At 66.7% G+C, this 49,894-nt stretch carries 43 protein-coding genes; 26 read left to right on the top strand and 17 right to left on the bottom strand.

All coding sequences use genetic code 11. The features are described 5' to 3' along the window. The 3 genes from N7367_RS13345 to N7367_RS13335 all read right to left on the bottom strand — a co-directional run. Positions 1-2,035: EAL domain-containing protein (locus N7367_RS13345; protein ID WP_279942559.1), on the bottom strand; the 2,035-nt coding region annotated here is incomplete at its 3' end. 91 nt (positions 2,036-2,126) lie between these two features. Continuing rightward, positions 2,127-3,311, bottom strand: coding sequence for an NAD(P)/FAD-dependent oxidoreductase (locus N7367_RS13340; RefSeq protein WP_065181314.1), 1,185 nt, complete (start codon positions 3,309-3,311; stop codon positions 2,127-2,129). Next, positions 3,308-3,856 carry a YaeQ family protein gene (locus N7367_RS13335; protein ID WP_279942558.1) on the bottom strand — a complete coding sequence of 183 codons (549 nt, stop codon included), beginning with the start codon at positions 3,854-3,856 and terminating at the stop codon, positions 3,308-3,310. Before N7367_RS13335 ends, N7367_RS13340 begins: the two co-directional genes overlap by 4 nt. Before the next feature lie 124 nt (positions 3,857-3,980). Between N7367_RS13335 and N7367_RS13330 the strand changes: the two genes are divergently transcribed. Beyond that, positions 3,981-4,850: a pseudouridine synthase gene (locus N7367_RS13330; protein ID WP_279942556.1), complete on the top strand. Its 870-nt coding sequence runs from the start codon at positions 3,981-3,983 to the stop codon at positions 4,848-4,850. A gap of 13 nt (positions 4,851-4,863) precedes the next feature. Here N7367_RS13330 and N7367_RS13325 read toward each other — a convergent pair whose 3' ends face one another. Continuing rightward, entirely contained in the window at positions 4,864-5,355 is a 492-nt protein-coding gene (locus N7367_RS13325) for a YaiI/YqxD family protein (protein ID WP_279942555.1), read from the bottom strand. A 303-nt stretch (positions 5,356-5,658) separates the two neighbouring features. Between N7367_RS13325 and N7367_RS13320 the strand changes: the two genes are divergently transcribed. The 4 genes from N7367_RS13320 (at position 5,659) to N7367_RS13305 (ending at position 9,184) form a co-directional block, all read left to right on the top strand. After that, positions 5,659-5,868 carry a cold-shock protein gene (locus tag N7367_RS13320; RefSeq protein WP_005416210.1) on the top strand — a complete coding sequence of 70 codons (210 nt, stop codon included), beginning with the start codon at positions 5,659-5,661 and terminating at the stop codon, positions 5,866-5,868. 148 nt (positions 5,869-6,016) lie between these two features. Continuing rightward, complete coding sequence (locus N7367_RS13315) at positions 6,017-6,706, top strand: glutathione S-transferase (protein WP_065181317.1); 690 nt, start codon at positions 6,017-6,019, stop codon at positions 6,704-6,706. A gap of 31 nt (positions 6,707-6,737) precedes the next feature. Beyond that, positions 6,738-8,303 (top strand): protein adenylyltransferase SelO family protein, encoded by a 1,566-nt coding sequence (locus tag N7367_RS13310; protein ID WP_279942554.1) that lies wholly within the window; start codon positions 6,738-6,740, stop codon positions 8,301-8,303. 344 nt (positions 8,304-8,647) lie between these two features. Continuing rightward, positions 8,648-9,184, top strand: coding sequence for an adenine phosphoribosyltransferase (locus N7367_RS13305; protein ID WP_065175040.1), 537 nt, complete (start codon positions 8,648-8,650; stop codon positions 9,182-9,184). Between the two features lie 80 nt (positions 9,185-9,264). Here the strand turns inward: N7367_RS13305 and dbpA are convergent, their stop codons facing one another. Beyond that, positions 9,265-10,641, bottom strand: coding sequence for an ATP-dependent RNA helicase DbpA (gene dbpA, locus N7367_RS13300; RefSeq protein ID WP_279942553.1), 1,377 nt, complete (start codon positions 10,639-10,641; stop codon positions 9,265-9,267). Between the two features lie 69 nt (positions 10,642-10,710). Further along, positions 10,711-11,790 (bottom strand): YeiH family protein, encoded by a 1,080-nt coding sequence (locus N7367_RS13295; protein WP_279942552.1) that lies wholly within the window; start codon positions 11,788-11,790, stop codon positions 10,711-10,713. 101 nt (positions 11,791-11,891) lie between these two features. On the opposite strand from N7367_RS13295, the gene N7367_RS13290 reads away from it, so the two are divergent. Together N7367_RS13290 and N7367_RS13285 are read left to right on the top strand one after the other, a co-directional pair. Then, positions 11,892-12,767: a LysR family transcriptional regulator gene (locus tag N7367_RS13290; protein ID WP_065181327.1), complete on the top strand. Its 876-nt coding sequence runs from the start codon at positions 11,892-11,894 to the stop codon at positions 12,765-12,767. 51 nt (positions 12,768-12,818) lie between these two features. Beyond that, positions 12,819-14,699 (top strand): ATP-binding cassette domain-containing protein, encoded by a 1,881-nt coding sequence (locus N7367_RS13285; protein WP_279942551.1) that lies wholly within the window; start codon positions 12,819-12,821, stop codon positions 14,697-14,699. A 129-nt stretch (positions 14,700-14,828) separates the two neighbouring features. Here N7367_RS13285 and N7367_RS13280 read toward each other — a convergent pair whose 3' ends face one another. Next, positions 14,829-15,290, bottom strand: coding sequence for a cytochrome c (locus tag N7367_RS13280; protein WP_279942550.1), 462 nt, complete (start codon positions 15,288-15,290; stop codon positions 14,829-14,831). Positions 15,291-15,299: 9 nt separating this feature from the next. Beyond that, positions 15,300-15,692: a c-type cytochrome gene (locus N7367_RS13275; protein ID WP_053517750.1), complete on the bottom strand. Its 393-nt coding sequence runs from the start codon at positions 15,690-15,692 to the stop codon at positions 15,300-15,302. A 205-nt stretch (positions 15,693-15,897) separates the two neighbouring features. Here N7367_RS13275 and N7367_RS13270 point away from each other — a divergent pair, with 205 nt between their 5' ends. Genes N7367_RS13270 through N7367_RS13260 form a run of 3 tightly spaced genes read left to right on the top strand, consistent with a single transcriptional unit; the run spans position 15,898 to position 23,635 of the window. Further along, positions 15,898-17,043, top strand: coding sequence for an efflux RND transporter periplasmic adaptor subunit (locus N7367_RS13270; protein WP_053517749.1), 1,146 nt, complete (start codon positions 15,898-15,900; stop codon positions 17,041-17,043). Continuing rightward, the gene (locus N7367_RS13265) at positions 17,040-20,561 is read left to right on the top strand and encodes an efflux RND transporter permease subunit (protein WP_345781898.1); all 3,522 of its coding nucleotides are present in this window, start codon (positions 17,040-17,042) and stop codon (positions 20,559-20,561) included. Before N7367_RS13270 ends, N7367_RS13265 begins: the two co-directional genes overlap by 4 nt. Then, on the top strand, positions 20,558-23,635 hold the full coding sequence (locus N7367_RS13260) for an efflux RND transporter permease subunit (RefSeq protein WP_065181330.1): 3,078 nt from the start codon (positions 20,558-20,560) through the stop codon (positions 23,633-23,635). The genes N7367_RS13265 and N7367_RS13260 overlap by 4 nt, the downstream gene beginning before the upstream one ends. A 269-nt stretch (positions 23,636-23,904) precedes the next feature. Here the strand turns inward: N7367_RS13260 and N7367_RS13255 are convergent, their stop codons facing one another. The 6 genes from N7367_RS13255 to ykgO form a co-directional block, all read right to left on the bottom strand. Beyond that, entirely contained in the window at positions 23,905-25,125 is a 1,221-nt protein-coding gene (locus N7367_RS13255; RefSeq protein WP_053517747.1) for a TraB/GumN family protein, read from the bottom strand. Positions 25,126-25,129: 4 nt separating this feature from the next. Continuing rightward, entirely contained in the window at positions 25,130-25,660 is a 531-nt protein-coding gene (locus tag N7367_RS13250) for a GNAT family N-acetyltransferase (RefSeq protein ID WP_065175046.1), read from the bottom strand. A 13-nt stretch (positions 25,661-25,673) separates the two neighbouring features. Next, positions 25,674-26,561, bottom strand: a complete 888-nt coding sequence (locus tag N7367_RS13245; protein ID WP_279942548.1) for a carbon-nitrogen hydrolase — start codon at positions 26,559-26,561, stop codon at positions 25,674-25,676. A gap of 164 nt (positions 26,562-26,725) precedes the next feature. Beyond that, positions 26,726-27,763, bottom strand: a complete 1,038-nt coding sequence (locus N7367_RS13240) for an agmatine deiminase family protein (protein WP_180877199.1) — start codon at positions 27,761-27,763, stop codon at positions 26,726-26,728. Positions 27,764-27,802: 39 nt separating this feature from the next. After that, complete coding sequence (locus N7367_RS13235; RefSeq protein ID WP_053517741.1) at positions 27,803-28,132, bottom strand: hypothetical protein; 330 nt, start codon at positions 28,130-28,132, stop codon at positions 27,803-27,805. Positions 28,133-28,278: 146 nt separating this feature from the next. Beyond that, positions 28,279-28,404, bottom strand: a complete 126-nt coding sequence (gene ykgO, locus N7367_RS13230) for a type B 50S ribosomal protein L36 (protein WP_005409283.1) — start codon at positions 28,402-28,404, stop codon at positions 28,279-28,281. Between the two features lie 197 nt (positions 28,405-28,601). Here ykgO and cmk point away from each other — a divergent pair, with 197 nt between their 5' ends. From cmk to galU, 8 genes are all read left to right on the top strand, one after another. Continuing rightward, positions 28,602-29,279, top strand: coding sequence for a (d)CMP kinase (cmk, locus tag N7367_RS13225; RefSeq protein ID WP_053517740.1), 678 nt, complete (start codon positions 28,602-28,604; stop codon positions 29,277-29,279). Positions 29,280-29,478: 199 nt separating this feature from the next. Next, positions 29,479-31,158 (top strand): 30S ribosomal protein S1, encoded by a 1,680-nt coding sequence (gene rpsA / locus N7367_RS13220; protein ID WP_053517739.1) that lies wholly within the window; start codon positions 29,479-29,481, stop codon positions 31,156-31,158. Positions 31,159-31,243: 85 nt separating this feature from the next. After that, a complete protein-coding gene (locus N7367_RS13215) occupies positions 31,244-31,549 on the top strand; it encodes an integration host factor subunit beta (RefSeq protein WP_053517737.1) in 306 nt (101 codons plus the stop codon). Positions 31,550-31,626: 77 nt separating this feature from the next. Continuing rightward, positions 31,627-31,911 carry a lipopolysaccharide assembly protein LapA domain-containing protein gene (locus N7367_RS13210; protein WP_053517736.1) on the top strand — a complete coding sequence of 95 codons (285 nt, stop codon included), beginning with the start codon at positions 31,627-31,629 and terminating at the stop codon, positions 31,909-31,911. Between the two features lie 6 nt (positions 31,912-31,917). After that, entirely contained in the window at positions 31,918-33,096 is a 1,179-nt protein-coding gene (gene lapB / locus N7367_RS13205) for a lipopolysaccharide assembly protein LapB (RefSeq protein WP_053517734.1), read from the top strand. Between the two features lie 3 nt (positions 33,097-33,099). Then, positions 33,100-34,089 carry a glycosyltransferase family 4 protein gene (locus N7367_RS13200; protein ID WP_279942547.1) on the top strand — a complete coding sequence of 330 codons (990 nt, stop codon included), beginning with the start codon at positions 33,100-33,102 and terminating at the stop codon, positions 34,087-34,089. A gap of 3 nt (positions 34,090-34,092) precedes the next feature. Beyond that, complete coding sequence (locus N7367_RS13195) at positions 34,093-36,003, top strand: nucleoside-diphosphate sugar epimerase/dehydratase (RefSeq protein ID WP_053517731.1); 1,911 nt, start codon at positions 34,093-34,095, stop codon at positions 36,001-36,003. Beyond that, positions 36,003-36,881, top strand: coding sequence for a UTP--glucose-1-phosphate uridylyltransferase GalU (gene galU / locus N7367_RS13190; protein WP_053517730.1), 879 nt, complete (start codon positions 36,003-36,005; stop codon positions 36,879-36,881). Before N7367_RS13195 ends, galU begins: the two co-directional genes overlap by 1 nt. Positions 36,882-37,344: 463 nt before the next feature. Here the strand turns inward: galU and N7367_RS13185 are convergent, their stop codons facing one another. The 3 genes from N7367_RS13185 to N7367_RS13175 form a co-directional block, all read right to left on the bottom strand. Further along, positions 37,345-38,553 (bottom strand): acetyl-CoA C-acyltransferase, encoded by a 1,209-nt coding sequence (locus tag N7367_RS13185; protein ID WP_074901393.1) that lies wholly within the window; start codon positions 38,551-38,553, stop codon positions 37,345-37,347. Between the two features lie 98 nt (positions 38,554-38,651). Then, positions 38,652-41,024, bottom strand: a complete 2,373-nt coding sequence (locus N7367_RS13180; protein WP_279942546.1) for a 3-hydroxyacyl-CoA dehydrogenase/enoyl-CoA hydratase family protein — start codon at positions 41,022-41,024, stop codon at positions 38,652-38,654. Between the two features lie 40 nt (positions 41,025-41,064). Next, a complete protein-coding gene (locus N7367_RS13175) occupies positions 41,065-41,721 on the bottom strand; it encodes a TetR family transcriptional regulator (RefSeq protein ID WP_065175050.1) in 657 nt (218 codons plus the stop codon). A 313-nt stretch (positions 41,722-42,034) separates the two neighbouring features. Between N7367_RS13175 and ndk the strand changes: the two genes are divergently transcribed. The 8 genes from ndk to moeB all read left to right on the top strand — a co-directional run. Then, positions 42,035-42,460 (top strand): nucleoside-diphosphate kinase, encoded by a 426-nt coding sequence (gene ndk, locus N7367_RS13170; protein ID WP_005409295.1) that lies wholly within the window; start codon positions 42,035-42,037, stop codon positions 42,458-42,460. Between the two features lie 10 nt (positions 42,461-42,470). Then, entirely contained in the window at positions 42,471-43,676 is a 1,206-nt protein-coding gene (gene rlmN, locus N7367_RS13165) for a 23S rRNA (adenine(2503)-C(2))-methyltransferase RlmN (RefSeq protein WP_053520188.1), read from the top strand. After that, positions 43,663-44,448, top strand: a complete 786-nt coding sequence (pilW, locus tag N7367_RS13160) for a type IV pilus biogenesis/stability protein PilW (RefSeq protein WP_065181337.1) — start codon at positions 43,663-43,665, stop codon at positions 44,446-44,448. Before rlmN ends, pilW begins: the two co-directional genes overlap by 14 nt. 18 nt (positions 44,449-44,466) lie before the next feature. Next, positions 44,467-45,336, top strand: coding sequence for a RodZ domain-containing protein (locus tag N7367_RS13155; protein ID WP_065175051.1), 870 nt, complete (start codon positions 44,467-44,469; stop codon positions 45,334-45,336). A 64-nt stretch (positions 45,337-45,400) separates the two neighbouring features. Then, positions 45,401-46,039, top strand: coding sequence for a tetratricopeptide repeat protein (locus tag N7367_RS13150; RefSeq protein ID WP_053520185.1), 639 nt, complete (start codon positions 45,401-45,403; stop codon positions 46,037-46,039). After that, positions 46,039-47,247 (top strand): outer membrane protein assembly factor BamB, encoded by a 1,209-nt coding sequence (gene bamB / locus N7367_RS13145; RefSeq protein WP_053520184.1) that lies wholly within the window; start codon positions 46,039-46,041, stop codon positions 47,245-47,247. Before N7367_RS13150 ends, bamB begins: the two co-directional genes overlap by 1 nt. A 15-nt stretch (positions 47,248-47,262) precedes the next feature. Next, positions 47,263-48,660: a ribosome biogenesis GTPase Der gene (der, locus tag N7367_RS13140; protein ID WP_053520183.1), complete on the top strand. Its 1,398-nt coding sequence runs from the start codon at positions 47,263-47,265 to the stop codon at positions 48,658-48,660. A 126-nt stretch (positions 48,661-48,786) separates the two neighbouring features. Further along, positions 48,787-49,894, top strand: a 1,108-nt coding sequence (moeB, locus tag N7367_RS13135; protein WP_279942545.1) for a molybdopterin-synthase adenylyltransferase MoeB, incomplete at its 3' end; no start/stop codon positions are given.

The raw sequence follows: 49,894 nt of genomic DNA, 5'->3' as shown, positions 1-49,894 counted from the left end.
GACCGACGAAGTCGCCCTGCACGTAGTCCACGCCTGCACTGAACAGCAGCGTCATGGAGTTGGCATCGCTGACGAACTCGGCGATGGTGCGGATACCGGCCTCCTGCGCGCGCGCCGTGATCTGGCTGATGCGGTCGATGTTCTCGCGGGTCGCCGCCAGGTCGCTGGTGAATCCACGGTCCAGCTTGAGGAACTGCGGCTGGAAGTGGGCCAGCAGCTGGAACGAATCCAGGCCGGACCCGAACTGTTCCAGGCCGATGCGGCAGCCCAGCGGGGCCACGGCGGCCAGGAACTGCTGGGCGCTGCGCAGGTGGGTGAACACCTTCGCTTCCGGCGCATGCAGCCACAGGCGCTCGCCCGGAACCCCGTGCGCTTTCAGTTCACCACGCAGGGTGGCAATCATCTGCGGGTCGTCGAACGATTCGGGGGTGACCTTCACCAGCATCTGGGTTGCGCTGCCTTCGCGCGCGCGCCGCCCCAGCACCGTGATGGCCTTGGACACCACCCAGCGGTTGATCTCGGCCAGCAGCCCGTGTTCCTCGGCGATGCCAAGGAAAGCGGTGGGACTGAGCAGTTCACCGTTGTGCTCCAGTCGCAGATAGGCTTCGTACAGCTCCAGCGGCTCGCCCTGCAGGTTCAGTACCGGCTGGTAATGCAGCTGGAAGCCGTCGCCGTCCAGGGCTTCGCGGATGCGACCGACCCAGCGCTGCACACGTTCTTCCTCGACCCGATCGACCGCGGCCGGATCGAAGATGCGACAGGTATTGCCGAGCTCGGCGGCCGCCTGCGTGCACTCGCTGGCACGCGCCAGGACCTGGCCGATACTGGCGATCTTCTCGCCGACCTGGACACCGCCGATGCTCACGGTGACCGTGGCCGAACGCGCGCCGATGCTGAACACATGGGCGGCATATGCCTCACGGATGCGTTCGGCCAGTGCCACGGTCTGCGCATAGGGGCCGGCCTGCAGCACGGCGAAGCTGTGTTCGCCGAAGCGCGCCAGCTGCGCGTCCTCCCCCACGACATCGGCCAGCAGGGAGGCCAGCGCGCCGATGAGGGTATCGGCCGAGGCCAGCCCGATGTCCGGCATCAGCCGCGCATAGTGGTCGGGCTCGACCAGCAGCAGGCCGAACTGGCCCTCGCTGCGGCCAGCCTGGGCGACCGCACTTTCGACCTGCAGCATGAAGGTCGGCCGGTTCAGCAGGCCGGTCACCTGGTCGCGCTGGCGAAGATCCTCGACCTCTCGGGCCAGTTCCGGGTCGAACTCGATCCGGCGGCGGAACACGACCTGCAGGCAGGATTCGCCCTCATAGGTGGCTGCGGTGAATTCCATCGTTGCCGGAAACGCACTGCCATCCTGGTGGCGTGCATCGAGCTGGTACTGCGGTGGTGGCGCTTCGCCGCGGCTGAGGCTCTTCAGCAGCTGCTTGAAGTCATCAACATGCTGGGCGGCCACCATGTCCAGCAGCGAGATGCCCTCGATGTCGTCGAAATGCTCGTAGCCGAACATGTCCAGATAGGCATCGTTGGCGCGGATGTGCATGCCTTCGTGCACATAGGCGATGGGTTCGCGGGAGGAGGCAATCAGCGCGTCGCAACGGCGCTCGGTCTCGCGCATCTGTGCCTCGATGCGGCGCAGCCCGCGGCGCGCCTGCAGGTCGACCCACTGGTCGCGGACCACCGCCAGCAGATGCTCCGGCCGTTGACGGAGGGCAAGGGCGCGGATGCCATGGCTGCTGGCCTGGACCAGCTCATCCTCGTCGATGCGCTCGGCCAGCAGCACCAGCGGAATGTCCTTGCCACTGGCGGCGATGTGCTGGGCCACCAGCGGCAGCGGGATGCCCTGCGAGGGCGAGGCCAGCACCAGATCGATGGCCTGGTTGGCCAGCACCTGCGACAGCTCGGCCGAATCCTGCGGGCGCCAGGGGCGCACGGCGATGCCGCTGTTGCGCAGCGTGCTGACGATGGCTTCCGCATTCTCGCCGCTGTCGTCGACGATCAGCAGGCGGATGGTGATGTCGTTCGCGTTCTGCATGCACTGCTCCCCAATCTGCGGATCTTGATACACGATGCACGGCGAGCCGTCCATGCGTGCAGGCATCCCGCACCCCGAACGGCGATGCGGTTCACACCACGCTGCCGGCGGCGTGGCCGCTGGCCCAGGCCCACTGGAAGTTGTAGCCGCCAAGCCAGCCGGTGACGTCCAGCACTTCGCCGACGAAATGCAGGCCCGGCACGCGCTTGGATTCCATCGTGGAGGACGAAACGTCGGCGGTGTCCACGCCGCCCAGCGTGACCTCGGCGGTGCGGTAGCCTTCGGTGCCACTGGCCACCAGCGGGAACGCACCCAGCAACTGCGCAGCCTGGCGCAGCTGGGGCTCATCCAGCTGCCGTACCGGGCGGTCCGGCAGCCAGTGTTCGCACAGGCGCTGGGCCAGGCGCTTGGGCAGGACCTCGGCCAGCACCGTGCGCAGTTCGGCGGCTGGCCGCTCCTGTTTCATCCGTCGCAGCCACTGGCCGGCATCCTGGCCGGGCAGCAGATCCAGTTCCAGTGCGTCGCCGGGTTGCCAGAAGGAAGAGATCTGCAGGATCGCCGGGCCGCTGACGCCACGATGGGTGAGCAACATGGAATTCTGGAACTGCATGCCGTTGCAGCGCGCCTCGATCGGCAGGGCGACACCGCTCAGGTCGGCCAGGCGCTCCTGGTGCCTGCCACTGAGGGTCAGCGGCACGAGTCCGGCGCGGGTCGGCAGCACGGCATGCCCGAACTGGCGTGCAATCTCGTAGCCGAAGCCGGTTGCGCCCAGGCTGGGGATGGACAGGCCACCGGTGGCGACCACCAGCGAGGCGCAGTGGAACATCCCCTGCGTGGTGTGCACACGGAAGCCATCCGCCCCGTGCTCGATGCGCTCGACGCTGCAGTGGGTACGGATGTGCGCACCCGCTGCCTGGCACTCGTCCACCAGCATCTTCACGATCTGCTTGGACGAAACGTCGCAGAACAGCTGCCCCAGCTCCTTCTCGTGATAGGCGATGGCATGGCGCTCGACCATCTCGATGAAGTGCCAAGGCGTATAGCGGGCCAGCGCCGACTTGCAGAAGTGCGGATTGGCCGACAGGAAGTTGGCCGGGGTGGTGCCGGTGTTGGTGAAGTTGCAGCGGCCACCGCCGGACATCAGGATCTTCTTGCCGATCTTGTTGGCGTGATCGATCACCTGCACCTGGCGGCCGCGCCGGCCGGCGGTGATCGCGGTCATCAGGCCGGCGGCACCGGCACCGATCACCACGACGTCGCAGCGCGTCGTACTCATGCCTTGGCGCGCTTGCGCCAGGTGGGGATGATGTCGAGCTGGATCTGGTCGTTGAGGATCTGCACCTCGCCGTCCTGGATCAGCACGCTGAAGCGCATGGCACGCTGGATCTGCTGGCCCCACTGCTCGACGAAGGTGCCATCGAGGTCGATCACCGACAGGTTGTCGAAGCGCGCCAGGCCCTTGCCCTGCTTGCCCCACCAGATGTCGGACGCATTGCCGCCGTAGTTGACCACCTGCACCTGCCGGCTGCGGTTGCTGGCCTTGCGGATGCGGGATTCATCGGGGTGGCCGAGGTCGATCCACTGCAGGATGTCGCCGGTGTAGTCGTGCTGCCACAGGTCCGGCTCGTCATCCGTGCTCAGGCCGCGGCCGAATTCCAGGCGGTCGTCGGCGTTGAGGGCGAAGGCGAGCAGGCGCACCATCAGGCGCTCGTCGGTTTCCGACGGATGCTGGGCCAGGGTCAGGTTGTGGGTCGCGTAGTAGCCGCGATCCATGTCGCTGATCTGCAACTCGGCCTTGCGGATGGTGGCGGTGAGGGCCATGGGGGATCCGTCGACTAAAGAGGACAATGATAGAGGTTTGCTGCAGGGGTGTCCGTGGCCGGGGTGTCTGCCGCGCGTCAACGGTGGCACGCTTGCGGTTCCTGTTGCCGCCGGAGCGGACGCGATGACCCTGCCCAGCCGGCTGCAGCTGCCGCCCGGCCATTGGCCGACCCTGCTGGACGGCCTGTGCGCACGCTTTCCGCGCATCGACCGCAGCCAGTGGCAGGACCGGTTCGCGCGCGGACGGGTACAGGATGCGCAGGGCAGGGCGCTGGCGGCGGACCAGCCGTGGCAGGTGGGGCTGGACATCCTGTATTTCCGCGAGGTCAGCCACGAGCCGCGCATTCCGTTCAACGAGACGATCCTCTACCAGGACGAGCATCTGCTGGTGGTCGACAAGCCGCACTTCCTGCCGGTGACCCCGGCGGGTGCCCATGTCCGCGAAACCCTGCTGGCGCGGCTGGTGGCGCGGACCGGCAACGCGCAGCTGGCACCGCTGCACCGCCTGGACCGGCTCACCGCCGGTCTGGTCCTGTTCTCGCAGCGGCCGGAGTCGCGCGATGCCTACCAGCGCCTGTTCCGCGAGCGCCGTATCGACAAGACCTACGAAGCGCTGGCCCCGGCGCTGCCGGCGCTGGACTTCCCGTTCGAGCGCCACAGCCGCATCGGCCCGTCACAGCCGTTCTTCCGCATGGGCGAAATGGAGGGCGAGCCGAGTGCGAGTACCCGCATCGAGGTGATCGACGCGACAGGTCCGGTCTGGCGCTACCGCCTGCAGCCGAGAACCGGTCGCAAGCACCAGCTGCGCGTGCACATGGCGGCGCTGGGCGCGCCCATCATCGGAGACGACCTGTATCCGCAGCTGCGTCCGGCCGCGAGCGGGGCGCAGGCGCCGCTGCAACTGCTGGCGCGGGCGTTGTCCTTCGACGATCCCCTGAATGGGGAACGGCGGGTGTTCAGCAGCCAGCGTCAGCTGGGCCCGGCGGTGGAGTGAGCCGGGCTCCGCCTCATCGCGCCACGCGGATGCGGGCCAGCCAGCGGTCCAGCGCGCTGCCGAACGCCTGGCGGTCGCGCGCATGCAGGGGAGGCGGGCCCCAGGTCTGGACGCCGGCGCCGCGCAGCTCTTCCATGAAATTGCGTACCGACAGGCGCTGGGCGATGGTGTCGGCGGTGAACAGCTCCCCGCGCGGATGCAGGGCCAGCGCGCCTCGTTCGAGCACCAGCGCGGCCAATGGAATGTCCTGGGTGACAACCAGATCGCCGGCGGCGACCCGTTCGACGATGGCGCTGTCAGCCACGTCCAGGCCCTGCGGCACCTGGAGGGAGCGGATCCAGCGCGAGGGCGGGGTGCGGATCCACTGGTTGGCGACCAGGGTCAACTCCAGGCCGACCCGCTCGGCGGCCCGGAACAGGATGTCGCGGATGACAACGGGGCAGGCGTCTGCGTCCACCCAGATGCGGGGACGGGGCAGTTCAGCCGGGGTTTCAGCTTCAGTCATTTACCCAGTGTAGGGTAGGAAAAACCTGAATGGGTCCCCGGATCCGGGCCCGACCGACTGCCAGCCCTTGCCACGCCTAGCGGGGGCGGGGTGGCGATGAATGCCGGGGCTATCGCTTTTTGGGGAAAACACGCGTATCGTGCGACCCACTGTGTTTGCTAGGGTCACCGTGAATCGTGGCCTGGTGCAGTTGATCTCACGATCCACTCATCGATCCGCTTTACCAACGCCTGCAACTCAGTCTCGGCCCCGATACCCGGTGGCTGCGATTTTTTTCAACATGTGTTTCAGGAGTTAGTAAATATGTCTGAACGTCAGACCGGCACCGTCAAGTGGTTCAACGACGCCAAGGGCTTCGGCTTCATCACCCCGGAAAGCGGCCCGGACCTGTTCGTGCACTTCCGCGCCATCCAGGGCACCGGCTTCAAGACCCTGCAGGAAGGCCAGAAGGTCACCTTCATCGCCGTCCAGGGCCAGAAGGGTATGCAGGCTGACCAGGTGCAGGCGGTCTAATCCGTCTGCTGCCCTCGGGTAGCCAGAACGCCGGAAGCGCAAGCTTCCGGCGTTTTTTTTTTGCCTCGGCGGGAGCAGGCACGGATCGAATCCACAGGCGCATGCGTGCAGGCGCGTTACGATGCTTGCACCCCTCTGGAGTCCTTTCATGCGCATCGTCCATCACCTCGAGAATTCCCGTTCGCTGCGCGTGCTGTGGATGCTGGAGGAGCTGGGGCTGGACTACGAACTGCGCCGTTACCCGCGCGACCCCAGAACGCTGCTGGCACCGCCGGCACTGCGCCAGGTACATCCGCTGGGGAAATCACCGGTGCTGCAGGACGGCGAGCAGGTGCTGGCCGAATCCGGCGCCATTCTTGATTACCTGGCTGACCGCTACGACACGCAGCGGCAGGTGTCGCCGTCGCCGATACCGGCCGAAGGTGCCGAGCGCATGGCCTATCGCTACTGGCTGCACTACGCCGAAGGCTCGGCGATGCCGCCGCTGCTGCTGACGCTGGTGATGAGCCGCATCCGCAACGCGCCGGTGCCGTTCTTCGTGCGCCCGATTGCCCGCAGCATTGCCGACAAGGCCGAGCAGAGCTTCGTCGGCCCGCAGCGCCGCCTGCACCTGGACTGGATGGAGCGCCGCCTGGCCGAGAGCCCGTGGTTCGCGGGTGAGCGTTTCACCGCGGCCGATATCCAGATGAGCTTCCCGATCCAGGCCGCAGCGGCGCGCGGAGGCGGACTGGACGACAAGCCGGCGCTGCGCGCGTTTCTCCAGCGCATCGGTGAACGCCCGGCCTACCAGCGCGCTGAAGCGCACGGCGGATCGCTGCAGGCGCTGCGCGGCGATTGAGGTCGGCGGCGTCCATCCCCATGTCAGGGCCATGGACAGCCCCTTCCCGCGATTCGACAACCGTCTGCTGACCGTCCTGCCGGGCGACCCGGAAGCCGGGCCCCGCCGGCGTGAAGTCCGAGAGGCGGCCTGGTCGTCGGTGATGCCGACGCCTGTCGCCGCGCCGACCCTGCTGGCCTGGTCGCCGGAGGTCGCCGCTCTGCTCGGCATCGATGTGGCTGAAGTGTCGAGCGGCACGTTTGCCCAGGTATTCGCTGGCAACGCGTTGTATCCGGGCATGCAGCCGTGGGCCGCCAATTACGGCGGGCACCAGTTCGGTCACTGGGCGGGCCAGCTTGGCGATGGGCGGGCGATCTCGCTGGGCGAGCTGGTTGCGCCGGATGGCCGGCACTGGGAACTGCAGCTGAAGGGTGCAGGCCCGACCCCGTACTCCCGTGGCGCCGACGGTCGCGCGGTGCTGCGCTCGTCGATCCGTGAATTCCTGTGCAGTGAGGCCATGCACCACCTCGGTGTACCGACCACGCGCGCGCTGTCGCTGGTCGGTACCGGCGAGCACGTGGTGCGCGACATGTTCTATGACGGCCGTCCGCGAGCCGAGCCCGGCGCGATCGTATGCCGTGTGTCGCCCTCGTTCCTGCGTTTCGGTTCGTTCGAACTGCCGGCCTCGCGCGGTGAGACGTCACTGCTGCAGCAACTGGTGGACGCCTGCATCGCCCGTGATTTCCCCGAACTGGCAGGGCAGGGTGAGGCGCTGTACGGTGACTGGTTCGCGCAGATCGCGGTGCGCACCGCCGAGATGATCGCGCACTGGATGCGTGTCGGTTTCGTGCATGGGGTAATGAACACCGACAACCTCTCCGTGCTTGGCCTCACTCTCGACTATGGCCCCTATGGCTGGGTCGAGGACTTCGATCCGGACTGGACCCCGAACACCACTGACGCACAGGGCCGTCGCTACCGCTTCGGAACGCAGCCGCAGGTGGCGTACTGGAATCTGGGGCGGCTTGCGCAGGCGCTGTCGCCCTTGTTTGCCGACGTCGCGCCGTTGCAGGCGGGCCTTGCTGCCTATCAGGCCACCTTTGCCGCCTGCACGCGTCGCGATGCGGCGGCCAAGCTTGGCCTGGCAGCTGCCGATGATGCCGATCTGCAGCTCTACCAGCGCTGGCAGCAGCTGCTGCAGGACGGCGGCATGGACATGACCCTGTCCTGGCGCGCGTTGATGCGGATCGACCCGGCATCGCCCGATGCGGTGGCACTGGCTGAGGTCTATTACGACCGGGAGCGGCAGGAGGCCGTGCAGCTGCCGCTCCGGCAGTGGCTGCAGGACTACGCCGCGCGATTGCGGGCGGATCCTCTTCCGGCCGCCGAGCGCCTGGCGAAGATGGGCGCGGCCAATCCGCTGTACGTGCTGCGCAACTGGTTGGCGCAGGAAGCGATCGACCGTGCGGAACAAGGGGACATGGGCGGCGTACACGCCTTGCAGGATGTGCTGCGCGATCCGTACACCCAACGCGCCGGACGTGAGCATTACGCCGGTAAGCGCCCGGCCTGGGCCGACAACCGCGCCGGCTGCTCGATGCTGTCCTGCAGTTCCTGAGCGTGGGGTTCGGCAGGGCTGCGCCCTGCACCCGCCGAGGCCAGGTCAAAAGCCAGCGCGAAGCTGGATTCCGTGGTTGGGTGGGGCGGTGTCGGAGTGCGGGGACCGTTGGTAGGTGTCGACCTTGGTCGACACATCTGTCAGATATCGACACACGAGAATGGGGTCAGATCCGTTTTCCTGCGGAGAACGGATCTGACTCCACGACCCACCTCGCATCCCGCAGGAAACCAGCTTCTGCCTTTGCCTTGGCTTGACGCCTCTGCAGGCGCCGGGCGCAGCCCAGCCAGGCAGGCCGCGCCGGGAACGGGTACCCTATGCCGCCATCAGACATCCGACGTGACATGACCGACGCTATCGTCGCTCCGCAGTGGGCCTCGCGCCTGCGCGACATCGCCGACTTCCCCAAGCCCGGCATCCTGTTCAAGGACATCATGCCGCTGCTCGCGCACGGCGAAGACTTCCGTGATGCCATCCGTGCGATGGCCGACCGCTGGCGCGACCAGAAGCTGGACGCGGTGGTGGGTATCGAATCGCGTGGTTTCATCCTGGGCGCCGCGATGGCACTGGAACTGGGCGTCGGCTTCGTGCCGGTGCGCAAGCCGGGCAAGCTGCCCGGCCAGGTGCTGCGCGAGGAATACACACTGGAGTACCGCAGCGACTGCATCGAAGTGCATGCCGATGCGCTGGCGGCCGGCGCGCGCGTGGCGATCATCGATGACGTGCTGGCGACCGGCGGCACGCTGGTGGCCGCATTGTCGCTGGTGCGCCGGCTGGGCGTGGACGTGGTCGGTGCTGGCGTCCTGGTCGAGCTGGATGGCCTGGGTGGCCGCGCCCGCTGGCAGGCGGACCTGCCGCTGCACACCGAGCTGGTGTTCTGAGACTGCCGCCGGGCATGGCTCGGCGCTACCTGTTCTGAGACTGTCGCCGGGCATGGCCCGGCGCTACCTGTCGCTGGGCCTTACATCATCCGTACGCGGAAGCGGCGGCCCTTGATCTTGCCGGCCTCCAGCTTCGCCACGGCCTTGCTGGCCTGCTCGCGCGCGATCGCCACGTAGGAGCGGGTCGGGAAGATCGCGATCTTGCCGATGAACTTGCCCGACAGGCCGGCGTCGCCGGTCAAGGCGCCGAGGATGTCGCCCGGGCGCAGCTTGTCTGTCTTGCCACCGTCGATGCGCAGGGTGCGCATCGCTGCCTGCGGCAACTCGGCGGGGCGTGACGTCGCCAGCGGCGTTTTCTGCCAGTCCAGCGAGCGCCCCATCTGTGCTTCGATCGCTTCGGCGCGGGTCTTTTCGCGGCCCGCCACCAGGCTGATGGCCAGGCCGCTGGCGCCGGCACGGCCGGTACGTCCAACGCGGTGCTGGTAGCTTTCGACATCGGTCGGCAGCTCGTAGTTGATCACCGCCGCCAGCTCTTCCACGTCCAGACCGCGCGCGGCGACGTCGCTGGCGACCAGCACGTTGCAGCTGCGGTTGGCCAGGAGCAGCAGCACTTCCTCACGGTCGCGCTGCTCCATGTCACCGTGCAGGGCCAGCGCCGAGAAGCCGAACTGCTGCAGCGAATGGGCGACCTCGTCCACGTCCTTGCGGGTATTGCAGAACACCACCGCCGATTCGGGCGTGTACTTGAGCAGCAGGCCGGCCAGCGCCTTCTGCCGATGGGCCGGCTCGACCTCGCAGAACAGGTGGCGGATGGCCGGCGCCTGGTCAGCGCCTTCCACCGTGACTTCAACGGCATTGCGCAGCAGGTCACGGGCAATGGCACGGATGCTGTCGGGGAAGGTGGCCGAGAACAGCAGGCTCTGCCGGTCCTTGTGGGTGCGTCCGGCGATTTCGCGGATGGGCTCTTCAAAGCCCATGTCGAGCATGCGATCGGCTTCGTCCAGCACCAGCGTGCGCACCGCGCCAAGATTCAGCGCGCGCTTGCGTGCCAGCTCCTGCACGCGGCCAGGGGTGCCGACCACCACGTGCGGGTCGTGGCCTTCCAGCGAGGCGAGCTGCGGTCCCAGCGGTACGCCGCCGACCAGCAGCAGCAGCTTCAGGTTGGGGATGCCGGTGGCCAGCTTGCGGATCTGCTTGCCGACCTGGTCGGCCAGTTCGCGGGTCGGGCACAGCACCAGCGCCTGTACGCGGATCAGGCTCGGATCGATCGCCTGCAGCAGCCCCAGGCCGAACGCAGCGGTCTTGCCGCTGCCGGTCGGAGCCTGCGCGATCACGTCGCGGCCATCGAGGATGGCGGGCAGGCTCTGGGCCTGCACAGGGGTCAGGGTGGTGTAGCCGAGGGCATCCAGGCCGGGCTGCAGGGCCGGGCTCAGCGGCAGGGTCGAGAAATCAGTCATGGCGCATTGTACCTGCGCGCGCGGCCGTCCCCGTCTCCCGGGGCAGCGGCCGTATCGGCAGACCTGCGCTCAGTGCAGCATCGCCAGCACGCCCTGCTGGATCGCCAGGCCACCGAACAGCAGCCAGGCGAACAGGAGCAGCGCCAGCAGCAGCGGCTTCAGGCCCGCCTGGCGCAGCGCGGAGACATGGGTGGTCACGCCCAGCGCCGCCATCGCCATCGCCAGCAGCACCGTGTCCAGCTGCACCAGCGCTGCGTGAAGTCCGGCGGGCAGCAGCTGCAGCGAGTTCATGCCGGCCACGGCGACGAAACCGAACGCGAACCACGGCACAACGATGCGGGCCTTGCTGCCCTCAGGCGTTGCCCTGCTGCCGCGTGACAGCCAGAGCGACAGCACGACCAGGAAGGGCGCAAGCAGCATCACCCGGACCATCTTGGTGATGACGGCGGTATCGGCAGCCGCCTCACCCACGGCACGGCCGGCAGCCACCACCTGCGCCACTTCGTGCACGGTGGCCCCGGTGAACAGGCCGTACTGCCGCGCGTCCATCGCCAGCCAGCCGTGCGACTGCAGCGACGCATACAGCGCCGGATACAGGAACATGGCAAGCGTACCGAACACCACCACGGTCGATACCGCCACCGTTACCTGTGCTGCACGACCACGCACCACCGGCTCGGCCGCCATCACTGCCGCCGCGCCGCAGATGGCACTGCCGGCGCCGATCAGCATCGCCGCCTCACGCTCCATCCTGAACACGCGCGTGCCCAGCCAACAGGCCAGGCCAAATGTGCTGGCGACCACCAGCACGTCCATCAGCACGCCGGCGATGCCGACATGGCCGATGTCCTGGAACGTCAGGCGCAGGCCATACAGCACAATGCCGGCACGCAGCAGCCAGTGCTTGGCGAAGCCGATGCCTGCCGCGCTGCGCGGCGCCAGCCGCGGGTAGAGGGTATTGCCGACCGCGATACCGGCGACGATCGCCACGGTCAGCGCGCTCAGGCCATGCGCCTGCAGCCATGGCAGGTCCGCCAGATGAAGCGATGCCGCAGCGAGCAGGCCCGCCAGCAGCAGCCCGGGCAGGCGCGGCTGCCAGCGCTGCCGCAGAACGGGCAGGGACCAGGTGGAGGGGGCGGAGGTGCTCATCGCGGGACCGGTGTGGGGAACGATGAAAAGCGTGCGCCTACACTGATGACCTGTAAAACGAATAATATAAGTACAATCTACCTGCTTTATAGGTAAAGGCCATGCGCCTGACTCTGCGCCAGCTCCAGGTCTTCGTCGCCATTGCCGACCACGGAAGTACCTCCGCGGCCGGCCAGGCCATCGCGCTCTCGCAGTCGGCCAGCAGTGCGGCCCTGCAGGAGCTGGAGGCGCACTTCGGCACGCCCCTGTTCGACCGTGTCGGTCGCCGCCTGGTGCTGAACGGCCATGGCCGCGCGCTGCTGGAACCGGCCCGCGCGCTGCTGGTCAATGCCGTTGATCTCGAGCGCCAGCTCGCTGCAGGCGGGGACCCCGCGCAGGGGGCACCGTTGCGGCTGGTGCTGGCGGCCAGCACCACCATCGGCAACTACCTGCTGCCGGCGCGCATCGCCGACCTGTTGCGGCAGGCGCCACAGGCGGAAGTCGATCTGCGCATCGACAACAGCGCCGGCGTGGTCGCCGCCGTCCAGCGGCTGGATGTGGATGCCGGCCTGATCGAGGGGCCATGCCACGAGCGGGGTTTGCAGGTGACCGCGTGGCAGCAGGATCCGCTGGTGATCGTTGCCGCCGCCGACGCGGCGGCGCGCTGGTCGCTGGAGGATCTGCGCGCGGCGCGCTGGCTGCTGCGCGAACCCGGGTCCGGCACCCGCGAGGCCGTGGAGCAGGCGCTTCTGCCGCATCTGCGCGGCTTCGCGCAGACCCTGCAGCTGGGCAATACCGAGGCGATCAAGCAAGCCGCGATTGCCGGCCTCGGCGTGGCCTGCCTGTCACGTCACGCATTGGAGGAGCCGCTGGCACTGGGTCGCCTGCGTGTGCTGGATACCCCGCTACCCGCGCTGCAGCGCACGCTGTGGCTGGTGCGCCACCCCGGCAAGCAATGGTTGCCGGGTCTGCAGGCGTTGCTGGGGGAGGTGGGCTGATCGATCTCCGGGAGCAGCCCGGCCGGCGCCCCCAACCCGTACAATATCCGGATGCCTCTGATTACTCTGCAGAACGTCGACTTCAGCGTCGGCGGCCCGTTGTTGCTGGAAAAAGCCGAACTGTCGATCGAGCCGGGTGAACGCATCGCCCTGATCGGCCGCAACGGCGCCGGCAAATCCACCCTGCTCAAGCTCCTGTCCGGCGACCACAAGCCCGATGATGGCGAAGTACGCGTCCAGCAGGGCGTCCGTGTGACCCGCCTGGAACAGGAAGTGCCGCACGGCGCGGCCGGCTCGGTGTTCGACGTGGTGGCCGATGGCCTGGGTGAGCTGGGCCAGTGGCTGGCCGAGTTCCACCACCTCAGCCATGCCGACGAGTTCGACGGCGATGCGCTCGGCCGGGTGCAGGCCAAGATCGACGCGGCCAATGGCTGGGGTCTGGACCAGCGCGTGGCCGAGACACTGACCAAGCTCGACCTGGATGGCGATGCGGAGTTCGCGCGCCTGTCCGGTGGCATGAAGCGCCGCGTCCTGTTGGGTCGCGCGTTGGTCTCCAGCCCGGACCTGCTGCTGCTGGACGAGCCGACCAACCACCTGGACATCGAAGCCATCGACTGGCTGGAAGCATTCCTGAAAGGCTGGAGCGGCAGCGTGGTGTTCGTCACCCATGACCGCCGCTTCCTGCGTGCGCTGGCCACCCGCATTGTCGAGATCGATCGCGGCCAGGTCACCAGCTGGCCCGGCGACTGGGCCAATTACGAGCGCCGCCGCGAAGAGCGCCTCAACGCGCAGGCGCAGGAGAACGCGCGCTTCGACAAGCTGCTGGCACAGGAAGAAGTGTGGATCCGGCAGGGCATCAAGGCGCGCCGCACCCGCGATGAAGGTCGCGTGCGCCGGCTGAAAGCGATGCGCACCGAACGGTCGCAGCGACGCGAGCTGAGCGGCAACGTCCGGATGGAAGCGGCACAGGGCGTGAGCTCCGGCAAGAAGGTCATCGACGTGAAGGACATTTCGTTCGCGTTCGGCGACCGCACCATGGTCCGCGACTTCACCACCACCATCCTGCGCGGCGACCGGATCGGCCTGATCGGCCCCAACGGCAGCGGCAAGACCACCCTGTTGAAGCTGCTGCTGGGTGAACTGCAGCCGCAGAAGGGCGAGGTCAACGCCGGCACCAACCTGCAGGTGGCCTATTTCGACCAGTATCGTGCCGTGTTGCGCGAAGACTGGAGCGCCATCGAGAACGTGGCCGAAGGCCGTGATTTCCTCGAGTTCAACGGCAAGCGCAAGCACGTGCATGCCTATCTGCAGGACTTCATGTTCACGCCCGAGCGCGCGCGCGCGCCGATCACCCGGCTGTCCGGTGGCGAGCGCAACCGCCTGCTGCTGGCCAAGCTGTTCGCGCAGCCGTCCAACCTGCTGGTGATGGACGAACCCACCAACGACCTGGATGTGGAAACGCTTGAGCTGCTGGAAGAGCTGCTCGGCGAGTACACCGGCACGCTGCTGCTGGTCAGCCACGATCGTGATTTCATCGACAACGTGGTGACGTCCACGCTGGTGATGGAGGGCGACGGCGTGATCGGCGAGTACGTTGGAGGCTACACCGACTGGCAGCGCTACGCGGCCAGTACCGCAGCGGCAGCAGTGCCCGCCGCAGCCAGGCCGGCGGCAGCGGTTGCGCCTGTGGCTGCCGCGGAACCTGCAGCGGCCAAGCGCAAGCTCAGCTACAAGGAAGCGCGCGAACTGGAGCAGCTGCCGAAGACGATCGAGAAACTGGAAGGCGACGTCGAAGGCCTCACCTCAGCGATGAATGATCCTTCGTTCTACACCCGCAGCAGTGCCGAGGTGACGGCACACACGCAGCAGCTGGCCAAGGTGCAGGCCGAACTGGACGCCGCGTACGCGCGCTGGGAAGAGCTGGAAGGCTGATCGTTGACCGACGCTGGCGGTGCAAGGGTAGCGCGGGGCCATGCCCCGCGGGCGCACAGCGCGGGCTTCTGGCGTTCCGCCGGGCATGGCCCGGCGCCAGGGATGCAAGGGCGCCACGGCGCCCTGATCCTATTTGACCCCGTGCAGATCCCGCAGCTGGCTTGGCCGGCTGCCGAAGTACGCCGCCAGGTCGGCGATGTCCTGATCGCTCAGGTCCGTCGCCTGCGGCGTCATCAACGCGTGCTGGCGGTCGCCGGAACGGTAGGCCTGCAGCGCATGCGCGAGGTAATCACCGTACTGCCCACCCAGTTTCGGGTAGGTCGGATCGATCGGGGCGTTGCCGTCGGCACCATGGCAATCGATGCAGCTCTGGTTGGTGGCCTTGCCCTTCACCTTGGCCCGGGCTTCACCGGCAGCCGCACGGCCGGTGGGCAGGCCTGCCGACGATGAAGAGCCGTGCTCGCCGCTGGCATGGCCCGGATCGGCGGCGGATTTCTCGCTGTTCTCCACCTGTGACTGCGAGCAGGCCGCCAGCAGCAGGGCGACGGACAGGGCGATGGCATGACGCAGTGGATGCGCGGCTTTCGACATGGGCGGGCCTTACTTGACGGTGGACAGGTAAACAGAGAGATCGGCGATCTCCTGTTCGCTGAAACTCATCGACTGGGCCTGCATCGTCGGATGCCGGCGCTTGCCCTGGCGGTACTCGGTCAGGGCCTGGGTCAGGTACTGCTGGGTCTGGCCACCGATCTTCGGTACCCGGTAACTCGGGTAGGCGTTCTTGTAACCGGTGATGCCATGGCACCCCTGGCAGGTGTAGGCCAGCACCCGGCCATTGTCGTAATTGCCGGCAGGTGCGGCGGCGGCAGCAGCGGCGGGTGCCGGGGCTGGGGCGGGTGCTGCGGTCGTGGTAGCTGGAGCGGGCTGTGCGGCGGCCCCGAGGGGCAGGAGGACGGCCAGAGCGAGACAAGCGGCGAGCGGCTGCGGGCGCATGATGTCGTTTCCGGGGATTCGGGTCTGGTCGTTCCGGCGTGGGGTACGGAACGACCCGAGTATAGCCTCAGGTTTCATCTAGCTGAAATGGGGGTGGGCCGACCAGCGGCGTGAAGACACCATGACCTTTGGGATATGGTGTTGCCGTGAAGTGGTGCATTACTTTGCTACCACACCTGCCCACGCATCCTCCAGGGACCTGACGATGTCGCACCCAATCTTCCTGCATGGCCGCCGCAGCGGACTCTGCGCCGCCGCCCTGCTGATCTCCACCACGCTGATGCTGGGCGGTTGCGCCGCGGGCCCCAACAGCGAGGCCAAGGCCGCCGAAACCAAGGATGAGAAAAAAGTCGAGTCCGTGCCGGTCGAGGTCGCGGTGGCCAGCCGCCGCGCGGTGGCGGCCAGCTACACCGGCACCGCCGCGCTGGAGCCGCGCGCCGAGTCGCAGGTGGTTGCCAAGACCTCTGGCGTGGCGCTGGCGGTGCTGGTCGAGGAAGGCCAGCGGGTCAGCGCGGGGCAGCCGCTGGTACGGCTCGATCCGGACCGCGCACGCCTGGCGGTTGCCCAGAGCGAGGCACAGATGCGCAAGCTCGAGAACAACTACCAGCGCGCACAGAAGCTGGTCGGCCAGCAGATGGTCAGTGCCGCCGACGTCGACCAGCTGCGCTTCGATCTGGAAAACGTGCGCGCGCAATATCGCCTGGCCACGCTGGAGCTGTCGTACACCACGGTGGTCGCACCGATCTCCGGCGTGATCGCCTCGCGCTCGATCAAGACCGGCAACTTCGTGCAGATCAACACGCCGATCTTCCGCATCGTCGACAACTCGCGCCTGGAAGCCACCCTCAACGTTCCCGAACGCGAGCTGGCAACGCTGCGTGCCGGCCAGCCGGTGACCCTGTCGGCGGATGCACTGCCGGGCCAGAGCTTCACCGGCATCGTTGATCGCATCGCACCGGTGGTGGATTCGGGCAGCGGCACGTTCCGTGTTGTCAGTGCCTTCGACGGCACTGCCCATTCCCTGCAGCCGGGCATGTTCGGCCGGATCCGCATCGATTACGACCAGCGTGCCGACGCCCTGGTCGTGCCGCGCCTGGCGCTGCTCGACGATGGTGAGCCGGCGGTGTTCCGGGTGCGCGACGGCAAGGTCGCGCGCGTTCCGGTCAAGCTGGGTTACGCGGAGGGGCCATGGGTGGAGATCCGTGATGGCCTGGCGGCCGGAGACCAGGTGGTCACCGCAGGCAAGGTCGCGCTGCGCGACGGCACCGCCGTGCAGGTGATCGCTGATCCGAAGGCGAAGACGGCGACGGCCTCGGCCAAGCCGGCAGACAAGGCCGGGAGCCGGCAATGAGCCATCCTGACCACGACCACGGTGCTTCGCCCCACGGCGAAAGCGCCGCCGCCGGCATGCGCGGCGGCCTGGTGGAGTTCGCTACCCGCCGCCGCGTCACCATTGCCATGTGCACGGTCACCCTGCTGCTGTTCGGCCTGATTGCGCTGGGCAGCCTCAAGGTCAACCTGCTGCCGGACCTGAGCTACCCGACGCTGACGGTACGCACCGAATACACCGGTGCGGCACCGACCGAGATCGAAACCCTGATCACCCAGCCGGTGGAAGAAGCCGTGGGCGTGGTCAAGAACCTGCGCAAGCTGAAGTCGGTCTCGCGCACCGGCCAGAGCGATGTGGTGCTGGAGTTCGCCTGGGGCACCAACATGGACCAGGCCAGCCTGGAGGTGCGCGACAAGATGGAAGCGCTGAACCTGCCGCTGGAGGCGAAAGCCCCGGTGCTGCTGCGCTTCAATCCGTCCACCGAGCCGATCATGCGCCTGGTGCTGTCCAGCAAGGCGGCGCCGTCCAGCGATGCCGACGCCATCCGCGAGCTGACCATCCTGCGCCGCTACGCCGACGAGGATCTGAAGAAGAAGCTGGAACCGGTCACCGGCGTGGCGGCGGTCAAGGTCGGCGGCGGCCTGGAGGACGAGATCCAGGTCGACATCGACCAGCAGAAGCTCGCGCAGCTGAATCTGCCGATCGATACCGTCATCAAGCGCCTGAAGGACGAGAACATCAACATCTCCGGCGGTCGGCTGGAAGAGGGCTCGCAGCGCTTCCTGGTGCGTACCGTCAACCAGTTCGCCGACCTGGAGGAGATCCGCAACCTGCTGGTCACCACCCAGGCGTCCAATGGCAGTGCGGCGGACTCCGCGCTGCAGCAGATGTTCAACATTGCCGCCTCCACCGGTTCCGCTGCGGCCATCGCCGCAGCCTCGGCCGCACAGAGCGCATCGTCCGGCGGTGGCTCCAGCGTGGTCGCCAATGGCGTTCCTGTCCGGTTGAAGGACGTGGCCACCGTACGCCAGGGCTACAAGGAGCGTGAAGCGATCATCCGCCTGGGCGGCAAGGAATCGGTCGAGCTGGCGATCTACAAGGAAGGCGACGCCAACACCGTCGCCACCGCAGAAGCGCTGCGCAAGCGTCTGGAGCAGATCAAGGGCACGTTCCCCGGCGATGCCGAACTGACCACCATCGAGGACCAGTCGCGCTTCATCGAGCATGCGATCAGCGACGTCAAGAAGGATGCGGTGATCGGCGGCCTGCTGGCGATCCTGATCATCTTCCTGTTCCTTCGCGATGGCTGGAGCACGTTCGTCATTAGCCTGTCGCTGCCGGTGTCGATCATCGCCACGTTCTTCTTCATGGGCCAGCTGGGTCTCAGCCTGAACGTCATGTCGCTGGGCGGCCTGGCGCTGGCGACGGGCCTGGTGGTGGACGATTCGATCGTGGTGCTGGAGAGCATCGCCAAGGCGCGCGAGCGCGGGCTGGGCATCCTGCAGGCCGCGATCGAAGGCACCCGCGAAGTGAGCATGGCGGTGGTCGCCTCCACCCTGACCACCATCGCAGTGTTCCTGCCACTGGTGTTCGTCGACGGTATCGCCGGCCAGCTGTTCCGCGACCAGGCGCTGACCGTGGCGATCGCCATCGCCATTTCGCTGCTGGTATCGATGACACTGATTCCGATGCTCAGTTCGCTGAAGGGGCGGCCGCCGCTGGCGTTCCCCGAAGAGCCCGCCAGCGAGGCGTGGCAGCCGGAGCGTCGCTGGCAGAAGCCCGTTGCAGCCGGCCGTCGTGGCTTCGTCGCTGCGCTGCGCTGGACCTTCTATGCGCTGGCCTGGCTGGTGGTACGTGCCTGCCGCGGCGTTGCCGCCGTGATCGGTCCGGTCATGCGCAAGGCCAGCGATATCGCGATGAAGCCCTATGCGGGGGCCGAACGTGGCTACCTGCGGCTGTTGCCGAGCGCGCTGGCGCACCCCGGCAAGGTGCTGGGCCTGGCCGCGCTGGCGTTTGCAGCCACCATGGCGCTGGTGCCGATGCTGGGCGCCGACCTCATCCCGCAGCTGGCGCAGGACCGCTTCGAGATGACCGTCAAGCTGCCGGCCGGCACGCCGTTGAAGCAGACCGATGCACTGGTGCGCGAACTGCAGCTGGCGCACGGCAAGGGCGAGGGCGTGGCCTCGCTGTACGGCGTCAGTGGCAGCGGTACCCGGCTGGACGCAAGCCCGACCGAGAGCGGTGAGAACATCGGCAAGCTGACCGTGGTGATGGAAGGCGGTGGGGATGCGCGCACCGAAGCGGCCATCACCGAGCGCCTGCGCGGCACCATGGCCGGGCACCCCGGCGCGCAGGTCGACTTCGCGCGGCCGGCACTGTTCAGCTTCTCCACGCCGCTGGAAATCGAACTGCGTGGTCAGGACATGGCCACGCTGGAGCAAGCCGGCCAGCGGCTGGCTGCCCTGCTGCGCGGCAATGCGCACTACGCCGACGTGAAGTCGACGGTGGAGGAGGGCTTCCCGGAGATCCAGATCCGCTTCGACCAGGAGCGCGCCGGTGCACTGGGCCTGACCACCCGCCAGATCGCCGACGTCGTGGTGAAGAAGGTGCGCGGCGATGTGGCCACCCGCTACAGCTTCCGCGACCGCAAGATCGACGTGCTGGTACGGGCACAGGAAGGCGACCGGGCCAGCGTGGAGAGCATCCGCCGCTTGATCGTCAACCCGGGCAGTACCCGTCCGATCACCCTGGACGCCGTGGCCGACGTGGTGGCCACCACCGGTCCGAGCGAGATCCACCGTGCCGATCAGACCCGCGTCGCGGTGGTCTCGGCCAACCTGCGTGACATCGATCTGGGCGCGGCCATGCGCGAAGTGCAGCAGATGGTCGCCGAACAGCCGCTTGGTGCGGGCGTCGGCCTGCATATCGGTGGCCAGGGCGAGGAACTGGCGCAGGCGGCAACGTCGCTGATCTTCGCCTTCGGACTGGCGATCTTCCTGGTCTACCTGGTGATGGCGTCGCAGTTCGAATCGCTGCTGCATCCGTTCGTGATCCTGTTCACCATCCCGCTGGCGCTGGTCGGTGCGATCCTGGCGCTGATGCTGACCGGCAAGCCGATCTCGGTGGTGGTGTTCATCGGCCTGATCCTGCTGGTGGGACTGGTCACCAAGAACGCGATCATCCTGATCGACAAGGTCAATCAGCTGCGCGAGGCCGGCGTGGCCAAGCACGAGGCGCTGGTGGAAGGCGCGCGCTCGCGCCTGCGTCCGATCATCATGACCACCCTGTGCACGCTGTTCGGCTTCCTGCCACTGGCGGTGGCGATGGGCGAGGGCGCTGAAGTACGTGCGCCGATGGCGATCACCGTGATCGGCGGCCTGCTGGTCTCCACCCTGCTGACCCTGCTGGTGATCCCGGTGGTCTACGACCTGATGGATCGCCGCGGCGACGCCTACTACCGCGAACGCGGCCGCAAGCACGCCGGCGACGGACTGCGAATCGCAGAAGGTGGCCGCGTCGGCGGCGAGGAGCCGGCATGAGTGTCGCCGAGTTCTCCATCCGCCGTCCGGTCACCACCATCATGTGCTTCGTATCGCTGGTGGTGATCGGCCTGATCGCTTCATTCCGGCTGCCACTGGAGGCTCTGCCGGACATCTCCGCGCCGTTCCTGTTCGTGCAGATTCCGTACACGGGCTCGACACCGGAAGAAGTGGAGCGGACCATCATCCGGCCGGTGGAAGAGTCATTGGCAACGATGACCGGGATCAAGCGCATGCGCTCCTCGGCCACGTCCGAAGCGGCGCTGATCTTCATCGAGTTCAGCGACTGGGACCGTGACATCGCCATCGCCGCTTCCGACGCGCGCGAACGTATCGATGCGATCCGCAGCGACCTGCCTGACGACCTGCAGCGCTACAACGTGTTCAAGTGGTCCAGCAGCGACCAGCCGGTGCTGAAGGTGCGCCTGGCCAGCACCACCGACCTGACGACCGCCTATGACATGCTCGACCGCGAGTTCAAGCGGCGCATCGAGCGCATTCCGGGCGTTGCGCGCGTGGACATCACCGGTGCACCGCCGAATGAAGTCGAGATCGCGATCGATCCCAACCGGCTCAACGCGCACGGGCTGAGCATCAACGAGCTGAGCGAACGGTTGCGCACGCTGAACTTTTCGATCTCGGCCGGGCAGATCGATGACAACGGCCAGCGTGTGCGCGTGCAACCGGTCGGCGAGATCACCGACCTGCAGGAACTGCGCGACCTGGTAATCAACGCCAAGGGCCTGCGGCTGGGTGACATCGCCGATGTGCGGCTGAAGCCGGCGCGGATGAATTATGGCCGCCGCCTGGATGGCAACCCGGCAGTGGGCCTGGACATCTTCAAGGAGCGCAGCGCCAATCTGGTCGACGTCTCGCGCGCGGCGCTGGCCGAAGTCGAAGCGATCCGCGCACAGGCCTCGATGCGCGATGTGCAGATCAAGGTCATCGACAACCAGGGCAAGGCGGTGACCTCCTCGCTGCTGGAGCTGGCCGAAGCCGGTGCGGTGGGCCTGATCCTGTCGGTGACGGTGCTGTTCTTCTTCCTGCGCCACTGGCCGTCCACGCTGATGGTGACGCTGGCCATCCCGATCTGCTTCACCATCACCCTGGGCTTCATGTACTTCGTCGGGGTGACGCTGAACATCCTGACCATGATGGGCCTGCTGCTGGCGGTGGGCATGCTGGTGGACAACGCCGTGGTGGTGGTGGAGAGCATCTACCAGGAGCGCGAGCGCATGCCGGGACAGCCACGGCTGGCCTCGATCATCGGCACCCGCAACGTCGCCATCGCGCTCAGCGCCGGCACCCTGTGCCATTGCATCGTGTTCGTGCCGAACCTGTTCGGCGAGACCAACAACATCAGCATCTTCATGGCACAGATCGCGATCACCATTTCGGTATCGCTGCTGGCGTCTTGGCTGGTGGCGGTCAGCCTGATTCCGATGCTGTCCGCGCGCATGGCCACGCCCAAGCTCGTGCACTCGCAGACCGGCCTGATCGCGCGCCTGCAGCGGCGCTACGCGCAGGTGCTGGACTGGTCGCTGCACCATCGTGGCTGGAGCCTGCTGGGCATCGTGCTGGTGGTGGCCGTCAGCCTGGTGCCGATGAAACTGACCAAGGTGGACATGTTCGGTGGTGAAGGTGGCAAGGACATCTTCATCGGCTACATGTGGAAGGGTGCCTACACCTATCGGCAGATGTCCGAGGAAGTGGCGCGGGTGGAGAACTGGATCGACGAGAACCGTGAGCGCCTGCACGTCAAGCAGGTGTACTCCTGGTACAGCGAGCAGGAAGGCAGCTCGACGGTCGTCACCCTGGACGAGAAGTACGCCAAGGACATCAAGTCGCTGCAGGAGGAGCTGCGCAAGGGCCTGCCGAAGTCCGCGCGTACCGACTACTTCGTCGGCAACCAGGGCGGTGATGGTGGTGGCGGCAACCAGGGCGTGCAGGTGCAGTTGATCGGCGATTCCAGCAGCATGCTGCAGGAAATCGGCCAGGAAGTGCTGCCCCTGCTGGCCCAGCGTGCGGAGCTGCGCGACGTGCGCATCGACAATGGCGAGAAGGGCGGTGAACTCAAGGTGCGCGTCGATCGCGAGCGTGCCGCCGCCTTCGGCTTCAACGCCGAGCAGGTGGCCAGCTTTGTCGGCCTGGCATTGCGCGGTGCACCGATGCGTGAGTTCCGGCGAGGCGACAACGAGGTTCCGGTCTGGGTGCGCTTCGCCGGGGCCGAGCAGAGCAGTCCGGAAGACCTGGCCGGCTTCAGCGTGCGTACCGGCGACGGCCGCAGCGTGCCGCTGCTGAGTCTGGTCAGCGTCGATGTCGGTTCGTCCGCCACCCAGATCGGCCGAACCAACCGGCAGACCACGCTGACGATCAAGGCCAACCTGGCCGAGAAGATCACCGCACCGGACGGACGCAAGGCGATCGAGGCCGTACTCAAGCCGATGAGCTTCCCGGCCGGCTATGGCTACACCTTCGATGGCGGCGACTATGGCAACGATGACGAGGCGATGCAGCAGATGGTGTTCAACCTGCTCATCGCGCTGGTGATGATCTACGTGGTGATGGCGGCGGTGTTCGAATCGCTGCTGTTCCCGGCGGCGATCATGAGCGGCGTGCTGTTCTCGATCTTCGGCGTGTTCTGGCTGTTCTGGATCACCGGCACCTCGTTCGGAATCATGTCCTTCATCGGCATCCTGGTGCTGATGGGCGTGGTGGTGAACAACGGCATCGTGATGATCGAGCACATCAACAACCTCCGGCGCAGCGGCATGGGGCGTACCCAGGCGCTGGTGGAGGGCTCACGCGAGCGGCTGCGCCCGATCATGATGACCATGGGGACGGCGATCCTGGCGATGGTGCCGATTTCGCTGACCAACACGCAGATGTTCGGCGACGGCCCGGAGTACGCGCCGATGGCCCGAGCCATCGCCGGTGGACTGGCGTTCTCGACCGTGGTCAGCCTGCTGTTCCTGCCGACGATCTACGCGGTGCTGGACGACCTGCGCAATGCCGTGACGCGGCTGATCCGCCGCGCGCGCGGCCTGGAAAAGGTGGCGGCAACGGCCGCCTAGCGTCGAGCTTGCCGGACTACGGGGAACGACAACGTGTTGTGGTGTGGGGAGGCCGGTCGTAGTGGGGCGGCCTCCCCTTTTTTTGCCGGGCATGGCCCGGCGCTACCATCACCGCCTCGCGGTATCGCCGGGTGTCGCAATTCGCCGCCACGCGGTAGCGCCGGGTGTTGCAGTTCACCGCCACGCGGTAGCGCCGGGCCATGCCCGTCGGGGTGTCGCAATTCGCCGCCACGCGGTAGCGCCGGGCCATGCCCGGCGGGGCGTTGCAATCAACCTGCGACCTTGCCCCACACCTGGAAGCCGGTCAGCCACAGGCCGAGCATGCTGCCGAGATTGGTCAGCATGAACGTCAGCACCACGCGGGTGACCCGATTGCGGTACCAGCCCTTCAACGACTGTGCATCGTCGCGCAGCTGCAGGAAATCCTGGTACGCCGGCTTGCGCAGGCGTGCCTCGACCAGCGCCGAGAACGCGCCGGTGGGAATGCTGAGCCGGAACGGCTTGAACGGGGCGACCACGATCGCCGTGAGAATGCTCAGCGGGTGACTGCCGGCCAGCAGACAGCCGAGGCCGGCCAGGCCGCCGGTGTACATCGCCCACGTGGCCAGCAGTTCGGTGCCCACGCCCAGGCCTCCGCGGTAGAAGCCGACGGCGATGCCGGTGATGACGATGGCAAGGATGCCCAGCGTGAACCACGGGATGTTGCGCTTCTTCGGCACGGCTTCGAGTTCGGCGCGCAACGGTGCCGGTGCATCGGTATCCGTTTCGAGGTATCGCGCCAGGCCTGCCAGATGGCCGGCGCCGACCACCGCCAGCACTTCGCGCTGCCGCGGGTCGTGTTCTTCGCGCAGGCGCGTGGCCATGTAGCGGTCGCGCTCGCCGATGATGGTTTCGTACAGCGCGGGATTCTCGGTCGCGAACTCGCCGAAGCTCGACTCCAGCATGTCGCCCTGCTTGAGCTTCTCGATTTCGTTTTCGCCCACCTCTTCCGATGAGAACAGGCCGGCGCCCAGGCCCGCAACCAGCTTCAGCTTGCCGAAGAAGCCCAACCGCTGCGAGGCGCGGCGGAAGGTCAGGCCCACCTCGCGGTCGATCAGGTGGACGGGCAGGCCGCGCTCACGCCCCAGTTCGACGGCGCGCTTCAGTTCCGCACCCGGCTCGATGCCGAGCTGTTCGGCCAGACGACGCTGGTAGGCGGAAAGCGCCAGGTTGGCGGCGAACAGGGCAACGCGACCCTTGCGGATCACCTCGACCAGGTCCAGCTTGGCCAACGTGTCCGGATCGCTCAGGGCCTGCAGGCGCTGGGGGTCCAGTTCGACCGCGACGGCATCGAAGCGGCCGCTGTTGATTGCTTTCTCCACCGCCTCGACGCTGGCGTGGGAAACGTGGGCGGTGCCCAGAAGGGTGTAGCGCACGCCGTCGCGTTCAACGACGCGCACCGGCTGGCCGGCGAACAGATCGTCGCCGGTCTCGGGAAGGATTTCTGTCATGGAGTCATTCATTGGAAGGTGCGGTGTCGGCGCCGTCGCCGAGCGCGCGTTGCATCTGCACGGTGTCCAGCCAGCGGCCGTGCTTGCGGCCGAGGCCGCGGAACACGCCGACCAGCTCGAAGCCGAAACGCTCGTGCAGCCTGATCGAAGCGGTATTGGTCGGTTCGCCGATCACCGCCACCATCTGCCGGAAGCCACGTGCGACGCATGCGTCGATCAGCGCCTGCAACAGGCCGGTGCCGACGCCCTGGCCCTGGAACCGTGCATCGACATAGACCGAGTTCTCCACGGTCCACTGGTAGGCAATGCGCGTGCGGTAGGTGTTGGCGTAGGCGTAGCCGGCGACCTGGCCGTCGATCTCGGCGACCAGATAGGGAAAACCGCGGTCGATGATGTCGCGCATGCGGCGCAGCATCTCGGCCTGGTCCGGGATGTCGTACTCGTACGTGTTGACGAAGTCGGTCACTTCGACCGCGTAGATCGCGGTGATCGCGGCGATGTCGGCCGGGCCGGCATCACGGATGAGGACGGCCATGCGCGGCTCCGGTTCAGTCGATGTAGCGCTTGAGCAGATCGCCGTAGGCGTCGATGCGGCGATCGCGCAGGAACGGCCAGATGCGGCGCACGTGCTCGCTGCGCTGCAGGTCGACGTCGCATACCAGCACAGCGGCATCGGCGCCGGCTTCGGCCAGAAACTCGCCCTGCGGACCGAGCACGTGGCTGTTGCCCCAGAACTGGATGCCCGACGCGCCCAGCGGCGAGGCCTCATGGCCGACACGGTTGCAGCTCAGCACCGGCAGGCCGTTGGCGACGGCATGGCCACGGTGGCTCAGTACCCAGGCATCGCGCTGGCGGGTCTTCTCGTCCTGCACGTCGTCCGGGTCCCAGCCGATCGCGGTCGGGTACAGCAGCAGCTCGGCGCCGGCCAGCGCCATCAGGCGCGCCGCCTCCGGGTACCACTGGTCCCAGCACACCAGCACGCCCAGGCGGCCCACCGAGGTGTCGATCGGGGTGAAGCCGATGTCGCCCGGGGTGAAGTAGAACTTCTCGTAGAAACCCGGATCGTCCGGGATGTGCATCTTGCGGTACTTGCCGAGCAGGGTGCCGTCCTTCTCGAACACCACCGCGGTGTTGTGGTACAGGCCGGCGGCGCGGCGCTCGAACAGCGAACCGACCAGCACCACGCCATGCTTCTTCGCCAGCGCACCCAGGCGCTCGGTGCTCGGGCCCGGGATCGGTTCGGCCAGATCGAACTCGTCAACCGACTCGTGCTGGCAGAAGTAGGGGCCGTTGTGCAGTTCCTGCAGCAGCACCAGCTTGGCGCCCTGCGCTGCCGCTTCGGCCACGCGTGCCTCGATCACCGCCAGATTGGCGGCGGCATCGCCGTGGTTGCGCTCCTGGATCAGGGCGACGGTAAGCGGGCTGCGCGAGTTCATGCGGGTGTTCCTGCGGGGGAAAACCCGCATGTTAGCGCGTATGCGATGCCGCAGCGTGTCGGCCGCTGAACAGGTGCACGCAGCCGGTATCGCCGGGCCATGCCCGGCGTACGAACCGAATGCCGCTGTGCTCGCCGGGCGTGGCCCGGCGCTACCGCATCGTGCTACGCCTTCAGCAGGCCTTCCGGCAGCTGCATGGTGATGCAGTGCAGGCTGCCGTTCTGCCAGATCAGCGAGCGGCAGGGCACCTGGACGATCTCGCGGCCCGGATGGGCCTTGGCCAGCACGTCGCGGGCCAGATCGTCGGCCGGATCACCGTACGCCGGCATCAGCACCGCGCCGTTGACGATCAGGTAGTTGGCGTACGAGGCCGCCAGGCGGCGGCCTTCGTCGATCACCGGCTGTGCCCACGGCAGCGGGAACAGGCGGTATGGCTGACCGTCACGGGTGCGCAGCGCAGCCAGTTCCCTGCCCATCGCCTGCAGCTCGGCGTAGTGCGAGTCGTTCTCGTCGTCGCAGGCCTGGTAGACGATGCTGTCCGCCGAGGCGAAGCGGGCGAGGGTATCGATGTGGGCATCGGTATCGTCGCCTTCCAGGTAGCCGTGGTCGAGCCACAGCACGCGCTCCTGCTGCAGCCAGTCGGCGAGGTCGGTGCTCAGGCTGGCGCGGTCACGATCCGGGTGGCGTTCGTGCAGGCACTTCCAGGTGGTCAGCAGGGTGCCTTCACCGTCGGTTTCGATGGCGCCGCCTTCCAGCGCGAACGGGATGCTGCGCACCGGCGCGTCGTTGAAAACGCCGGCCTGGTCGAGCGCGCCCACCAGCTGATCGTCGAGGGTGGCATCGAACTTGCCGCCCCAGCCGGTGAAGCGGAAGTCCAGCAGCTGGAAGCCGCCGTCGGCACGGCGCAGGGTGATCGGGCCCGAGTCGCGCAGCCAGGTGTCGTCGTAGGCCGCCGTGGTGAAGTGCACCCTGTCCATGTCGATGCGGTTGGAGCGCAGCCGCATTTCGGCATAGGTCTCCACATCGTCATCGGCCACGCAGATCAGCACCGGCTGGAAGCGGGTGATCGCTGCAACCAGTGCGATATAGGTTTCCTCCACCTGTCCCAGGCGGTCGGCCCAGTCGGTATCGGCGGTGGGCCAGGCAATCAGGACGCCGCTCTGGGCTTCCCACTCGGCAGGAAAACGAAGGGTCTGGTTCATGGTCTCGCTACACAGGCCCGCCCGGGGCGGGTAAAGGGGTCAACGGATCGGCGGTTTCGGGCCGATTTCGTTCGGGTCCGCCTGGTTGGCCACCACGTCGATCACCTTCTGCTTCTCGAAGTAGACAGTGAACTGTGGGTACACCCAGCGGTTGATGGTCGGCCATTGCCGCTTCTGCCCGCCGCGCGGCTGCAGCTGCTCGCTGGGCGCACCGAACTGGCTCTGCACCTGCTGCATGGACTGGCCACGAAGGGGCAGGGCGCCGGCCGGCTTCTCGCGGGCGCGGTCGACAAGCAGAGTGTCGGCCAGGGCCGGCGTGGCGGCAGCCAGAGTGGCCAGCACGGCCAGGGTGGACAGGTAACGCTTCATCTCGATCTACTCCCCAGTGGTCAAGAAAGGCGATTACAGCAAAATCGGCAGGAAAAAGCCGCATAAACAAAAAACCGCCCGAAGGCGGCTTTTTGCATCGGGTCGGTCCCGCGCGGGACCAGCCGCAGCCACGAAGGCTGTTGGGCTCAGCGCTGACGCGCCTTGAAACGCGGGTTCGACTTGCAGATCACGAAGATCTTGCCACGGCGACGGACGACCTTGCAGTCACGGTGACGGGCCTTCGCCGACTTCAGGGAGGACAGGACTTTCATGGCATACCTCGGCGTAAACAGTAGTTGTTCGGGTGGAGCGTGGCCGCGATATGCGAAAGACAATCGGCAGTTGACGCTCGTTCAAGCCCGCCATTCTACCGGGCTTTTCCTCATGGTTTCAAGTGGTTGCACAAAAGATCCGTCGCGGGGTGTCTGGCAGGGGCTAGAATGCCCCCTTCACACGTACTGGGACCCCCATGAATCCACTCGCTCCCGTCCTGACCATCGACGGCCCATCAGGGGCCGGCAAGGGTACCATCAGCCGCATCGTGGCGCGCCGGATGGGCTGGCATTACCTGGATTCAGGCGCCCTGTACCGGGCGGTGGGCGTGGCCGCCAGCTGGGCCGACATCGATACCTCCGACGCCTCGGCACTGGTGCGGTGCACGTTCGATACCCATGTTCAGTTTGTTGAACAGGGTGACGCGATGCGGGTCCTGGTCAATGGCAGCGATGCCACCGACGAACTGCGGCTGGAGACCACCGGCGCGCTGGCGTCGGCCATCGCGGCCATTCCCGAAGTCCGGGCGGCCCTGAAGGAGCGGCAGCGCGCATTCAGGGAGCTGCCGGGCCTGGTCGCGGACGGTCGCGACATGGGTACGGTGATCTTCCCGGATGCCCCCTACAAGGTGTTCCTGACCGCCAGTGCCGAAGAGCGCGCCGAGCGCCGGCATAAGCAGTTGAAAGACAAGGGGGTTTCTGTTAACTTTGATGACCTCCTGCGCGAGATCATGGCCCGCGACGCCCGTGATGCTCAGCGTACCGTGGCGCCCCTGAAGCCGGCAGACGATGCCGTCCTCATCGACACCACAGGCATCGGCATCGCAGATGTCGTTGCCCGAGTGATGGATCTGCTTCCGGTTCCGGCTGCCTGATCCGTTCGCGCGGGAGCACTGCCAGCCGCATCGGTGGTGGTCGCGCAATAGCAGTGCTGTACAAGCTCCGTCGCGCAATGATGCGTGGCGGTTTTCCTACTTCACACACGACCTGCTTTTCCGGGGTCGACCAACAGGCGGGCGGTCGCCCATCCCCGAAGGGACGCCACCGACCCATGTGTCCAACAGAGTAAATCTAATGACCGAATCATTTGCCGAACTGTTTGAAGCCAGCCAGGCCAATCTGGCCAAGCTGAAGCCGGGCGCCATCGTCAGCGGTACCGTTGTTGAAGTCCGCGGCGACGTCGTGGTGATCAACGCTGGCCTGAAGTCCGAAGGCATCGTGCCGATCGAACAGTTCCGTAACGACGCTGGCGAGATCGATGTCGCCGAAGGCGATATCGTCAAGGTCGCCCTCGACTCCATCGAGAACGGCTTCGGCGAAACCGTCCTGTCGCGCGAGAAGGCCAAGCGCGCGATGGTGTGGGACGAGCTGGAAGAAGCGTTGGAAAAGAACGAAACCATCACCGGCCGCATCAGTGGCAAGGTCAAGGGTGGTTTCACCGTGGACATCAAGGATGTCCGCGCCTTCCTGCCGGGTTCCCTGGTCGATGTGCGCCCGGTGCGCGATCCGGCCTACCTGGAAGGCAAGGAGCTGGAATTCAAGCTCATCAAGCTGGACCGCAAGCGTAACAACGTCGTGGTCTCGCGCCGCGCTGTCGTCGAAAGCGAGCACTCGGAAGAGCGCGAGCAGCTGATGGACAAGCTGCAGGAAGGCGCGATCCTGAAGGGTGTCGTCAAGAACCTGACCGACTACGGCGCGTTCGTGGACCTGGGCGGTATCGACGGCCTGCTGCACATCACCGACATGGCATGGAAGCGCGTGCGCCATCCGTCCGAAGTCGTGAACGTCGGCGACGAGCTGGACGTGCGCGTGCTGAAGTTCGACCGCGAGCGCAACCGCGTTTCGCTGGGCCTGAAGCAGCTGGGCGAAGATCCGTGGGACAACATCGCCCGTCGTTACCCGGCCAACAGCCGCGTCTTCGGCAAGGTCTCCAACGTCACCGATTACGGCGCGTTCGTCGAGATCGAGCCGGGCGTCGAAGGCCTGGTGCACGTCTCCGAGATGGATTGGACCAACAAGAACGTCAACCCGTCCAAGGTCGTGCAGGTCGGTGACGAAGTCGAAGTGATGGTGCTGGACGTCGATGAAGAGCGTCGCCGCATCTCGCTGGGCATGAAGCAGGTTGCCGCCAATCCGTGGGAAACCTTCGCTGCCACCCACAAGAAGGGTGACAAGGTGTCCGGCCAGATCAAGTCGATCACCGACTTCGGCATCTTCATCGGCCTGGACGGTGGCATCGATGGTCTGGTCCACCTGTCCGACATCAGCTGGAACACCACCGGCGAAGACGTCGTTCGCAACTTCAAGAAGGGCGATACCCTGGACGCCGTCGTCCTGGCCGTCGACCCGGAGCGCGAGCGCATCTCCCTGGGCGTGAAGCAGCTGGAGCAGGATCCGTTCGGCCAGTACATGGCGGCCAATCCGAAGGGCTCAAAGGTTGAAGGCGTGGTGAAGGAAGTCGACGCCAAGGGCGCCGTGATCGAACTGGCCGACGGCATCGAAGGCTACGTTTCGGCTCGCGACATCGCCAACGAGCGCGTTGACGACGCCACCCAGCACCTGAAGGTCGGCGACAAGGTCGAAGCCAAGTTCGTGGGCATGGACCGCAAGGGCCGTACCCTGCAGCTGTCGATCAAGGCCAAGGACGACGCGGAAATGCGCGAAGTGCTGGAGGAATACCAGTCCGCTTCGGGTGGCACCACCCAGCTCGGCGCGCTGCTGCGTGCCCAGCTGAACGGTAGCAAGTCCGAGTAATCGGGCCCGTTGTTCGTTGTTTCCTGGACGGCCCGGGCACTGCCCGGGCCGTTTCAGGCTGAAATGCCCCTGATGTGAGCCGGTGATGACCAAATCCGAACTGATCGAAATCCTTGCGCGCCGTCAGGCGCACCTGAAGGCCGATGATGTCGATCTGGCGGTGAAGTCGTTGCTGGAAATGATGGGCGGTTCCCTCTCTGTCGGGGATCGCATCGAAATCCGCGGTTTTGGCAGCTTCTCGCTGCACTACCGCCCGCCGCGCCTGGGTCGAAACCCCAAGACCGGCGAATCGGTTGCCCTGCCGGGCAAGCACGTTCCCCATTTCAAGCCGGGCAAGGAACTGCGCGAGCGGGTCAGCAGCGTGCTGCCGCTGGACGCCGATCCCGCCTGAGCGTCCCGTCGCGCCACCGCGTGCGAATCCAGCCGCGAGTCGGATAAGCTACGGTCTCCCGCCCCTGGAGCTGTCGCATGAAGGTCTTTCGTCTGCTGGTCCTGCTGGCGGTGTTGATCCTTGGATTGATCATCGGTGCGGTCAACATGACCGCGATGTCGATCAACCTGCTGTTCACCGAGCTGCATACCTCCGTCGGCGTGGCATTGATCGCCGCCCTGCTGGTGGGCGTGGTGGTCGGCGCCGGCCTGGTGCTGGTGAGCGTGGTCGTTCCGCTCTACAGCCAGCTGCGCCGCGCCAACAAGTCCGCTGCCGCGACGCCGGCACCGGCCGCTTCCCCCCAATCTTTTGACGGACGTTGATCGAAGATGGATTTCGTCACCGAGTGGTTCTGGTTTTTCCTGTTCGTGCCGCTGGCCGCCCTGGCCGGCTGGGTGATCGGACGGCGTGGCGGTCAGCGCCACGGTGACAACCAGGTCAGCCGACTGTCCAGCACCTACTTCCGTGGCCTGAACTACCTGCTCAACGAGCAGCCGGACAAGGCCATCGAGCTGTTCCTGCACATCGCCGAGCTCGACAAGGAAACCTTCGAGACCCAGGTCGCGCTGGGCCATCTGTTCCGTCGCCGCGGCGAAGTGGACCGCGCCATCCGCCTGCACCAGGGCCTGGTCAACCGCAACGATCTGAGCGATGCGCAGCGCGTGCAGGCGCTGCTGGCGCTGGGCGAGGACTACATGAAGTCCGGCCTGCTGGACCGCGCCGAGACCGTGTTCACCGAACTGGCCCAGCTGGATCAGCGTGCGCCGCAGGCGCTCAAGCACCTGATCGGGATCTACCAGGCCGAGCGCGACTGGGAGAAGGCGATCGACAACGCCACCCGCTTCGAGGATGTCACCGGCGAGCCGATGGGCAAGCTGATCGGGCAGTTCGAGTGCGAGCTGGCCGAACGCTTCCGTGGCGCCGGCAAGCTGGAAGAGGCGAGGGCGGCCATTGCCCGTGCCTACCAGGCCGATGCGATGTCGGTGCGCGCCGGCATCATCGAAGGACGCCTGGAGAGCGATGCCGGCAATCCCGAAGCGGCGGTGCGAGCCTTCGAGCGTGCTGCGCGCAATGACCCGGAGTATCTGCCGGAATTGCTGCCGGCGCTGATGCAGAACTACCGCAAGGTCGGCGACCTGGGCGGCGCCCGCGCCTTCCTTTCGGAAATGACCGAGCACTACCGCGGTATCGCGCCGGTGCTGGCGCTGACCCGGCTGATGGAGGAACAGGAAGGTGTCGCCCCTGCGCGCGCCTATCTGGGCCGCCAGCTCAAGGATCGCCCCTCGGTGCGCGGCGAATCGGCGTTGATCGACCTGACCCTCGCCGAAGGTGCCGATTCCACCGCCACCCTGCACGATCTCAAGCACATCACCGACCAGCTGCTGGTGCGCAATCCGGCCTACCGCTGCACACGCTGCGGCTTCGGCGCGCGCACCCACCACTGGCAGTGCCCGAGCTGCAAGGAATGGGGTACGGTCAAGCCGCTGCTGAACTACGCGGTGCTCTGAATCATGCCCTGGCTCGTGATGGGCGCGCTGCTGGCGTTGGCCCTGCTGAGCGCCGCCCTGACCTGGGCGGCGCGCGGCTACGCGCTGCGCCGGCAGCTGATGGACCACCCCGGGGAACGCCGCAGCCATAGCGTCGCCACGCCACGTGGCGGCGGCATCGCCATTGTCATCAGCCTGCTGGTCACCGCCGCCGTGGCCATGTGGGCGTGGCCGCAGGCCATGCCGAGCCTGCTGGTCGCCGCTGCCGGCCTGCTGCTGGTCGCCGGCATCGGCTGGTGGGACGACCATCGCCCGCTGCCGGCCATGCGCAGGCTGCTTGTGCATTTCATTGCTGCCGGCCTGCTGGCCGGGCTGGTGAAGATCCACGGCGGCAGCTGGCTGCTGGCCCTGCTGGTGCTGTTCTTCACCGCCTCGTTGATCAACATCTGGAACTTCATGGATGGCATCAACGGCATCGCCAGCAGCCAGGCCATCGTGGTCGCGCTGGGGTTCGCTCCTGTGCTGCCCTGGCCGTGGTCGCTGCTGGCCATCGCCCTCGGGCTGGCCTGCGTGGGTTTCCTGCCCTTCAACTTTCCGCGCGCACGCATCTTCCTCGGGGATGTCGGCAGCGGAGCGCTGGGCTACGCGGTGGCGGCCGTCGTGGCCGTGGCCAGCCTGCGCACCGACATCAACTGGATCCTGCTGCTGGTGCCGCTGTCGCCGTTCCTCGTGGACGCGGGCTTCACACTGCTGGCGCGCATCATTTCCGGGCAACGCTGGATGGAACCCCACACCCAGCACGTCTACCAGCGCGCTGTGCAGGCAGGAGCCAGCCACGCCCAGGTGACAGGGATGTACTTTGTTTTGGGCCTATTCAGTATTACAGTGTTCAATGTCAGTTCGAATCTGCAGCCGAGGTGGGAGGCTGTCGTGGCAATTGCTTGGTTCATCACGCTGAGCATGCTGTGGCTCCTCCTGCGCAATGGAATGCGCCTCCGACAAGGAACTCCTTGAAATATGTCTTCACCCTGGCGGGATAGAATCCTCGGCCTGTTGCCGCGTACGGCCATTGTCTGCCACGACCTGTTCATGGTCTGGGCATGCTGGCAGCTGCTCCATGCCGGTCGTTACTCGATCCTGCCGGACGCGCCTGCGCTGCCGTTGTGGAATGTCGATACCACCCTGGTCCTGCTGCTGCAGGGACTGGTGTTCTGGCGCGTGGGCCTGTATCGCGGCCTGTGGCGGTTTGCCAGTGTCAGCGACCTGCTGAACATCTTCAAAGCCAGCTTCATCGGCATGGTCGCCATCGTCCTGGTGCTGATGTGGAAGCGCTTCAACGGCGTGCCGATGTCGGTGCTGGTGATCTATCCCTTCGCGCTGTCGGCCCTGCTGGGCGCGCCGCGCCTGCTGTATCGCGCATGGAAGGACTACCAGGCGCTGCAGTCCGATTCGAGCGCGCGCCGGGTGCTGATCCTGGGTGCCGGACAGGCCGCCGAAACGCTGGTCCGCGATCTGCGTCGTTCCGGCAATTTCGAGCCGGTCGGCCTGCTCGATGACGCCCCGCACCTGCGCGGCGCGAAACTGCAGGGCCTGCCGATCCTGGGCACGCTGGACGATGCGCCGGCCGTGGCCCGCGAAACCGCAGCCAAGCTGCTGGTCATCGCCATTCCGTCGCTGGATGCCGCCGGCATGCAGCGCGTGGTCGCCATCTGCGAGAGCACCGGGGTTCCGTTCCGCACCGTGCCCAAGCTCAGTGACATCCTGCAGGGGCAGTCGCTGCCGGGCCAGCTGAAGGAAGTGGCGATCGAGGATCTGCTGGGCCGCAAGCCGATCATGCCGGACTGGAACCTGATCCGTGGCTGGCTGGGCGGGCGCACCGTGATGGTGACCGGTGCCGGTGGTTCGATCGGTTCAGAACTCTGCCGCCAGTGCGCGCGCCACGGTGCAGGCCGCATCGTCCTGCTGGAGATCAGCGAACTGCTGCTGTTGACCATCGAAGGCGAGCTGCGCCGCAGTTTTCCCGACATCGAGATCGAAGCCGTGCTGGGTGACTGCGGTGACCCCGCAGTGATCCGCCATGCGCTGTCGCTGCACCCGGTCGATACGGCCTTCCATGCTGCCGCCTACAAGCATGTGCCGGTACTGGAACGGCAGCTGCGCGAGGCGGTGCGCAACAACATCCTGGCCACGGAGAACGTCGCCCGTGCCTGCCTGGAGGCACACGTCGAGCACTTCGTGTTCATCTCCACCGACAAGGCGGTCGATCCGGTCAATGCGCTGGGTGCCAGCAAGCGCTACGCCGAGATGATCTGCCAGAGCCTGGACCAGAAGTCCACGCATACCCGCTTCGTCACCGTGCGCTTCGGCAACGTGCTGGCGTCGGCGGGCAGCGTCGTGCCGTTGTTCCGCGAGCAGATCCTCAAGGGCGGGCCGGTCACGGTCACCGACCCGGAGGTCAGCCGCTATTTCATGACGATCCCCGAGGCCTGCCAGCTCATCCTGCAGGCGGCCGCCTCGGCGTCGCATGGCGCCATCTACACGCTCGACATGGGTGAGCCGGTGCCGATCCGGGTGCTGGCCGAGCAGATGATCCGGCTGGCCGGCAAGCAGCCGTACAAGGATATTCCGATCATCTACACCGGGCTGCGCCCGGGTGAGAAGCTGCACGAGACGCTGTTCTATTCCGACGAGGACTATCGTTCGACCGCGCACCCGAAGATCCTCGAAGCCGGCGTGCGCGCGTTCTCGCGTGACATGGTGCTCGGCAACGTTCCGAAGCTGCGCGAAGCGATCAGCAGCTACGACATCGACACCATCCAGGAGATCCTGTTCGCGACGATGCCGGAGTTTTCTCCAATCGAACAGGATGCTTACATCTCATCCGCTAAAGTCGTGCCGTTTCCGACACGCGAGGCCAACAGGCACTAATGAGCAAGCGAATTCGTAAAGCAGTTTTTCCCGTGGCAGGGCTCGGGACGCGCTTCCTGCCGGCGACCAAGACGGTGCCGAAAGAAATGCTGCCGATCATCGATCGTCCGCTTATCCAGTACGCTGTTGATGAGGCCATAGAAGCCGGCTGTGACACGCTGGTGTTCATCACCAACCGCTACAAGCACGCGGTCGCCGACTATTTCGACAAAGCGTATGAGCTGGAACAGAAGCTCGAGCGTGCCGGCAAGCAGGAGCAGCTGGAGATGATCCGCCACGTGCTGCCCAACGGCGTGCGTGCGGTCTTCGTGACGCAGGCCGAAGCGTTGGGCCTGGGCCACGCGGTGCTGTGTGCCAAGGCCGTGATCGGTGACGAGCCGTTCGCCGTGCTGCTGCCGGACGATCTGATCTGGAACCGCGGCGACGGTGCGTTGAAGCAGATGGCCGATCTCAATGAGGCCAGCGGTGCCAGCGTGATCGCTGTCGAGGACGTGCCGCACGACAAGACGGCCAGTTACGGCATCGTGGCCACCGAGGCCTTCGATGGCCGCAAAGGCCGTATCTCGCAGATCGTGGAGAAGCCGAAGCCGGAGGACGCCCCCAGCGATCTGGCGGTGGTCGGCCGCTATGTGCTGAGCCCGAAGATCTTCGATCTGCTGGAGCAGACCGGAAGTGGTGCCGGTGGCGAGATCCAGCTGACCGATGCGATCGCGCAGCTGCTGAAGACCGAGCAGGTCGATGCCTACCGTTTCGAGGGCACCCGTTTCGACTGCGGCACGCACCTGGGGCTGGTCGAGGCGACGATCCGCTTCGCGCTGGACAACCCGAAGCTGGCGGGCCCGGCGCGCGAGAAGCTGGCGGCGATGCTGGCGGAGTAACGGGGTTCTTCAGGCGCTCCGTCTTGGCGCCTTGATTGATACGTGGGGGAGGGGGCGGATGGCCCTCTCCAAAACACGCCAAAGCCCTTCCATGGTGCTCGATGGCGCCATCCATGGCGCCAACGGTTTTGGAGAGGGCCATCCGCCCCCTCTCGACAGTTCCCGTGTGGCGCGGACGGGAAGGGCGGAATCAAAGACAAGGGCAAAAGCAAAAAGGCAGCCATCGGCTGCCTTTTTGCTTGTTGGGGTCAGATCCCTTTGCGCAGCAAAGGGATCTGACCCCAGCTCTTGCTCATCCCTCCGCCGCGGGGAGGCTGGAAGGGCCGGGTTGGCAGGGCTGCCTGGGACCGTTGGCGCCATGGATGGCGCCATCGAGTCCCCATGGATGGGTTCACGGCGTGTCCCAGGCAGCCCTGCCAACCCGGCCCACGCCATGAAGCCCAACGAGGCAACGCTTTGAACCTTACAGCGCCTCGAAAATACCCGCCGCGCCCATGCCGGTGCCGATGCACATAGTCACCATGCCGTACTTCTGCTGGCGACGACGCAGGCCGTGCAGCAGGGTCGCGGTACGGATCGCACCAGTGGCACCCAGCGGGTGGCCCAGGGCGATCGCACCACCCAGCGGGTTCACCTTGTCCGGGTCCAGGCCGCAGTCACGGATCACCGCCAGCGACTGCGCGGCGAAGGCTTCATTGAGCTCGATCCAGTCCAGCTGATCCTGGTTCAGGCCGGCCTGCTTGAGTGCCTTCGGGATCGCGGCGATCGGGCCGATGCCCATCACTTCCGGACGCACGCCGGCCACCGAGAAGCTGACGAAGCGCGCCAGCGGGGTCAGGCCGTAGTCCTTGATCGCCTGTTCCGACGCCAGCAGCACGGCACCGGCGCCGTCGCTCATCTGCGACGAGTTGCCGGCAGTGACGGTGCCACCGAACTGGCCATTGCGGAACACCGGGCGCAGCTTGGCCAGGCCTTCGGCCGAGGAATCCGGGCGCGGGCCTTCGTCGGTATCGGCAACCTTGTTGCGGGTAATGATGCGCTGGCCATCGGCCAGGTCCGGCAGGTGCGAGACGATCTCGTACGGGCTGATCTCGTCCTTGAACTCGCCGTTCTGGATCGCAGCCATCGCCTTCTGGTGCGAGGCCAGGGCGAAGGCATCCTGCTCTTCGCGCGAGACCTTCCACTCTTCGGCCACCTTCTCGGCGGTGATGCCCATGCCGTAGGCGATGGCTACATGGTCGTTGTCGAACACGCTCGGTGCCATCGCGATCTTGTTGCCCATCATCGGCACCATCGACATCGACTCGGTGCCGCCGGCCAGCATCAGGTCGGCGTTGCCCAGGCGGATCGCATCGGCGGCCTGCGCAACGGCCTGCAGGCCGGAGGAGCAGAAGCGATTGACGGTCTGCGCCGCGATGGTGTTCGGTAGGCCGGCCAGCAGCACGCCGATGCGCGCCACGTTCATGCCCTGCTCGGCTTCCGGCATCGCGCAGCCGATGATCGCATCATCGATGCGGTTGACGTCCACGCCCGGCGCCTGCGCGACAACGCTGCGCAGCACGTGGGCAAGCATGTCGTCGGGGCGGGTATTGCGGAACATGCCCTTGGGCGCCTTGCCCACCGGGGTACGGGTGGCGGCGACGATGTAGGCGTCCTGGATTTGCTTGGTCATTGCAGTGATCTCTCGAAGTTTTTTGCCGGTGTGCCCACCGCGGTGGGCACCTACCAGAGGCAGAGGGATGCCGGCCCGGGGCCGGCATCCGCCATCAATCAGTTGCGCAGCGGCTTGCCGGTCTTGAGCATGTGCGCGATGCGGGCCTGGGTCTTTTCCTGCTGGGCCAGTTCGACGAAGTGCTTGCGCTCCAGGGTCAGCAGCCACTCTTCGTCGACCAGGGTGCCGCGATCGACCTTGCCGCCGCACAGCACGGTGGCGATGCGCTCTGCAATCTCGTAGTCGTACGGGCTGATGAAGCGACCTTCCAGCATGTTGACCAGCATCATCTTGAAGGTGGCGATGCCGACGTCGCCGGCCACCTGGATGCGGCGTGCCGGCAGCGGCGGACGGTAGCCGGCTTCGGCCAACGCGCGGGCTTCGGCCTTGGCGATGTACAGCGCCTCGTAGGTGTTGAACACCACCTTGTCGGTGCTGCGCAGCAGACCCAGCTCCTTGGCATTGACCGCCGAGTTGGACACCTTGGCCATGGCCACGGTCTCGAAGGTCTTCTTCAGTTCGGCAAACACGTCGCCGCCCGGGCCGGCCGCCTGCGAGGCGCGCACGGCCAGTTCCTTCAGGCCGCCACCGGCCGGCAGCAGGCCGACGCCGGCTTCCACCAGGCCGATATAGCTTTCCAGGAAGGCCACGGTCTTGGCGCTGTGCATCTGGAACTCGCAGCCACCGCCCAGGGCCAGGCCGCGCACGGCAGCCACCACCGGCACCAGCGAATACTTGATGCGCTGGCTGGTGCGCTGGAAGTTGGCGACCATCTGCTCGAACTGGTCGACCTTGCCGGCCTGCAGCAGGCCCAGGGCGCCGGCCAGATCGGCACCGGCGGAGAACGGTTCCTTCTGCTGCCAGATCACCAGGCCCTGGAAGTCCTTCTCGGCGCGCGAGACGCATTCCTGCAGGCCATCGAGCACCTGGTCGGAGACGGTGTTCATCTTGGTCTTGAAGCTGACCACGGCGATACCGTCGCCGTCGTGCCACATGCGCAGGCCATCGTTCTCGAACACGGTCTCGCCCGGCGCGAACGTTTCGCCCAGCAGCGGATCCGGGAAGCGCTGGCGCTGGTACACCGGCAGCGACGAGCGCGGCAGCTTGGCGTTGCGCGACGGGCTGTAGCTGCCCTCGGCGGCGTGCACGCCGTCGCGGCCGTCGAAGACCCAGTCCGGCAGGGGGGCATTGCTCATGCTCTTGCCGGCGACGATGTCATCGGCGATCCACTGCGCGACCTGCTTCCAGCCCGCGGCCTGCCAGGTCTCGAACGGGCCCAGCGACCAGCCGTAGCCCCAGCGGATCGCGAGATCGACGTCGCGCGCGGTCTCGGCGATGTCGGCCAGGTGGTAGGCGCTGTAGTGGAACAGGTCGCGGAAGGTCGCCCACAGGAACTGTGCCTGCGGATGCTGGCTCTCGCGCAGCTTGGCGAACTTTTCGGCCGGGTTCCTGATCTTCAGGATCTCGACCACCTCCGGTGCGGCGCTGCGGTCGGCCGGGCGGTAGTCCTGCTTTTCCAGATCGAGCACGACGATGTCCTTGCCGATCTTGCGGAAGATGCCGGCGCCGGTCTTCTGGCCCAGCGCGCCCTTGGAAATCAGCGCGTCCAGCCACTTGGGCGACTTGAAGAATTCATGCCACGGGTCGTTCGGCAGGGTGTCGCCCATGGTCTTGATCACGTGCGCCATGGTGTCCAGGCCGACCACGTCGGAGGTGCGGTAGGTGGCCGACTTCGGGCGACCCACCAGCGGGCCGGTCAGGCCGTCCACTTCGTCAAAGCCCAGGCCAAACTGCTGGGTGTGGTGGATGGTCGACAGGATCGAGAACACGCCGATGCGGTTGCCGATGAAATTCGGGGTGTCCTTGGCGTAGACCACACCCTTGCCCAGGGTGGTGACCAGGAACTCTTCCAGGCCTTCCAGCACGGCGGCATCGGTGGTCGAGGCCGGGATCAGCTCGGCCAGGTGCATGTAGCGCGGCGGATTGAAGAAGTGCACGCCGCAGAAGCGGTGGCGCAGCTGTTCCGGCAGCACGTCGGCCAGCTTGTTGATGCCCAGGCCGGACGTGTTGGACGCCAGCACGGCGTGATCGGCCACGAACGGAGCGATCTTCTTGTAGAGGTCCTGCTTCCAGTCCATGCGCTCGGCAATGGCTTCGATGATCAGGTCGCAGTCCTTCAGTTGCTCCAGCCCCGACTCGTAGTTGGCCGGGGTGATCGCCTCGGCCAGCGACTTGCTGGCCAGCGGCGCCGGGCTGAGCTTGCCCAGGTTGGCGATCGCCTTCAGCACGATGCCATCGGCCGGACCTTCCTTGGCGGGCAGGTCGAACAGCACGGTGTCGACGCCGGCGTTGGTGAGGTGGGCGGCGATCTGGGCACCCATGACGCCGGCACCCAGCACGGCGGCGCGGCGGACTAGCAGGGAATTGGACATGGTGTAAGGGCCTTTGTTGGTCAGCAGTTACTGGGTGGAATCAGGCGGAGGCGGGCAGGGCGCTGCCGCTGCGTGCGGCGGCGCGGAACCCGGCTTCGGCGAAATGGATGAGCTCGTGGGCCGCCTGGGCACGATGCGCCGCTTCGGTGACACCGGCGGGACGCTTGATCAGCCCGAAATCGGCCATGGCGTAGGTGAGCGAGCCGGCCAGGAAATCCAGCCGCCAGTACAGCTCTTCCTTGCTCAGGTCGGGCACGCACTCGGCGATGGCCTTGCCGAACGCGCGCAGCACGTGGCCGTAGTGGTCGGACAGGAACTTGCGCAGGTTGTCGTTTTTCTCGGCGTAGGCGCGGGCGATCACGCGGACGAAGGCGCCGCCGCTCTGGCGGTCCTGGGCCAGCGCCAGCGCCGGCTCCACGAAGGCGGCCAGCACCGGGCGCAGTTCACCGGGGTGTTCGCTGCGGGCGCGTTCGAGTTGGGCCATGCGGGCGCCGGTCATCTCGTCCATGCGACGGCGGAACACCTCGTTGACCAGGTTTTCCTTGGAACCGAAGTGGTAGTTGACGGCGGCAATGTTGACGTCGGCCTGGCTGGTGACCTGGCGCAGCGACGTGCCGGCAAAGCCGTGCAGGGCGAACAGCTCCTCCGCGGCACCGAGGATCCGGTCCTTGGTCGAGAAGTGGGCGGGCTTGGCCATCGGCAGGCGGACCTTAATCAAACGATTGTTTGATACTAGAACCAGACGGTAGCGTATGGCATTTTGCAGTGCAGCAAAATGCGGGGTCCGGTCAGATTTCACTCAGGTGGGTGAATGGGGTACAGCCGGGGGCGGATCCCCGCAGGGGCTCTGACCCCGGCGCCACGCGCCGCCAGCCAGGGGCGCACTACCACCGCGCCGCTTTATCTTTTACAATTCGCCTACGTTTATCAGGCTAAGCCCGCGTTCCGACGCGGGTTTTTTTCATGTACCCTTCGGGCCATCAGCGGCCCGATTCCATTGGAGACATCCCATGGCGCTGGAGCGCACCCTTTCGATCATCAAGCCGGACGCCGTTGCCAAGAACGTCATCGGCGAAATCTACGCCCGCTTTGAAAAGGCCGGCCTGAAGGTCGTCGCCGCCAAGTACAAGCAGCTGTCGCGCCGTGAAGCCGAAGGCTTCTACGCCGTGCACCGCGAGCGTCCGTTCTTCAACGCTCTGGTCGAGTTCATGATCTCCGGCCCGGTGATGATCCAGGCCCTGGAAGGCGAGAACGCCGTGTTGGCCCACCGCGACCTGCTGGGCGCCACCAATCCGAAGGAAGCCGCGCCGGGCACCATCCGCGCCGACTTCGCTGAATCCATCGATGCCAATGCCGCCCACGGCTCGGACTCGGTCGAGAATGCCGCGATCGAAATCGCCTACTTCTTCGCCGCGACCGAAGTCGTCTCGCGCTGAGAGTGATGCCGTGAACGAGGTCGTACAGACACCCGCCATCCAGCCGCTGCCGAAGTCGGCACCCACGGCCGGCAAGCAGAACCTGCTCGACCTCGATCGCGCGGGCCTGGAGACGTTTTTCGTCGAGGTTCTCGGCGAGAAGAAGTTCCGTGCCCACCAGGTGATGAAGTGGATCCACCACCGCTACGTCACCGACTTCGATGAGATGACCGATCTCGGCAAGGTCCTGCGCGCCAAGCTGCAGGATCATGCCGAGGTCGTCGTTCCCAACATCGTGTTCGACAAGCCCTCCGCCGACGGCACCCACAAGTGGCTGCTGGCGATGGGCGTGGATGGCAAGAACGCCATCGAGACCGTGTACATCCCGGACAAGACCCGCGGCACGCTGTGCGTGTCCTCGCAGGTCGGCTGCGGGCTGAACTGCACGTTCTGCTCCACTGCCACCCAGGGCTTCAACCGCAACCTGACCACCGCCGAGATCATCGGCCAGGTGTGGGTGGCTGCGCGCCACCTGGGCAACGTGCCGCACCAGATGCGCCGTCTCACCAACGTGGTGATGATGGGCATGGGCGAGCCGCTGATGAATTTCGACAACGTCGTGCGTGCCATGAGCGTGATGCGCGACGATCTGGGCTATGGCCTGGCGAACAAGCGCGTGACGCTGTCCACGTCCGGCCTGGTGCCGCAGATCGACCGCCTGTCCAGCGAGAGTGATGTCTCCCTGGCGGTGTCGCTGCACGCACCGAACGACGAGCTGCGCGAGACGCTGGTGCCGCTCAACAAGAAGTACCCGATCGCCGAGCTGATGGCCTCGTGCGCGCGCTACCTGCGCGCCAACAAGCGTCGCGAGTCGGTGACTTTCGAATACACCCTGATGAAGGGTATCAACGACCAGCCCGAGCATGCCCGCCAGCTGGCCCGGCTGATGCGCCAGTTCGACAACGCGGTGCAGGCCAAGGACTCGGGCAAGGTCAACCTGATCCCGTTCAATCCGTTCCCGGGTACCCGTTACGAGCGTTCCGAGGAAGCCGACATCCGCGCGTTCCAGAAGATCCTGCTCGACAGCAACGTGCTGACGATGGTCCGCCGCACGCGCGGCGACGACATCGACGCCGCCTGTGGCCAGCTCAAGGGCCAGGTGATGGACCGCACCCGCCGCCAGGCGGAGTTCAACAAGACGCTGCAGGCGGGGAAGGGGAGCGATGCGGCCGCCTGACCGCTTCCGGCTGGCGCTGCTTGCGGGCGTGCTGGCCATGGCGGTCGGTGCCTGCTCCTCCACGCCCAAGGGCCGGCTCGGTCCCAGCGAAGCGCCGGTCTATTCGGTGCGTGACCCGGACGGCGTGCGTCGCCAGGTGCGCGTGAACGACCTGCTGGTGCTGGCCTCGCGCGACATGCAGCTGGGCAATCTGGACGGTGCCGAGAGCAAGGCCCGCCAGGTGCTGAAGCTGCAGCCCGACGAGCCTGACGCACTGGTCCTGCTGGCCGGCATCGATGACCGCCGCGGCCGCACCCGGCAGGCGGGCGAGGGCTTCCGCAGGGCCGCAGAGCTGGCCCCGCAGCGCGGTGACGTACTCAACAACTATGGCGCCTGGCTGTGCCAGCAGGGGCAGGCCGCCGAGTCGCTGGTGTGGTTCGATCGTGCGCTGCAGGCGCCGGGCTATGCCACGCCGGCCGAGGCGCAGGCCAACGCGGGGGGCTGTGCGCTTGACGCGGGGCAGCCCGAACGGGCCGAGCGCGACCTGCGTGCCGCACTCGCGGTGGCTCCGGCCAACCCGGTCGCCCTGGAGGCGATGGCCCAGCTGAGCTTCCGCCAGGGCCGCTACATGGAGGCCCGGGCCTTCGCCGAGCGCAGGATTTCGGCTGCACCCGCAACACGTTCCGTGTTACAACTTGCGTCTCAAATCGAGGCGCGGCTGGGCGATCACGCAGCATCCGATCGCTATCTGCAGCGGATTCGACAGGAATTTCCGCAGGATGCGGGCTCCTAACTCCAGGGTTGATGCATTGTGATTGATGACCAGACTGTGAGCGCTCTCGAGACTGCGGCCGGCTGTGGCACCCGCCTTCGCCAGGCCCGCGAGGCGGCCGGACTGACCCTTGACGACGTCGGACAGCGGCTGCGCATGCCGGTCCAGGTGGTCAGGTCGCTGGAAGAAGAACAGTGGCAGAAGCTCGGTGCGCCGGTGTTCGTCCGCGGCCAGCTGCGCAGCTATGCGCGCCTGCTGAATGTGGATGTGAGCGAACTGCTGGAGCAGGCCCAGGTGGGCCCGGTGGTCCCGCCGACCCTGGTCAGCCATACCCATACCCCGCGTGCGCGCCGGATCGCCGAGAACCTCGGCCGGCGCGTGCTGTATGTCGGCATCACCGCGGTGCTGGCCGTGCCGGTGTGGTTCGCCACGCGCGGCCATTTCGATGGCGGCACGCCGTCGCCGAACACCGCCTCGCTGGACGTGATCCCGGCGACCGTGCCGGTCACCCCCGCCGCCGACGGCGCCGAGCCGGTGGCATCGACGGAGACCTCGGTGGCGTCCACCGCCAAGCCGGCCGCGACCCCGTACGTCGCCTCGCTGGCGCCGGTCCCGCGTCCGGCCGCCACTGCGGCGGGTGCCGGCACCACGCTGGAGATGCAGTTCAACGGAGACAGCTGGGTCGACATCGGCGGCCCCGATGGCAGCACCGTCGAGAAGGCGCTGATCCGGTCGGGCGAGAGCCGAAGCTTCACCCCGGGCCAGGTGACCCGGGTCACTCTGGGCAACGCCTCGGCGGTCCAGGTTCAGCAGAACGGCGCTATCGTCGATCTGGCGCCCTACCAGCGAGCCAACGTGGCACGCTTTCAGGTATCCTCTGAAGGCTCCGTGGTCCCGGTTTCGCACTGAGGCGCGGTTTCACCACCTTCGATAATCCCAATGGTCCCTCCCGATGGGCGGGGCGAGAGTACGCATGGCGATCGACGATCTGCTCGACGAGCACGAACAAAGTGAACGCGTCCGCAGCTGGCTGCGGAAGAATGGCGCCAGCATCATCGGTGGCGTGGCCATCGCCATCGGCGCCATCGCCGGCTGGCAGTGGTGGCAGACGCAGCAGGGCGGCAAGCTGGCCTCGGCCAATGTCGAATACCAGAAGGCACTGGTGGGTCTGCAGCAGAACAAGCTCGACGACGCCGCCAAGGCGGTGAAGGCGCTCGAAGCCGGTCCCTCCAGCATCTACGGCGACCTCGCGGCGCTGCAGCTGGCCAAGGCCCAGGTCGACGCCGGCAAGAATGAAGAAGCCCTGGCGACGCTGCGCAGCGTGAAGGTCGAAGGTGACCTGCAGCGCGTGGTCGACCAGCGCGTGGCCCGCCTGCTGGTCGCTACCGGCAAGGCCGACGAGGCCATCTCCCTGCTGGGCAGCGCCACCGACAGCGGCAGCCTGGAGATCCATGGCGATGCGCTGATGGCCCAGGGCAAGCGTGATGCCGCCCGCGAACAGTACGAGAAGGCGTTGAAGACGCTGGACGTGGCGGCGCCGCAGCGGCGCCTGCTGGAAACCAAGGTTATGGACGCCGGCGGCACCGTCGCCGCCCCTGCGGAGTCGGTTTGATGAGTCAGAAGGTCATGATCACCCGCGTCGCCACCGTGCTGCTGCTCGGCGTGGCGCTGTCCGGCTGCAGCACCATGAAGGGCTGGTTCGCCGGCAAGGACGCGGAAGCGAAGAAGGCGCAGGAGCCGGCCGAACTGGTCAAGTTCGAGCCGACCCTGAAGGTCAACAAGGCCTGGTCGGTCAATCTGGGCAAGGGTGAGCGTCGCATCGGCGTGCGCCAGGGCCCGGCGGTGGCCAACGGTCACGTGTTCGCTGCGGCGATCACCGGTGGCGTGCACGCCATCGACCTGCAGACCGGCAAGAAGGTCTGGACCTGGGAGCCGAAGAAGGAAAAGAAGAAGGACAAGCTGCGCCTGTCCGGTGGCCCGGGTGTTGGCGAGAACCTCGTCGTGATCGGCACGCTCGACGGCCAGGTCATCGCGCTGGACATCAATGACGGCAGCGAGAAGTGGCGCGCCCGCGTGCCCGGCGAAGTGATCGCCGCGCCGGCGGTGGCCCAGGGCATGGTGTTCGTGCGCAGCAACGACGGCCGCATCACCGCCTTCGACGTGGGCAACGGCACCCAGCGCTGGTTCAACCCGAGCGAACTGCCGGCGCTGACCGTGCGTGGCAATGCGCCGGTGGTGACCGGTCCGGGCGTGCTGTTCATCGGCAGGGATGACGGCGCCATCGCCGCGCTGGCCATGCAGGATGGCCGCACCCTGTGGGAACAGAACGTGGGCAGCGCTGAAGGGCGCACCGAGCTGGAGCGCATGGCCGACATCGACGGTGCGCCGGTGCTCGATGGCAACACGCTGTTCGTGAGCAGCTTCAAGAACCAGACGATGGCCATCGAAGGCCCGACCGGTCGCCCGCTGTGGGCGCGCGACCACGGCGGTGCCGGTGGCGTGGCGGTCTCGTCGGGCAATGTGTTCGTCACCGACAACAAGGGTGGCGTGTTCGGCCTGGACAAGGCCAGTGGCGCGGCGATGTGGTCGCAGACCGGGCTCGCCCGGCGCCTGCTGACCGGCCCGGCACTGCACGGCGACTACGTGGTGGTCGGCGACTACAAGGGATACGTGCACTGGCTGCAGACGTCCGATGGCGCGATGGCGGCGCGGGCCAAGAGCGGCGGTGAAGCTCTGCTGGCCCAGCCGATCGTCGTCGACGGGGTGCTGCTGGTGCAGAACGTGGATGGCAAGCTGACCGCCTTCCGGTTGGCAAATTAATACGGAGTAATCGCGATGCTGCCTTTGGTCGCCCTGGTTGGACGGCCGAATGTCGGCAAGTCGACCATTTTCAATGCGTTGACCCGCACCCGTGACGCCCTGGTCCATGACCAGCCCGGCGTCACCCGTGATCGCAACTACGGCGTCTGCCGCCTCGACGAGGACAATCATTTCCTCGTCGTGGACACCGGCGGTATCGCCGGGGAAGACGAGGGCCTGGCGGGCGCAACCACGCGTCAGGCCCGGGCCGCTGCCGCCGAAGCCGACCTGATCCTGTTCGTCGTCGATGCCCGTGAGGGCACGTCGGCGCTGGATGACGAGATCCTGTCGTGGCTGCGCAAGCTGTCGCGTCCGACCCTGCTGCTCATCAACAAGATCGACGGCACCGACGAGATGGCCGTGCGCTCGGAATTCGCGCGCTACGGTTTCAGCGAGATGCTGACGGTTTCGGCCGCGCATCGTCAGGGCCTGGACGATCTGCTCGATGAAGTGATCCAGCGCCTGCCGGAAGAGGGCAGTGGCGAAGAGCTGGACAACGATCCGAACCGTGTGCGCATCGCCTTTGTCGGCCGCCCCAACGTGGGCAAGTCGACCCTGGTCAACCGCATCCTCGGCGAGGAGCGCATGATCGCCTCCGACGTGCCCGGCACCACCCGCGATTCGATCGCGGTGGACCTGGAACGCGATGGCCGCGAGTACCGCCTGATCGACACCGCCGGCCTGCGTCGCCGCTCGCGGGTGGACGAGGTGGTCGAGAAGTTCTCGGTGGTCAAGACCATGCAGTCCATCGAGCAGTGCCAGGTGGCCGTGCTCATGCTGGACGCCACCGAAGGCGTGACCGACCAGGACGCCACCGTGCTGGGGGCCGTGCTCGACGCCGGCCGCGCCCTGGTGATCGCCATCAACAAGTGGGATGGCCTGACCGAGTACCAGCGCGAGCAGGCCGAAACCATGCTGTCGCTGAAGCTGGGCTTCGTGCCGTGGGCGGAATCGGTGCGCATCTCGGCCAAGCATGGCTCGGGCCTGCGTGAGCTGTTCCGTGCGGTGCACCGCGCCCACGAATCGGCGAACAAGACGTTCACCACCAGCGAAGTGAACAAGGCGCTGGAAGTGGCCTACGAGACCAACCCGCCGCCGACCATCCGCGGCCACGTCTCCAAGCTGCGTTACGTGCACCCGGCCGGGGCCAACCCGCCCACCTTCATCGTGCATGGCACGCGCCTGAAGGAGCTGCAGGAGTCGTACAAGCGCTACCTGGAGAACTTCTTCCGCAAGCGCTTCAAGCTGATCGGCACGCCGGTGGTGTTCCTGTTCCGCGAAGGTGCCAACCCGTACGAGGGCAAGAAGAACGTGCTGACCGAACGGCAGATCAAGGCCAAGCGGCGCTTGATGAAACACGTCAAGGGCAAGTAACCGGAAAGGCGGCCGCAGGGCCGCCTTTTTCGTTTGACGGGGAATGGGGTCAGATCCCTTTTCCTTCGGAACAGGGATGTGACCCGTGGGACGCTCGGTAGGCAGGGCCTGCGCGATAATGGCGCCATGAGCATCCGAGAGCTTTCCCCGGCGCAGGCGCATGACCGCCTGGCCCATGGCGCCGTGCTGATCGACGTGCGGGAGGCGCACGAGCGCGCCGGTGGCATGGCCGAAGGCGCCCGTGGTGTGGCCAGGGCGGAACTGCAGGCCGACCCGGCCGCGCACCTGCCACGCCCGGAACAGGAAATCCTGCTGATCTGCCAGACCGGCAAGCGTTCGGCCGACGCCGCGCAGGCCCTGCTCGATGCCGGCTACGCAAACGTGGCGTCGGTCGCCGGGGGCACCGTGGCGTGGCGCGAGCAGGCACTCCCGCTGGTGCAACCCGTGGCCAGCGCTGCCGACCGCGATTTCTTCGACCGCTACTCGCGCCACCTGCTGCTGCCGCAGGTGGGTGAGGCGGGCCAGCGTCGCCTGCAGCAGTCGCGTGTGCTGGTGCTGGGCGCGGGCGGGCTGGGCGCACCGGCCGGCTTCTACCTGGCCGCCGCCGGGGTCGGGCACCTGCGCTTTGCCGACCACGACCGCGTCGAACGCAGCAACCTGCACCGCCAGATCGTGCATACCGAAGCCAGTGTCGGCCAGCTCAAGGTCGACTCCGCACGCGAGCGCCTGCTGGCGCTGAATCCCGCCATCGACATTGAAGCCGTGCCGCAGCGGGTCACCTCCGACAACGTCGACGCGCTGCTGGACGGGGTGGACGTGGTGCTGGATGGCTCGGACAACTTCCCTCTGCGCTATCTGCTCAACGATGCCTGCATCAAGCACCGGCTGCCGCTGGTGTATGCGGCAATCGAGCGCTTCGACGGCCAGGTGAGCGTGTTCGACGCCGGCCGCCAGCGCGGCGTCGCGCCCTGCTACCGCTGCCTGTTCCCGGAGCCCCCGCCGCCGGAGTTCGCGCCGAACTGTTCCGAGGCCGGCGTGCTGGGCGTGCTGCCAGGGTTGGCCGGCGTGCTGCAGGCCACCGAGGTGTTGAAGCTGCTGCTGGGCATCGGCGAGCCCCTGGTGGGGCGTCTGCTGCGTTTCGATGCACTGGGCATGCGCTTCCGCGAGACCGGCATCGGCCCGGACCCGCAGTGCCCGGTCTGCGCGCCGGGCGTGCCGTTCCCGGGCTATATCG

The sequence above is a fragment of the Stenotrophomonas sp. GD04145 genome, assembly GCF_029835135.1.
Classification (GTDB): domain Bacteria; phylum Pseudomonadota; class Gammaproteobacteria; order Xanthomonadales; family Xanthomonadaceae; genus Stenotrophomonas; species Stenotrophomonas maltophilia_P.
This window is presented reverse-complemented; position numbering and strand designations above follow the sequence as displayed.

Bases quoted from the DNA above. Each gene is read 5' to 3' on its own strand.
- N7367_RS13340 (WP_065181314.1), bottom strand. From the start codon at position 3,311: ATGAGTACGACGCGCTGCGACGTCGTGGTGATCGGTGCCGGTGCCGCC.
- N7367_RS13335 (WP_279942558.1), bottom strand. From the start codon at position 3,856: ATGGCCCTCACCGCCACCATCCGCAAGGCCGAGTTGCAGATCAGCGAC.
- N7367_RS13330 (WP_279942556.1), top strand. From the start codon at position 3,981: ATGACCCTGCCCAGCCGGCTGCAGCTGCCGCCCGGCCATTGGCCGACC.
- N7367_RS13325 (WP_279942555.1), bottom strand. From the start codon at position 5,355: ATGACTGAAGCTGAAACCCCGGCTGAACTGCCCCGTCCCCGCATCTGG.
- N7367_RS13320 (WP_005416210.1), top strand. From the start codon at position 5,659: ATGTCTGAACGTCAGACCGGCACCGTCAAGTGGTTCAACGACGCCAAG.
- N7367_RS13315 (WP_065181317.1), top strand. From the start codon at position 6,017: ATGCGCATCGTCCATCACCTCGAGAATTCCCGTTCGCTGCGCGTGCTG.
- N7367_RS13310 (WP_279942554.1), top strand. From the start codon at position 6,738: ATGGACAGCCCCTTCCCGCGATTCGACAACCGTCTGCTGACCGTCCTG.
- N7367_RS13305 (WP_065175040.1), top strand. From the start codon at position 8,648: ATGACCGACGCTATCGTCGCTCCGCAGTGGGCCTCGCGCCTGCGCGAC.
- dbpA (WP_279942553.1), bottom strand. From the start codon at position 10,641: ATGACTGATTTCTCGACCCTGCCGCTGAGCCCGGCCCTGCAGCCCGGC.
- N7367_RS13295 (WP_279942552.1), bottom strand. From the start codon at position 11,790: ATGAGCACCTCCGCCCCCTCCACCTGGTCCCTGCCCGTTCTGCGGCAG.
- N7367_RS13290 (WP_065181327.1), top strand. From the start codon at position 11,892: ATGCGCCTGACTCTGCGCCAGCTCCAGGTCTTCGTCGCCATTGCCGAC.
- N7367_RS13285 (WP_279942551.1), top strand. From the start codon at position 12,819: ATGCCTCTGATTACTCTGCAGAACGTCGACTTCAGCGTCGGCGGCCCG.
- N7367_RS13280 (WP_279942550.1), bottom strand. From the start codon at position 15,290: ATGTCGAAAGCCGCGCATCCACTGCGTCATGCCATCGCCCTGTCCGTC.
- N7367_RS13275 (WP_053517750.1), bottom strand. From the start codon at position 15,692: ATGCGCCCGCAGCCGCTCGCCGCTTGTCTCGCTCTGGCCGTCCTCCTG.
- N7367_RS13270 (WP_053517749.1), top strand. From the start codon at position 15,898: ATGTCGCACCCAATCTTCCTGCATGGCCGCCGCAGCGGACTCTGCGCC.
- N7367_RS13265 (WP_345781898.1), top strand. From the start codon at position 17,040: ATGAGCCATCCTGACCACGACCACGGTGCTTCGCCCCACGGCGAAAGC.
- N7367_RS13260 (WP_065181330.1), top strand. From the start codon at position 20,558: ATGAGTGTCGCCGAGTTCTCCATCCGCCGTCCGGTCACCACCATCATG.
- N7367_RS13255 (WP_053517747.1), bottom strand. From the start codon at position 25,125: ATGACAGAAATCCTTCCCGAGACCGGCGACGATCTGTTCGCCGGCCAG.
- N7367_RS13250 (WP_065175046.1), bottom strand. From the start codon at position 25,660: ATGGCCGTCCTCATCCGTGATGCCGGCCCGGCCGACATCGCCGCGATC.
- N7367_RS13245 (WP_279942548.1), bottom strand. From the start codon at position 26,561: ATGAACTCGCGCAGCCCGCTTACCGTCGCCCTGATCCAGGAGCGCAAC.
- N7367_RS13240 (WP_180877199.1), bottom strand. From the start codon at position 27,763: ATGAACCAGACCCTTCGTTTTCCTGCCGAGTGGGAAGCCCAGAGCGGC.
- N7367_RS13235 (WP_053517741.1), bottom strand. From the start codon at position 28,132: ATGAAGCGTTACCTGTCCACCCTGGCCGTGCTGGCCACTCTGGCTGCC.
- ykgO (WP_005409283.1), bottom strand. From the start codon at position 28,404: ATGAAAGTCCTGTCCTCCCTGAAGTCGGCGAAGGCCCGTCACCGTGAC.
- cmk (WP_053517740.1), top strand. From the start codon at position 28,602: ATGAATCCACTCGCTCCCGTCCTGACCATCGACGGCCCATCAGGGGCC.
- rpsA (WP_053517739.1), top strand. From the start codon at position 29,479: ATGACCGAATCATTTGCCGAACTGTTTGAAGCCAGCCAGGCCAATCTG.
- N7367_RS13215 (WP_053517737.1), top strand. From the start codon at position 31,244: ATGACCAAATCCGAACTGATCGAAATCCTTGCGCGCCGTCAGGCGCAC.
- N7367_RS13210 (WP_053517736.1), top strand. From the start codon at position 31,627: ATGAAGGTCTTTCGTCTGCTGGTCCTGCTGGCGGTGTTGATCCTTGGA.
- lapB (WP_053517734.1), top strand. From the start codon at position 31,918: ATGGATTTCGTCACCGAGTGGTTCTGGTTTTTCCTGTTCGTGCCGCTG.
- N7367_RS13200 (WP_279942547.1), top strand. From the start codon at position 33,100: ATGCCCTGGCTCGTGATGGGCGCGCTGCTGGCGTTGGCCCTGCTGAGC.
- N7367_RS13195 (WP_053517731.1), top strand. From the start codon at position 34,093: ATGTCTTCACCCTGGCGGGATAGAATCCTCGGCCTGTTGCCGCGTACG.
- galU (WP_053517730.1), top strand. From the start codon at position 36,003: ATGAGCAAGCGAATTCGTAAAGCAGTTTTTCCCGTGGCAGGGCTCGGG.
- N7367_RS13185 (WP_074901393.1), bottom strand. From the start codon at position 38,553: ATGACCAAGCAAATCCAGGACGCCTACATCGTCGCCGCCACCCGTACC.
- N7367_RS13180 (WP_279942546.1), bottom strand. From the start codon at position 41,024: ATGTCCAATTCCCTGCTAGTCCGCCGCGCCGCCGTGCTGGGTGCCGGC.
- N7367_RS13175 (WP_065175050.1), bottom strand. From the start codon at position 41,721: ATGGCCAAGCCCGCCCACTTCTCGACCAAGGACCGGATCCTCGGTGCC.
- ndk (WP_005409295.1), top strand. From the start codon at position 42,035: ATGGCGCTGGAGCGCACCCTTTCGATCATCAAGCCGGACGCCGTTGCC.
- pilW (WP_065181337.1), top strand. From the start codon at position 43,663: ATGCGGCCGCCTGACCGCTTCCGGCTGGCGCTGCTTGCGGGCGTGCTG.
- N7367_RS13150 (WP_053520185.1), top strand. From the start codon at position 45,401: ATGGCGATCGACGATCTGCTCGACGAGCACGAACAAAGTGAACGCGTC.
- bamB (WP_053520184.1), top strand. From the start codon at position 46,039: ATGAGTCAGAAGGTCATGATCACCCGCGTCGCCACCGTGCTGCTGCTC.
- der (WP_053520183.1), top strand. From the start codon at position 47,263: ATGCTGCCTTTGGTCGCCCTGGTTGGACGGCCGAATGTCGGCAAGTCG.